This window comes from Aeromonas sp. s12 (assembly GCF_040907925.1).
Classification (GTDB): domain Bacteria; phylum Pseudomonadota; class Gammaproteobacteria; order Enterobacterales; family Aeromonadaceae; genus Aeromonas; species Aeromonas veronii.
The window spans coordinates 1-40,795 of sequence record NZ_JBFOCT010000018.1 but is presented as its reverse complement, the minus strand read 5'-3'; the positions used below and the strand labels follow the sequence as shown (position 1 = coordinate 40,795).

Annotated in this window: 29 protein-coding genes; 2 read left to right on the top strand and 27 right to left on the bottom strand. The window is 55.9% G+C overall.

Going from position 1 to position 40,795, the window contains the following annotated elements; all coding sequences use genetic code 11:
• Positions 1-31: 31 nt before the first annotated feature.
• From AB5Y67_RS09295 to AB5Y67_RS09255, 9 genes are all read right to left on the bottom strand, one after another.
• A complete protein-coding gene (locus tag AB5Y67_RS09295; protein ID WP_019706001.1) occupies positions 32-979 on the bottom strand; it encodes an IS30-like element ISAs2 family transposase in 948 nt (315 codons plus the stop codon).
• Positions 980-1,346: 367 nt separating this feature from the next.
• On the bottom strand, positions 1,347-1,844 hold the full coding sequence (locus AB5Y67_RS09290; RefSeq protein WP_064338033.1) for a GNAT family N-acetyltransferase: 498 nt from the start codon (positions 1,842-1,844) through the stop codon (positions 1,347-1,349).
• A 103-nt stretch (positions 1,845-1,947) separates the two neighbouring features.
• A complete protein-coding gene (locus AB5Y67_RS09285) occupies positions 1,948-2,334 on the bottom strand; it encodes a septal ring lytic transglycosylase RlpA family protein (RefSeq protein WP_064338034.1) in 387 nt (128 codons plus the stop codon).
• A 220-nt stretch (positions 2,335-2,554) separates the two neighbouring features.
• Entirely contained in the window at positions 2,555-6,982 is a 4,428-nt protein-coding gene (gene mukB, locus AB5Y67_RS09280) for a chromosome partition protein MukB (protein WP_201943655.1), read from the bottom strand.
• 3 nt (positions 6,983-6,985) lie between these two features.
• Positions 6,986-7,705, bottom strand: a complete 720-nt coding sequence (gene mukE, locus AB5Y67_RS09275; RefSeq protein ID WP_005345759.1) for a chromosome partition protein MukE — start codon at positions 7,703-7,705, stop codon at positions 6,986-6,988.
• Complete coding sequence (gene mukF, locus AB5Y67_RS09270) at positions 7,686-9,020, bottom strand: chromosome partition protein MukF (protein WP_005345760.1); 1,335 nt, start codon at positions 9,018-9,020, stop codon at positions 7,686-7,688. Before mukF ends, mukE begins: the two co-directional genes overlap by 20 nt.
• Before the next feature lie 100 nt (positions 9,021-9,120).
• Entirely contained in the window at positions 9,121-9,897 is a 777-nt protein-coding gene (gene cmoM / locus AB5Y67_RS09265; protein WP_031227571.1) for a tRNA uridine 5-oxyacetic acid(34) methyltransferase CmoM, read from the bottom strand.
• A 645-nt stretch (positions 9,898-10,542) separates the two neighbouring features.
• The gene (locus tag AB5Y67_RS09260) at positions 10,543-10,746 is read right to left on the bottom strand and encodes a hypothetical protein (RefSeq protein ID WP_368207689.1); all 204 of its coding nucleotides are present in this window, start codon (positions 10,744-10,746) and stop codon (positions 10,543-10,545) included.
• 71 nt (positions 10,747-10,817) lie between these two features.
• A complete protein-coding gene (locus AB5Y67_RS09255; RefSeq protein ID WP_368207688.1) occupies positions 10,818-19,427 on the bottom strand; it encodes an LPD38 domain-containing protein in 8,610 nt (2,869 codons plus the stop codon).
• 407 nt (positions 19,428-19,834) lie between these two features.
• On the opposite strand from AB5Y67_RS09255, the gene AB5Y67_RS09250 reads away from it, so the two are divergent.
• Both AB5Y67_RS09250 and AB5Y67_RS09245 read left to right on the top strand, forming a co-directional pair.
• The gene (locus AB5Y67_RS09250; protein WP_005360826.1) at positions 19,835-20,893 is read left to right on the top strand and encodes a heparan-alpha-glucosaminide N-acetyltransferase domain-containing protein; all 1,059 of its coding nucleotides are present in this window, start codon (positions 19,835-19,837) and stop codon (positions 20,891-20,893) included.
• A gap of 13 nt (positions 20,894-20,906) precedes the next feature.
• Positions 20,907-22,136, top strand: coding sequence for a DUF1214 domain-containing protein (locus tag AB5Y67_RS09245; protein WP_368207687.1), 1,230 nt, complete (start codon positions 20,907-20,909; stop codon positions 22,134-22,136).
• 43 nt (positions 22,137-22,179) lie between these two features.
• Here the strand turns inward: AB5Y67_RS09245 and AB5Y67_RS09240 are convergent, their stop codons facing one another.
• The 18 genes from AB5Y67_RS09240 to AB5Y67_RS09155 form a co-directional block, all read right to left on the bottom strand.
• Positions 22,180-22,557 carry a hypothetical protein gene (locus tag AB5Y67_RS09240; protein WP_368207686.1) on the bottom strand — a complete coding sequence of 126 codons (378 nt, stop codon included), beginning with the start codon at positions 22,555-22,557 and terminating at the stop codon, positions 22,180-22,182.
• A 193-nt stretch (positions 22,558-22,750) separates the two neighbouring features.
• Entirely contained in the window at positions 22,751-24,148 is a 1,398-nt protein-coding gene (locus AB5Y67_RS09235) for a hypothetical protein (protein ID WP_368207685.1), read from the bottom strand.
• Between the two features lie 11 nt (positions 24,149-24,159).
• The gene (locus AB5Y67_RS09230) at positions 24,160-24,399 is read right to left on the bottom strand and encodes a hypothetical protein (RefSeq protein ID WP_005360832.1); all 240 of its coding nucleotides are present in this window, start codon (positions 24,397-24,399) and stop codon (positions 24,160-24,162) included.
• Positions 24,399-24,779 carry a hypothetical protein gene (locus AB5Y67_RS09225; protein WP_005360834.1) on the bottom strand — a complete coding sequence of 127 codons (381 nt, stop codon included), beginning with the start codon at positions 24,777-24,779 and terminating at the stop codon, positions 24,399-24,401. The genes AB5Y67_RS09230 and AB5Y67_RS09225 overlap by 1 nt, the downstream gene beginning before the upstream one ends.
• Before the next feature lie 10 nt (positions 24,780-24,789).
• The gene (locus AB5Y67_RS09220) at positions 24,790-25,356 is read right to left on the bottom strand and encodes a hypothetical protein (RefSeq protein WP_236759459.1); all 567 of its coding nucleotides are present in this window, start codon (positions 25,354-25,356) and stop codon (positions 24,790-24,792) included.
• Between the two features lie 76 nt (positions 25,357-25,432).
• On the bottom strand, positions 25,433-25,789 hold the full coding sequence (locus tag AB5Y67_RS09215; RefSeq protein WP_005360836.1) for a hypothetical protein: 357 nt from the start codon (positions 25,787-25,789) through the stop codon (positions 25,433-25,435).
• Positions 25,786-27,156, bottom strand: coding sequence for a hypothetical protein (locus AB5Y67_RS09210; protein WP_050552765.1), 1,371 nt, complete (start codon positions 27,154-27,156; stop codon positions 25,786-25,788). The genes AB5Y67_RS09215 and AB5Y67_RS09210 overlap by 4 nt, the downstream gene beginning before the upstream one ends.
• Positions 27,157-27,206: 50 nt before the next feature.
• Positions 27,207-28,817, bottom strand: coding sequence for a hypothetical protein (locus tag AB5Y67_RS09205; protein WP_368207684.1), 1,611 nt, complete (start codon positions 28,815-28,817; stop codon positions 27,207-27,209).
• A 137-nt stretch (positions 28,818-28,954) separates the two neighbouring features.
• Positions 28,955-31,228, bottom strand: a complete 2,274-nt coding sequence (locus AB5Y67_RS09200; RefSeq protein ID WP_368207683.1) for a prophage tail fiber N-terminal domain-containing protein — start codon at positions 31,226-31,228, stop codon at positions 28,955-28,957.
• Positions 31,225-31,890, bottom strand: a complete 666-nt coding sequence (locus AB5Y67_RS09195; RefSeq protein ID WP_005360840.1) for a DUF6682 family protein — start codon at positions 31,888-31,890, stop codon at positions 31,225-31,227. Before AB5Y67_RS09195 ends, AB5Y67_RS09200 begins: the two co-directional genes overlap by 4 nt.
• A 13-nt stretch (positions 31,891-31,903) precedes the next feature.
• On the bottom strand, positions 31,904-32,548 hold the full coding sequence (locus tag AB5Y67_RS09190) for a hypothetical protein (RefSeq protein ID WP_139747313.1): 645 nt from the start codon (positions 32,546-32,548) through the stop codon (positions 31,904-31,906).
• The gene (locus AB5Y67_RS09185) at positions 32,548-32,991 is read right to left on the bottom strand and encodes a hypothetical protein (protein WP_139747314.1); all 444 of its coding nucleotides are present in this window, start codon (positions 32,989-32,991) and stop codon (positions 32,548-32,550) included. Before AB5Y67_RS09185 ends, AB5Y67_RS09190 begins: the two co-directional genes overlap by 1 nt.
• Before the next feature lie 63 nt (positions 32,992-33,054).
• A complete protein-coding gene (locus AB5Y67_RS09180; RefSeq protein WP_139747315.1) occupies positions 33,055-33,444 on the bottom strand; it encodes a hypothetical protein in 390 nt (129 codons plus the stop codon).
• 55 nt (positions 33,445-33,499) lie between these two features.
• Positions 33,500-34,717, bottom strand: coding sequence for a DUF4043 family protein (locus AB5Y67_RS09175; RefSeq protein ID WP_139747316.1), 1,218 nt, complete (start codon positions 34,715-34,717; stop codon positions 33,500-33,502).
• Positions 34,718-34,784: 67 nt separating this feature from the next.
• A complete protein-coding gene (locus AB5Y67_RS09170; RefSeq protein WP_139747317.1) occupies positions 34,785-35,720 on the bottom strand; it encodes a hypothetical protein in 936 nt (311 codons plus the stop codon).
• Positions 35,721-35,992: 272 nt separating this feature from the next.
• Positions 35,993-38,119 carry a hypothetical protein gene (locus AB5Y67_RS09165; protein WP_005360862.1) on the bottom strand — a complete coding sequence of 709 codons (2,127 nt, stop codon included), beginning with the start codon at positions 38,117-38,119 and terminating at the stop codon, positions 35,993-35,995.
• A complete protein-coding gene (locus AB5Y67_RS09160; protein WP_368207682.1) occupies positions 38,119-39,738 on the bottom strand; it encodes a terminase in 1,620 nt (539 codons plus the stop codon). Before AB5Y67_RS09160 ends, AB5Y67_RS09165 begins: the two co-directional genes overlap by 1 nt.
• Positions 39,739-39,742: 4 nt before the next feature.
• Positions 39,743-40,690 carry an IS30-like element ISAs2 family transposase gene (locus AB5Y67_RS09155; RefSeq protein WP_019706001.1) on the bottom strand — a complete coding sequence of 316 codons (948 nt, stop codon included), beginning with the start codon at positions 40,688-40,690 and terminating at the stop codon, positions 39,743-39,745.
• Positions 40,691-40,795: the final 105 nt, after the last annotated feature.

Sequence of the window (40,795 nt, the reverse complement as noted above, 5' to 3'; positions counted from 1 at the left end):
CGCGAATTCAACTTCGAAGTGCGACACTCGCCTATGCCGCCTGACGGTACTCTTCGAATACCTTGACAGGCTGCCTGAATCCGAGACATTTCCGAGGTCGTAGGTTGAGCCACTGCTCCGCTCTCCTGACATCCTCGTCCGTGACCTCTCTCAGGTCTGTTCCCTTTGGGATAAACTGCCTCAACAGCCCATTGCTGTTCTCGTTCAGACCGCGCTCCCACGAAGAGTAAGGGTGCGCAAAGTAAGTCTCGGCACCCAGCGCTTCCTCTATCGCCTTGTGTTCGGCAAACTCGCCGCCGTTGTCAAAGGTGATGGTATGCACCTGCTCGATGTAGGGAGTTAACATCTCGATTATCGCATCCCGCACCACCCCAGCCTGTTTGCTCGCGACCCGCTTGACCAGATAGAGCCGGCTCTTGCGCTCCACCAGGGTGACCAGTGCACCTGTGCCTTGCTTGCCCAGCACCGTGTCCGCCTCCCAATCACCGAGCCGCTCCCGGCTATCGACGATAGCCGGCCGTTCATCAATAGAGCGGGCTTCCTTGATGGGAGAACGCAGGCTGCTCGCCCCCTTGCGGTAGCGCTTGTGGCCCTGGCGCAGATGGCGGTACAACTGGCCACCCCGGGCTTTGTCGGCGGCCACATGGCGGTATATCCACTCGTGACTCACCATGAGGCCTATCTGCTTGCCCACCGCGCTTATCTGCTCCGGGCTCCACCACCAGGCGAGTGTCAGCTCGACAAACTGGATGACATCGGCAGATAGCCGAGATTTGGCCGCACTGGCCCGTCGGTGGGTGGCGTGCTGATGCGCATTGTCTGGCTGGTAGCCCTGCGGCCCGGCGTTACGACGCAGCTCCCGGTAGAGGGTGGAGCGATGAACGCCAATGGCGCGTGCGGTGGCAAGGATGGACATCCCCTGTGCGCGAAGCACCGATAACTGGTATCGTTGCCCCTCGGTCAACTGCTGATAGCTCATGGTGATACTGCTTTTACTTTGGCGAGCAGAAGGGTACCACCAATCAGCAGTTGGCCACCTCTCGCCATTCATCCATGAGTGTCGCACTTATTATCTGAATTCCCGGTTAACTGTATGGGCTCAAGGCCATAAGTTGTCGTCCAACCAAAGGCATCTGTAAATACTGAGGCCTCATACTCTTCAACCCCATTACACAAAAATAGAATTACTTTTGAATTTCGCTTCCTTTCTGAGTTCACTCTATCCATCCTGTAATCAACATGAACTAACATTTGCCACAAAACACTTTAATAACCGTTGCATGGTAATATACCATGCTAATTTTTTCACGAAGAAAGGCAATCAAAAATCTAAATTGTGACATAACTTAAATCAGCTTAGCCATTAAGTATTCATCAACATATTCACCATCAACTTTCATCGAGTTTCGCTTTATTCCCTCGACCTCAAAACCACAAGCGTGATAAAGAGCACAAGCTCGGACATTATGACACATGACATTTAACTCCATACGGGTAAAAGCCCGCGCTGTTGCCCACTCTGTCAGCGCAGAAAACAACTTTTTACCAAATCCTTGTCCGGTGGTAGATTGTTGAATACCGATAACACAATACAAGACATGTTTATTGCGATTTGCTGGTTGACCAATGCCGACAATAAAGCCTGCGATCTCATCATGCTCTGCCAGTACCAGCATGACTTTGTTGTTTGCATCGACAAACGAAGCCAATATTTGAGCTTGCTCAACCTCTGTCGTAGTTCGCTCTCCCGGTTCATAGAGCATAAAGGTTGTTTCACTGTCGAGTCGGTTCATTAACGCCAATATGTTATGCGCATCAGATACACAGACTTCTCTCACATCCATATGATGGCCTCAGGTTAAATAGTTAATGTCAAGTTATGCAAATATTTATGAAGGTTTATCGATTTTATATCATCTGAAGTTATCCACTTCCAGTTGTTCGATATTAAAGAACCTCAACCTTTACCTTGATAATTCCATCGCGAATATTGCCGATGGTGCTAAAGGCCGATTTGGAGAGATCGATAGTTCGCCCGCTTTTAAAGGCGCCGCGGTCATTGACCTTGACCACTACGCTCTTGCCATTGGCGAGGTTGGTGACCCGCACCATGGAGCCAAAGGGCAATTCCATATGGGCGGCGCTATTGAGGTTGTTACGATATAACTCGCCGCTGGCGGTCTTTTTGCCGTGATAGCGGTCGGCATAATAGCTGGCATAGCCGGTTTCGCTATAGCCGCGCCAGCTGCCGCCGTGACTCTCGTCATAACGGCTGCTACAGGCCGCCAGCAGCAGGCAAAGAGATAACAGCAGCCCTTTCTGGATATGTTGCACCTTTCCCCTCTCCTCTCTTCTTCTTTCCACTCTGCGCTATTTTTGCATCTTCGATGCGGCCGGTGACACTGGCGGCATGTTCGCAAGCAACTTCTCGCCTTATTGTCAGGCCGCAGCGACGGTGCGGCTACTTTGCCATATCTTCCATGTAAAAAGGGAGGCAAATGCCTCCCTTTCAACTAGTTACCGGTCATCCCGTGTCGGATGGGCCAGAGACATCTCAGGCAATCAGCTTGTCGTCGGCAAAGCCGAAGCCACGCAAACCCACCACATGCACGTGCTCGTGCTTGCCCTGCACCTTGCGGATGAGCTTGTAGGTGGTGCCCTTCTCGGGGCTGATGTTCTCGGGCGCCGCGATAAGCAGCTGCATATCCTGCCGCTCGCACAGCTCGAACAGGGTGGCGATGGATTTGCCATCCAGACGGGCCGCTTCGTCGAGGAACAGCAAGCGGCACGGGGCTATATCCTTGCCGCGCAGACGGCGGGACTCCTCCTCCCAGCTGATCAGCACCATCAAGAGGATGGCCTGACCGGTACCGATCGCCTCGCCGGTGGAGAGCGCACCGCTCTCGGCACGCAGCCAACCATCGGCGCCGCGCTGCACCTCAATCTCCAGCTCCAGATAGTTGCGATAGTCGAGCAGCACGTCGCCCATCACCTGATAGCTGCGATCCCCCTGCTCGATCTGCGGGTTCAGGCGCTGGAACAGCTTGGCCATCGCCTCGGAGAAGCTGAGCTCCTTGTCGGCGAACAGATCGTTGTGCATGGCGGTTTGATCGGCCAGCGCCGTCAGCAGACGGGTATGGGCCTCGCGGATATTGACGTTGAGACGCACCCCGCGCACCAGACCGAAGGCGATGTTCTGCAAGCCCTGGTTGAGCACCCGGATGCGGTTCTGCTCGCGGCGGATGATGTTGGTGATCTTGGCCGCCACCTCGTGGGAGGAGAGCGACAGATGGGTTTCCCGCTGCTTGAGCTCGTCGGCGAGACGGGCCAGCTCGATCTCCATCTCCTCGATCGCCTCCACCGGATCATCGGAGCGGATGATGTCGTTGCGGATGCGATCTTTGAGGTAACGGTAGACCTGCACGTAGAAGGCGACCTTCTGCTCGGTGCTGCGGTTGCCCTCGGAGAGACGCAGCGCATCGCGCAGAGCCTCGTCGTGGGCCACCGCCACCCGCAGGGCGCCGAGAGCCTTGTCCGACATGGAGCGCAGCTCGTCGCTGTCGAGGTACGCCAGCTCGCGCTTGTTGAGGCGCTTCTCGACATCGGTCTCCCGCGCCAGACGCACCACCCGCGACCAGCTCGCCTTGTGACCCACCAGAGATTTACGGGCGCTGTAGTAATCCTTGCCTTCCAGCTTGAGACGACCGCCAAGGGATTCGATCTCCCGCTTGGTGACCTGCAACTGGGCCTCGGCGCTGGTGCGACGGGAACGGGTGCGGATCAGCAGCTCTTCAATCTCTTTCTTGTGGGCACGCGCCTTCTCTTCCATATCGTCAGAGAGGGTCAGCCCCATGGCCGCCAGATCCTGCTCGAACTCGGTCAGGGTCTGGCGCTTGGCCTCGACGCTGGAGTTGAGCGCGGTACGCAGTTGCAACGCCTCGGTGTGACGCAGGGCAATCTGCTTGTGCTGCTCGCCAGCGGTGCGGGCGGCAAGCTCCGCCGCCTTGAGCTTCTCTTTGAGTCGCTCGCTCATCTCGGAGGCCTTGCCCAGCAGGTCTTGTGCATCCTGATAGGCAAAGTGCGGCAGACGGGCCACCAGCTGATCGAGGGCGTAGCAACGGCGCTTCTGCTCGGCCAGCAGATCGCTCACCTCATCATAGGCAGCCTGCAGCGCCGCAAGATCCTGCGGATCCTGACGCAGCACCTGCACCATGGTTTCCAGCTTCTCCAGCGACTTGCCGTGCTTGGCGATAAAGGCTTCGGCCTGTTTCAGCGCTTCCACATCGGCGTGAGCCGCCTCGAGGCGGGCCGCCAGATCAGTCTCGGCAAACAGGTGGGCAAACGGCAGCATCCCCTGTACCAGCTGGATATGGCGGGTCAGCTGGGCGGCGGCCGCTTTGGCATCACTCAGCTGCTTGTCGCACTCACCGATGGCACCTTGCAGCGCGCGCAGTTCGGCCTGCTTGGCCTGCACTTCGGCTTCCGGGTCGGGGCGGAAGGCGATATCCAGATGCTGACCGATAAAGTCGCGGAAGTGACCGTAGAGACGGTGGTACTTCTGCTGCTCGAAGGCGGCCTTGGCGTAGCCCTCGATCAGCCCTTCACGTTCAAGGTCGAGCTGCTCGATCCGTTTTTCCCGCGCGGCGCGACCAAACAGCGGCAGCTCGGGGTAGCGGGAGAAGCGCACCTGACGCTTGCTGGAGCGCACCAGCACGGCGTCCCCCAGCTCGTCGGCTTCCACCAGATCCTCGTCAAAGGAGTCGGGGTTGCCCTGAATGAGGTAGATATCTTCCGGGCAATCTTCCAGCTTTTTCAGCCGCTCGATGGCGCCCTCAAGGTCGAGCACCACCAAAGCGCTGCGAGCCGGGCCGTAGAGCGCGGAGTAGTAAGGGGCATCGTCGATGGAGATGTCGTCATAGACATCGGAGAGCAGCACGCCCCCCACCTGCTCGGCGATGCGGGCAAGACGGGGATCCGCCTCACCAGCCCCCAGCTGCAGGTTGCGAATTTGCAGCTCCAGCGCCTGTTTCTGCGCAGCGATGCGATTGCTCTCCTGCTCGAACTCGCGCTCCTTGTCGAGCACGGTTTGCATACCGGCCGAAAGCTCTTCGGCTGTAGTCAGCGGCAGACCGCTCTGCTCGCGCAGCTGCTCGAGTTTTTCAAAGGATTTCAGCCAGCGCGGCGCCAGCTTGGTCAGCTCCGCAATATCGCGGCCGAGCTGGGTACCCTGATGCTCGAGGCTGGCGCGGCGTTGGTTCACCTCCGCCTGCTGCTCGGAGAGCTCCTCCTGACGGGTACGCTGGGCTTCGAGGAAGATCTCCAGCTCATCGCTGCTGGCAATCAGTTGGCCAGAGGCCTGCTGCAGCTCGTCACGCAGCTTGAAGAGGCTCTTCTGGCTTTCGCTCTCTTTCTCGAGGCGAGCCAGCGCTGCGCGCAGCCCCTGACCCTGGGCGATGCGAGCCTTGTCTTCGATGTGACGTTTGAGCAGCGCCTGCGCGGTGGGCCAGGCGGCCTCGCGCACTGTTTCCGGAGCGATGCTGAGCAGCAGCGCCAGCGCCGCTTCGTGCTCGGCCACTGCCGCCTTGGCCAGTGCCAGCTGTTGCTCGGCCCCCAGCACCCGGCTGGTGAGGCTCTGCTCGGCGCTACGGAACTGGTGCAGGGTGTCGCTCGCCTGTTCGGCGGTCAGCCCCGGCAGCTCGCACTGCTCGCGAGCAGCATCGAGGGCCTGCACCGCCTGACGGTACTGGATGGCGCGGGTCTGCTGAATATCGAGCGCCTGCTGGTAATCGGCCAGCTGGGTCTTGAGGCTGTCTACCTCGGCCTGCGCCAACTCCTTGCGCTCTTCCACTTCCAGCAGCTGGCCGTGGATCTCCTCCACCACCGCCTGCTGCTGTTCGAGTTTGTCAGAGAGATCCGCCAGATCGGCGCGATACATCTCGATCTTCTTCTGCAAACTGACAGCCGCCATCACCTTGGCAAGGTGCTCGGAGGCAGACTCCAGCTCGTCGGTCAGCAGTTTCTCACGGTTGGTGAGCTGCTCCACCTCGTCGGCCAGATAGATGGCGCGCTGTTTCTCTTCGGCCAGAATGCGGCGCTTGTCGGCCAGCTCCTGGCGAGCCTTGAGGGCCAGCTCGGAGAGGCGGCTCTTCTCGGCGGCATTGCGCACATAGTCCGCTGCCACATAGTGGGTGGTTTCGGTGATCAGGTTCTTGAACAGATCCCGCTGACCCTGGGTCTCTTTAATGGCTTCCAGCGTGCGGCGGTTTTCATAGATGGCCGCCTCCATGTCCGCAAACGCCTTGCGCACCCCGGAGTTCTCCGGCAGCAGGTATTCGCGCAGGGAACGGCTGATGGACGAGGAGATGCCGCCGTAGAGGGAGGCTTCGATCAGGCGATAGAACTTGCCGCGATCTTTTTGATCACGCAGCTTCTTCGGGGTGATGCCGAACTCGAACATGAAGTTGTGATAGTCGGTCACCGTATTGAATTTGGCGACTTTCAGCGCCCCCAGCTCGGCGGCCGCACCTTTCAGATCGGTAAAGGCGCGTACCCGCCCCTTGCCGCCATCAAGCTTCTCCAGCAGCAGATCGGTCGGAGCCAGATTTTCCGGCACATCCACCAGCGCAAACGGGGTGATGTTGACCTTGTTGTCGCGGTTGGCCACCTGCTCGAGGTGCACGCCGACCCAGACCCGCTGTTCGCGGCTGTTCATCACTTCCAGCAGGGAATAGCAGTGGCCGCGCTGCAGCTTGCCGTAGAGCCCCTTGTCACGGGAGGCGCTGCTCGATCCCGCTTCCGTGGTATTGCGGAAATGGAGCAGTGACTGGTCGGGGATGAGCGCTGCGATAAAGGCCGCCATGGTGGTGGACTTGCCCGCGCCGTTGCCGCCGGAAAGGGTAGTGACCAGCTGGTCGAGATCGAAGGTCCGGGCAAAGAAGCCGTTCCAGTTGACCATGGTCAGGGATTTGAACTTGCCTCGCACCGGTTATACCTCCAGATCCAGTTGTTCTTCATCGAGATCCGCCTCGATGTCATCAAAGAGCGAGTCGCTGCTCGGCATTTCGTCGTCGTGGAAGATAGCTTCACCCTCCTGGATCATCCGCAGCTGAACGGCGCGCGGATCTTCATCGGAGCGCACGTCGGCGGCGAAACGGAACACCGATTCGTTGACCCGGAATTTATCCCCGTTGCCAAGGGCGGTGATCATGCCAAGGCGGCGCAGACGGCGCATGGAGGTACGGATCTTTTCGAGCAGCTTCTTCTTGTCGAGATCGGTACCGCCGGAGCGGCTGTTGACCATCCGCAGCAGCTGCTTCTCGTCGGCGAGGCTCAGCACCTCCTCCTGCAGCTCAGCCATGGCGAATACCCCTTCCGAAGCCAGACGATCCGGGCTCAGGTAGAGGTAGCAGAGCACCTTGCCCACCAGCATATCGAGCTCGGAGAGCACAGTGGTGCCGATGTCGGAGCTCGGGCGCGGACGCAGGTAGAAGAAGCCTTCCGGCGCCTTGATCAGCTCCACCTGATAGCGGCCGTAGAAGATCTCCAACTCGCTATGATATTCGACCAGCGCCGAATGCTGCTCGAACTCGTCGGCACTGATGTGGCGGCCGGAGCGCAAGGCGGTGTCGATGCGCGGAAACAAGGGGTTGGCAATCGCCTCTGCGAGGCGCAGCGGCAAGGGAAACTCAGTATTGATCAATGACATAGGCCTGAACCTTGGATCCAGCTTGGTTAATGGGTTTCCATGCGGGTTGGCGATGCAGTTCGCGCTCGCCGCTGGCATGGCCCAGGCGCACGGCCTGGTCGATCAGAAGACGCGCCACATCGAAGTGGGCATGAGCCGGGTAATCCAGCAGGTATTCGCGCAGCACGTCGGCCAGATCCAGCTGCTGGCCCTGCTCGGGGTAGCGGGCCAGATAGCGCTCGATGCGCTCGGCCAGCTCCTGGTTGATATCCACCATCTCGACATACTCCATCTCGAGGGGCACCTCACCGGTCACCTCCTCGTCGTGGATAGCGATGGTTTCGTCGCGCAGCTCCAGCAGACGGGGCTCTTCGGCCACCCGCAGCTGCCAGTTGTGCTGCTCGAAGTTGCGGATGGACTCGCGCAGCCGCTGGCTGAAGGCACGGTTCTTGTCCATGTCGATGGCGTTGCGGATAAATTTGTGGACGTGCCTGTCGTAGCGGGACCAGAGCTCGATGCACTGCTGACCCCAGCTGGTGATGACATCAAGACGACCTTGCAAGGCGTGGGTGAGCTCCTCAACGTGGAACAGATCGTCACGCCCCTGCGCCGCTTCCTGAATGTTGAGCAGCCCGGCCTGCAGGCGGTGGCCGGCAGCGTCCAGGGTATCTTGCAGCTCGCGCAGGGTCTGGCCGGTCTCGTGCAGCAGCTTTTCGCAGCTGTGAATGGCATCGACCCAGTTCTGGGTCAGCAGGGCCGCAATCTCGCTTTTGACCTGATTCTGCTGCTCATCCATGGCGCGCTGGGTGAGATCAATCCGCCCCAGGGTCTCTTCCAGCGAGAAGGTGAGCCGTGGCAGCACCTCGGCGTCCCACTGCTCGCGGGTGTTGGTCTCGAGCGCCGCCTTGCGGGCGGTGTCGAGCTCGGCAGCCAGGTGTTCGAGCAGAATGGAGAGCTTGATGGAGTCAACCTGACGCTGATCCATAAAGAAGTCGACAATGCTCACCCCCAAGCGAGACAGGCGGTAGAGGCTCTCCCCCGCCACCATGTCGGTATTGAAGCGCGACAGCAGCTGCTGGCGAATGAGATCGTTGATGGCGTTGTTGGCGCGACCGGTAAGGGTCTCGTCCATCTGGCCGAAAGCGCTGCTGACATAGCCAAAGGCATCGTGCAGCGCCGCTTCCGACAGGTCCGACTCATCTTCGGATAGCGTCTTGATTGCAATCAGAAAGGCCAGCCGGTCGGTCGGCAGGCTCAACGCCAACCCCTCCTGCCTGACCCACCCTACTAGCTCCGGCAAAGAACGCTCTGGCAGGGTACGGGATGTACTCATCATGATGTTGTCATCTCGTTGTTGTATTGGGCGCAAAATCGTGCGCGCGGCTACATCCGGTAGCATCGAAAACATGGTTCACATCGACGTGAACCGCGAGCAATCAGCTGGCCGGCTTCTGGGCCATCACATGGATATAGCGGCCGAGGGCGACAAAAGGCTCCTGACGGCAATATTGCTGCTCCATGGCCAGCAGATCGTCGAACTTCTCCACCTGATCCTGCTTGTGACGCATATAGTCGTGGATCACCCGCACCCCGGTCTTGCCGATGATGCGCAGCCCCCCGCGACCAATCCAGTCATAGACCTGCTCCGGCAGCTGGGGATTGGTGGGCGTAAGCGCAGTCTGGCGCTTCTTGCGAAGACCAAGGCGCACATAGTCAAAATTGCCCACCACCAGGCTCTGGAACAGCAAACCATGACGGTTGTAAAAAAGCAGCGACAGTATGCCCCCGGCATTGACGAAAGGGAACAGACCCAGCAAGGTCTGGCGCGGCTCGGCAAGCCACTCCAGCACCGCATGGCAGAGCACCAGATCAAAGGTCCCGGTCACGTGTTGCTTCAGATCCTGAATGGGGCAATGGATGAGACGGATTTTGTCTTCCAGCCCCTTCTCGGCGATCTGGCTGCGGGCCAGTTCCAGCATTTCTGCTGACAGATCGCACAGCTCCACCTGATGGCCCATGGCCGCCAGCTTCTGAGCGAAATAGCCAAAACCGCCCCCCGCATCGAGGATGCGCAGCGGACGGTTGCCAAGGCGGGCCAGGCAAGCTTCGATGTCGCTCCAGACAATGGTGGTGCGGATGCGCCCCTTGGTGGAGTCGTAAATGTTGCGGGCGAACTTGTCGGCGCGCCCGTCAAAACTCTGATCGTGCTTCAAGGAGAAACTCAACATTAGCGCCACAGGGTTGTGGCCATCCCAAAAAAGAGAGGTATTCTGTCACATCCCGAATTTGCTGAAAACTCAAGGAAGTGTCTGCCGTGTTTGTGCTCAAAAAACACCCCTTTTTTTCCAATATCTATCAGGTAAGCTACCTTAAGCCCATTTGAGCAGAAAAGTTATCAAATTCATTTGGTTAGAAAACATATTCTTTAAGCCCTTGTAAGCTCTATCTCGCTTCATGGAATGCCCCAAAAGTGCCACATCACAAAAAAATGCCCCAAAAATGCCCCAGTTTTTTCCACCTAATTTGCATAGAAAAGCCCGTAAAGTAACGGGCTGATTGGAGTACTTAATCTTCATCGTATCTTTGAGGCTTCATAACGAAGATCCTCCATCATTCGAACAATTATCCCTTGCTCCTGCAGGGTAAGATCTAGGCCTTTCAGAAACTCTTCAAATTCCGTCAGTAATAACTCCATCCTGTGGTCCCTCGTTGGTCTCTTCTCAATCTTTCGATTGTGAAAAGCTGTATATGCATACAGCACCAACAGTGAAGCTATCACTTCTGATTACCATGGTGTATAGAAACCGACCAGTTCCTTTGTTACCCCTTCTTTATCTGCTGAAATTGTGAACTAAATATCACCATAGGCTAATGATACCCAAGACAACAAACCCAATCAGGATCAGCAGAAAGCCAAAGGACATAAAGTTTTCTAGGCTCTCTCGGTCAGACATGCTGAAACACCAACACCCAATCGCTGCAGGAACCAAGCCTAACGTGAAGCTGAAACTAAATGTTTTCAGCGCCAGCACCATAAATCCAAGCGCAAGCAGTATCCACATGGTCGAGTCCTCGTAAGTTAAGGTCCCCACCCTATTCCTGTTCCCCCCAAACAACCAGGGCCGCTATTTCACTATTCCCAGTTGTGGTGGTTTTGGTTTACTGCTGAGTACACCAGATCATTACGGCGGGAGAGTAATGCATCTATGCGCCTCCGCTTCTCTTCAGCGCCTAAAATCTTGTCACGCTGGATCAGCTCTATCTTGTTGCGTGCCACCCGTACTTGCTGCTGAGTCCGACTCAAACTACGACGCGACTTCAGGATCCCGCCCTGCTGTTCCAACAATTCGTTGGCCTTATCGGTTAGCCCTTCACTACGGTACTGATCAACGGTGCGTTTGAGCTGGTTCACCTCGCTGAGCATGCGGTAGAACTCTTGCATGTGTTGGGTCGATTTGGCCGGACCAGTGCCACGGTATACCGCCTTGACCAGTGGGATCTCATCCGCACGCCAGCTGGCAGATTCACCAGGGGTGCCTGCTCGGATCAACCCGTCTGCCGCCGCCATCACATAGCTGCCCATAGTGCCGGTGTAGCCGATCAGCAGATGCTCCAACTGCTTGGGTGAGAAGCCTGACAGCTCGCCCAGTTCGCGCATCAGCAAGCTGGTCTGCTCGTTGTAACGGGCCTCGGCACGAACAACCAAATCCTGAGGGCCATCGATGGGCCCACCGCGGAAGCTGTCATAGTTGAAGGCAGCCTCTACTATCGGCTTGACCAGTTGGGGGGTGGGGTTAAGGGCAAAGGTATCTCCGATCGCCCGGGCCACCGCCTTGCCGAACTGGGCGCCGGTGTCTTTGTCGCCTATGGCACGCACCATGCGCTCGGGAATGGTGCCGAACATCACCCCGATCTCGAACGGTTTGGGGATCCGGAAGTGCTGATCGCCAAGGAAGAAGTGCCAGTTGGTATCTTTGTCCCAGTCTTGCAGTTCCTCATACCGCTCATCGTCCCAGTTGGCAGCTAGCAGGCCGAGCGACATAGCGGTGATCATGCCAGCACGCTTGGCGATCTCGCGCGGGTTGTCACGCAACTCGCGGGTCAGCTTGCCCAGCCCCTGCAGGCGGGCATTGAAGAATGGCAGCACCATGGCCGCCCCCTGAATTGCTCGGGCAGCGCCCAGCATGGAGAAGTCCATCAAGTCCTTCGACTCAAAGGCAGCTTGGGCATGGCTCTTGCCAGCCTTGATGGCAGCATCATAGACCGCCTCACGGTTGGCATTCTCCAATCCCTCACCAAGCCTGTTGTACTTCTCCCATGCGTTAGCCACCACGCCTTTGGCATGGGCTGCATTGCGGATGATGGACTTCTCATACTTGGCGATCTGCTCTGGCGTCATCCCTTTGCGACGCAGCGACTTGCGCACCGTGTCAGCCATGGCGGTAGGGTCATTGCCGTTGACGTAGCCACCAAGGAAGCTGGCACCACTGAACATCACATCGATGGTGCTGCCATCCATGGCCAGGGTTTTTCTTACCCCCTTGATGGAGTCGATCACTGGCTTGAAGCCATCCTTGCTGATCACCCAGCTGGAGAGTGAGTCGCGCAAGAAGTTGCGCAGCATGAACTCAGGGGATGCGGTGACGCCGGCTGTCAGCAGGCGCTTGGCCTTGGCTGCCACATTAATCATGGTTCCGAACGGCTGACGATCGAAGAAGGTCATGGCGCGGTAAAGGTCAGGATCCACAACCCGGATCATGTAGTCCTCCCCCTCCAGCTTAACGGTGATCAAGTCCTTGCCATTCTTGAGGGCTCGCCAGTCCATCATGTTGGGCTTGGCCACCACCTCGATGAGACCAGTATCCGCTAGGTTCCAGACTGTTTTTTGCGCCGCCATGTTCTTCATGGAGGCGTCAATCAGCTTGGAGGTAGAGGTGAATATGTTCTCGAGCAGATCGTTGGTGTTGGCCTCACCCCCCTTGAGCTTCTTGATACCGGCATTCTGGTTGGCGATCCCCTTTGGCTTAAAGGGGGCGATCACGTCACCATCCTCAGATTCACGGAAGAAGGGGATATACCACTCGCTCTCGAACTCGGCCCTCGCCTCAGCGGTAAAGAGCCCAGCCTCCTGCGCTAGATCCAGCGTGGCGGCATTGAGCCGGTTCCAACGGGACTTCGCCTCGATGAATTTGGCCTCTTTGCCCTTGCCAACGCCTTTCAGCGCAGCGATGTCATTGGCATCGAGCAGGTTCTCACGCCCCTGTCCCAGCAGGATTTCAGCCCGGTGACCGGCCATCCAGCCAAGCCAGTTGTGCAAGTCGGCCCCCAGGTCAGAGAAGATCCCCAGCAACGCATCTTTCTCACCGGTTCCTGCTTTGCGCTGGATCACCCCATCCTTCCACTCCGGCAGGCCATAGAGCATGGTCGCCTGCATGGTGGAGGCCGCACCGGTGGCCATCCGTGCGGCGATATAGCCAGAGTCAGCGGCATCCGTAATGCCTGCTGCTTGCTCTGCATACTTGATGGGAGCCAAGGCATCGAGCACTTCGGTGTTGGCTTTCTTGATGAAGCGGTCAACCCATGACTGGACCACTCCGCGATCTACCGATCGCAGCTTGGCAAGGTTGGCTTTGGTGTTATCAATGATGTCTGGCTTGGGGCCCAGATTGAGTTTTTCCATCGCCTGGTCAGCGACGGTATTGGTTTGGCTGAATTTCAGACCATCAGGTGGGAGAGAACCATCGTCTCGAGGGCTTTCATGTTCGCCTCGTGCCGGCGCATGCGGTCCTGCCGCAGCGATTCGATCTCGGACTTTGTCAGCATCCTTGGCAAGGTTGATTCTGGAGAGTATATTTGAGTTTGGAACCCGTTCTGGTGAACCACGCTTGGGCAATTGCAGCCCTTGGGTCGAACCGAGCGGGTTTTGTTTTTCTCTCGCATAAAGTAATAAACCTTCATCTATCCAGCCCCAGAATTGGCTCCCAGGCCGACCATAAGTACTTGCTACACGATTAACGCTCGTACGTCCAGATGTCACATTCATATGAACTGCAACCATCACCGATTGCCCACTTCCGTCTTTAGCATCAATCAATATGGTTTTGGCACCCTGCTCTGTTTTTGAATCGAACACAGCAATAGGGTCGTGTAGCAACTCTGGCAGTTTTTCGATGATCGACATTGGCACATCATGCTTGACGCCATTTGTAGCCTTACGAACGATGTCCCTGGTAATACGAAGCGGAAGATCTGGTGCTCCGAGCGCTTGAATGACCGGTGGTGTACGTCCTAGCTCAATAACGATTTCACCACTCTTAGGTGATGTCATCGCCTTTGCTAATTGCTGCCGATATCCCTGCGCCTCGGAATGAACCGGCTTGAACACATCATCATCGTGCTCCGCCTCTTGGCTGAACTTCTTACCGCCATCAGGGCCATCATTATCAAGCCCCCCTAGTTTCATCTGCTTGCCCAGCCCCTCGATCAGGGTACGGGTCTCGGCGGCATTGATACCGTCAGGCACGAAACCAACTGAGCGCAGGGCCCGGGTCACCCATGCCACCACACGATCCCAGCCGCGGCCCCAGGCGTTTTGCTCCAGCTCAGCCAAGTGGGCAACCACCTCTTCGGCCTGAACCCCGATATCCTCATCGGCATAGTGAATATCTACCCAGTCCCATACGGCCTTCATACTGGGGTTTTTCTTGGACTGGATCAGGCGGCTCATCAGCTTGGTGTATCCACCATCGCCCAGCACATGGGCCAACCCATAGTGGGCCAGCACCTCATGGCGCAAGATCTCGCGCATCCGGGTAGGATTGGCAATCGTGTCGGCGGCCACATGCAGGGTGCTGGCGTCGTCATCAAACGCAGCTCGCCGGATCAACCCCTCTTTGGCATCCAGCCCCAGCGCCCGCTCAAGCTCTGCCTGGCTAGCGTGGATCTGCACATTAATGCCACTTGCCCCCTGGTACTGCCTGAACCATATCTTGGTGACCAGCTCCGCCTCTTTCTGGGTCAGGTGCTTAGCGGGCTTGTCGCCTTGCGCCATGGCTTGCTTGGAAAACAGGATCCGGCGATCCCCCTCCTCACGCTCTTCAATGGCGTCAAAGAACTGATCAAAACCAGCCCGGATGGCAGGAACCTCACCGGCTGTCGGGTAGGGATAACTCTCATCAAGTCGCATCCCCAGCGCAGCTTCTGCATCCCAGGACGCCTCACTGACAATGTTGGCCAGGTAATCGTTGCTGGCATTTTGGTCTTGTAGCTTTGCTATCAGATACGACTCGAACGCCCGGGCGCTCAGCTCTCGGTCGGTAGTCCAATACGCCTTACTTCGCTTGTCATCCAGTTTGCGCGACCGCTCCTTTAGCCCAGTCTGCTTGATTGCCCGGTTGACGGCACCGAAGGCCTCGATCATCTCTTTACGAACAGCGCCACGATGGGTGAATGGGTTACCCCGAGCAGTCAAAGACACATCCAGAGCCTCGGTCATCATGTCGCCTGGTTGGCCTCGAGTTCTGGCAAAGTAGCCATCAAGCGCATGCCACCATTCATGCCCTAACGAACCGGCTCCATTCATCTTGGTGAGGTTGATCACCACCTTGCCATGCTCATAGTGAGCCGCAGCCGGGTTTACCCCACCTGCTCCCCTGGCACCGAACGCCAACCCCAGCTCACCATTGAGTGACAATGCCTTGGGCGAGATCCCCAGCACCGCTGCCATATCCATCAACGCATCGTAGGCATGGTTCAAGTCCCGTTGACGGCGGCCCTGCTCCACCCAGTTACCGAACTCTACGCCGCGAAAACCAAATGCTTGTCCGAACAGCTCGGGGGTGATATCAGCCCCGCCGCGCATGTCCTCGCCCACACGAGGCTGATTGATATCACGGCGCTCATGCGGGATCTCTTTGGCCTTTTCCAACTTGCTGACCAGCTCGTCATAGTGGTCATCCCGGTACTGTCTGGCATCACTGACGTTATCGAATGCCTCTGTCAGGTCCAGGTGGTTACGGCCCACTTTCTTCCCGACGATCCAGCCTTGCCCATTACGACGGCTATAGATTGCGAACGAGACTGCTTTGGGTTTAGTTCCCTCTTGCGTTAATTGGTCATAACGATGCTTGAACGCCGCAATAACCTCTGCCTTGCTTGTTCCTGATGCGATAGTGCGGGGCCAGCTACCGAAAACACTCGACTTACTCTCGCGGCTAATGGCCCAAATTCCCTTGGGTGGGTCGTACTTCACCCCATCGTAGAGGCTGTAACTGCCCAGGTTGAGCGTCAGGTCTGCCAGACTTCGTTGATGACCGACTGCCACATAGAGGTCTGCCCGGTGCTGAATGGCATGGGCACTGCGCAAGCTAGCGCTCGACATCACACGTTTTGCCGTATCCGCATCAATAGTGCCATCCATCAGTCCAAGAGACAGGTCACGCAGCGACTTCACCGCCTGCGCCCAATTGCCGACCTTATAGCTAACCCGAGGCTTAGCTGGGATCGCGTCACGAGCAGCCCTGGCAATGGCAACGGCATGGCGATCCACCCCTGACTCAATCAACTTGTCATAGTCTGGTGCTGGCCATGCCTTGGAGAGCGGCAGCGCCTTTATCTGCTCCGTGGTCTCCCCTTCAACGGTGTCGCGGTACGCCGTCCAGGTATCCTTGCGCGCCCCACCAATCTTCTCGCCAAAGTCTGCAATCTTGCTCTGTGACTCGGCCTTGCCAGCCACCACAGGCTTGGTGGTATCACCGTCACTGAGCCAACGCTTAAACGCCTCAATCGGCATGGCCTTGATGGCGCCCAGCCCCTTCCAGCCCTTTTCAAAGTTGGCAAGGTAACCATCCCGAGCGGCCTGCTCATCAGCAAAGCCCATCATCACCTTGTGCTCGTCAAACTTGCCGGTCTTGGGGTCCACCTGATCCACCACATAGACCGTCTCGCCATCTAGCTGATCACCAATAAACACATCAACGTGATCACCATCAGCGCCGAGCGTGCGTTTGATGTAGCCGTAGTCGTGGGCCATGGTCGATTGCCACGCCTTGCCGTCCTGATCGGTACCGGAGCGGGTGGAGCCCTTGGGGTTCTCGAGTGCGATATCCAGCCCCTGCAGCGTGAGGTGCCCCTTCTTGTAGTTACCCGCCTCTTTCTGTGCGTCGGTGGGCGCTGGCGCCACATCGGCGCGAGCAGCTTCGATCTGCTGCACCGGCTCACTGGCAGCAGGCTTGGCAAGCTCCCGCACCTTGGCAGCTGACGACGTGGCCACTACCAGCCCACCTTTGCCTGGGATCACCTTCACGCCGGTGTCCTTGGCCCAGCGCTTGATCATGGGCAGATCGCCTTTCAGGGTGATGGTGCCGTCAGGGTTATCAATGGCTTCATGCCAGGGCTTAGGATGAGCTACCGGTGTGTCAGCCCCAGAAACAACAACCCCGGCATCAGTGGCCGGGGCTGTTAGTGTCGGGTCATCAAGAGATGGTCCATCTGGTGTAGGTAGAGCAGCAACGAGATCTGGCGGATCTCCGGCTCTAGTTCGGTCGGTGAGTTCGGTAGGTGTTGGCCCAGAACCTGCTGCAGCTGGTTGGCCTGCTCCTGGCTGATCACCTTGTCGCTCACTGCTGACTGCAGGTACTGGAGTAACTGGCTCATTGATCACCTCTGCTTGTTGTTGGCTGGAATGGGTATCGTCGAGTTGCCCGGTTCTGGCTTGCGCCACCTCTGCAATCTCGGCCACCCCAAAACCGCCTCCATTGAGCGGCACTGGGGTCTCCTTTCCTTTGCGACTGGCAAGCTGAGCCTCTTTTTCACTGGCGAACGGCTTGCCCTTGCGGGTAATACGTAACGATTGAAGCGGGCCAAAGATTGAATCGGTCTCGCTCCCAGCTCGAGTGATCGCTTGATCACGAGCCTGTGTGGCAACCTCTGCGGCATACTGCGACTCAATACCTGGCTCAAATGTGGCACCCTGTAACGCCTCACGTTGAGCCAAGCTCTCTTTTTGCTTCTGCTCGGCCGTCTGCCGATAGCCCTCTATCTCTCGCTCTTGTTCGGTTGGCGCCCTCAGAGCGTTCGGTTTGCGCCCCTCTGCTGCAACTTGTGAGGCAGTTTTGTTGCCAGCGAACGGATCCACCCCAAGTGCGCCAGACTGAGCCTGCTCGTAGAGGCTTGGCCCCTGCTCCCCCCTGTTGATCTGGGCTGCAACCAACTCTTGCACCGACGAGCCGAACTCACCAGACAGGGCGCGCTGTACCTCCGTATCCTCAGCCATCCCCTTGAAGCGCTCGGCAGTATCGTCCTGACGCAGATAGGCAGGTACATCCCTCATTTCATCAAACTGGCTTTGGCTTGGGCCAAGCGGATTTTGTTCGGTACTGGTTGGCCCAGGCTCTGCCAAATCATCCACTGCTGCGACCAGATCAGGTCCAACAGGCACGGTTGCCGGGTCAGTCTGCACTTGCTCGCCCAGATCAACGGGCGCCCCATCGACAGCAGGGTCTGACCCTGCTTGCCCGTTCTCGCTATCAACCTGCTGCTTACCACCACGCAGGCCGCCAGCAGCACCGACAACGCCACCCGTGCCCATACCGATAAGGCCACCTTCCAGCGCACTCGATACCACCCCTTTCATCGGGTCGATGTCTGCAGCAGCTACTTCATTCAATGCTTCATTCACCGCATATTGCTGAACGCCCTCTTCAAGTGTCTCGCCAACGCCCTCACCCAGCGTACCCTTGGCAGCGCCTTTTAGCATGCCGCCCACAGCCACCTTGCCTGCAAGCATCTTGAACAACATGGCATCACCCATCATGGAGCCCATGGCAGCGGCGCCCCAGGTCTTCGCATCGCTCATGGTGGCGCGGCTGGCCAGATTGGCTGTCTCTTCCCGGGCCTGAGCCAGCTTTTCCTCGTCAGAGAGGCGCTCAGTTTGCTGATCTTGGTCGATACGAGTAAAGGTCTGGCGGAAGATGTTACTGGCCGCCAGCTCGTCATAACTCATGCCAAGCACTGTCTCGCGCGTGTTCACCCCAGCACTACCAACCGACCCCGTTGCCCCCGTAGTAATGGCTGCACCGGTCGCAAGTTTGGAGACGGTCTTGGCGGCCACCGCCTCGGCCACCTGGAGCGTGGCACCACGTTTGACCATCGAAGCCGTCACCGCCCGCCCAATGCTGACCTTGGCTGCAACACCAGTCACGCCGCCGGCCAGCAGGGTCGGCACCAAAGAGCCAACGCCCTGCGCCATCTTCATAGCCCAGACATCGATATCACCCGCGCCATCCCCTATGGTGAGGCGCCCCTCTGGGGTCTCATCGACCAAACGACGGTTGATGGCCACTTTGGCATCGGGGCTCATACCTTCTGTCAGTGATCCGGCCCCCGACTTAGCCAGATCCCCGGCGCCCGCCACAACATCCAGTATGGGGCTGAGCTTGCTCGCCATGTTGGCGCGCGCCTGATCTAGGTAGTCCCCCCCCTGCTTGCCCACATTTTTTTTGCCAAACTCACTGGCCTGGCCCGCCAGCTCACCGATCCCGCCGACCAGATCCAGCGCACCGGCACCAATGCCTCGTGCTAGATCGCCTAGGCCTACATCAAGATTGCGAGCCGGAGCGGCACTGGAGAGAGGCGGGGCAGAGGCTGCTGACAGGCTGCTGTCTAGGTTGCTCCAAAACGGAGTGTTACGGGTATCAGACTGCTCCGGTTGTGGCAGTGCGTCACGTAGTCCTGGCTTATCCATGTAATCCTCGACTATCTGGCAAAAGAAAAGCCCCGACCGGCGAACCGATCAGGGCTTGGATATGTGAGGCCGATCAAAAAACAGACTGACCGATAATGGATAGATGCTAACGCTGGGCAGCGGATCAGGCAAGTAATCGATACATGTTACGTCAAGAACCGGATATTTATTGACGCTCTCATCATTTTACCAACACGCCTTACTCAACAGAATTTCCACATCAAAACAAAACGTTCAACACATTTGAATCATTCCCATATAAAACTCAATACAAATACCTATAAGGGAATAGCAAAAAGACTATAAATATAATGACAACCCTGTAATTAATCAATGATATACAATCTCATATGGCGCTCCTAAATCTAATAACGTACAGTACTCGGACACTTCACAGGGATAAATAAATGTCGAGTAAACTTCCATTTTTAGACTTGGCTCGCGGTTTGGCTGCAATATTTATGGTGTGTACTCATGTAGTGAGTGTTAACACAAAGACTCAAATTGCAGAACATTCTATATTTGGAAAGGTTATAACATTACTAGGTGAAGCCCCTGCCGCCCCAGTATTCATGGTTGTCATGGGGATTCTATATGCATATAAGAAAGAGCATCATTTTACGCACGATATAAAGCGCTCATTTTCATTATTTGCTAAAGGGTACTACCTGAATTTATTACGATTAGTAGTCCCCTTTACCCTCTTCTTATTTTATATGCCATTTGATACAAGTGAGCCGGATGATAAATTGACAAACTTTGCCGATGATATCATCTCGAATTTACTTGTAGTTGATATCCTACAAGTCGCAGGCCTATCATATTTGATAATGGCGATAGTCAATAAATTACAACTTAATGATGTTTGCATAACGCTTCTGATACTATTGGTTTTGGTGTACTCCCCTTTTATATGGGGCCTTGGAACCTATGTTCCATTTTGGGGAAGGTTACTCGAACCATTATGGGGTATTAATGGGGAAATGGTTTCATTCCCTCTATTCCCATGGGTCATCTATCCATTGATTGGCATGATCCTTGGTAGAAGATATAGTAATCCACTTACACTAACAACACAGGTAATGGGGTATCAATTTTGTTTTGGTGTATGTTTATCCTTTATTGGTATACTCATTTCTCAAACTAATATTTCATTTCACTTTGGTGATTACTGGAGAACCGGCCCTGGTGGACTAGTATTATACATTGGATTTATTATGCAATGGCTTGCACTCATGTTCTTCATATCTCCATACATCCATAAAGGTCTTTTTAATATCATTGGTTTTATAAGCACACACATCACCAATTTCTATATTGTACAGTGGGTCCTTATTTCAGCGAGCATTGTCGTACTTAATCAGTATAAACTAGATATAATCGAGTCACTTGTAGCTATTATCATAATAATCGCAATGTCATTTTTAATTTGCAAGAAATTACAGAAACACAATATAAACTTATAGTAGGAGAAAACTTATGAAAATATTTATATGTATGCTAGGTTTGGTTTTATCTGGTGGTGCCTTTGCAAAGGATAATCGAGATGGGATTGCCTATTCGATAATATCACTTAATCAAAAGATCATAAACTTCGATAACTCATTGAACTTGGATAACTCCATTCGAGAGCAAGGCGTTGATTTTCTATACGATAGCTTATCTCTTGCCAATGAAGTTTTTATCGACAAGGCCTCCATCGGATCCCCATCATTCGTTGATTGGATCACTACATCACGTAAAACAGCCGGTGATAACCCTTGGACACGCTATCGCTCCACAATGATCAAAGGCGAGAGCAGTTATGTTTTAGAAGGTAAATTCGGTGATACGCTTTACCTTGGCATTCAAGTTTATACATTACGTGATGGAAGAAACGTGGCTCTTCCAGAAAAAAATGTTTCAACAGATAACATCAAAGTTGGGGATAATGGAACTTTCCGTATCGAGATCGGTCCTACAGCTGCAGAAAATGGGATCACAACTGATGCCAATGACTACATGCTAATTGTTCGTGAGTATTATGCTAATGGCGCCGTTAGAAAAAATGCGCCAGCCGAGTTGATGATCAAACAAACTGATGGTGATTTTGACACTCCATTCATTGCCTCATCATCAGAACGAATTACACGAGCCAGTGCCTTTTTGACTAGTTTGGTTGAAAGCTCACTTGATCTCACATCCCAAATGAGTAAAAGCAAAAATACAAGTGCAGATGTAAACCCTAGACCTGACCTCGTTCAAGCACTCTTTCCCACCACTGATAATCGCTATGATGGTTTCTACATTCAACTTGAAAATGACAAAGCAATTAAGCTGACTGGTAAAATACCTGCCAATTTAAAGTATGCATCTATCACATATTACAACCCTTACTATGCTACTGTTGATTATGATAAGAATAAGACTTACATCACTAAAGATGAATTAGAATTGAATGCAGATGGCAGCTACGAAGTCTATATAACTAAGTTTGACATCAAAGATAAAAAGAATCTTATTACCACTCAAGGATATAATGAAGGCGTTATATCGGTACGATACCTTGGAAAAGAAGAAATTGAATTTGAAACCAAGGTTATTGATGTAAATGATATACCAAACAAAGATATTAAGAAGGATGAACGTAATGGTGGTGGCGGTTCAGTACCTGCTGAACTGTTAATTTTAGGTGCTGTATATATGGCAAGGAAGAGCTTGGTAAGTTGATGTCAAGTATAAAGCCACCGTGTATCGGTGGCTTTATAACAACTCAATGCTGACAGGTATATGGGATTTCTGTTGTAAATTTAATTACCTTTTCTACGGACACAACTGCATCATAATCTTCCGCAAAACCATCGTCCGCCTTACCCTCATCAACACCATAAAACTCTATATAAACCTTTGGGTACATATATCCACGTTCGGCTCTAATCTTGTTTATTTCTTTTTCCACATCATCCATAACTTGGGGTTGTTTCACATCTAACCAAAAATCCTTTCCCCCTCCACAGGGGGAAAAAGAACTGACTTCAAATCCTTCTGAATAAACACCTCGCCAAGGCTTTTGTTCTGAGAACGAACTTGAGCAGCCTGTAGCAAGTGAAGCAAGTGAAGCAATAAAAACTGAAAATAATAGCTTTCTCATTTAAAACTCCAATTGAATTGAGATTTGTGATTTAAGCTCACATCACATCCAAACACATCCCTTATATCATGAGCCCAACACTCTCCCCAAATAAAGTAATGACAACCGCCACAATTGATGATCTTAATAATTAATGAAAAGGTTATCTGCAAACATCGTTCTCATCTATTGAATGGCCCCCCCTAAAACGCGACTATTTGACATGCCCTTGGCTCATGGCCTGATAAGCACTAGTTTGCGTATCTCGAAGGCGGCTAGCCGTTACGGTTGCCAGCTCAGCTTTCTTGTGTGATACCGCCTGCTGGCGCCATATTTCAAAAGCAGTGTTCATTCTGGCCGGGTTCTCAAGCAAGCTATTAAGCTTGCCGTGCTGGTTCGCCTCTTTGACGAACTGCAGGCGATCGGGATCGCCACCAGCCCATGCCTTGAGTGGTGCTTCCTGCTTTGGCTCGTCGGTTTTGCTGGTCATGCCATATGTCTCGGTCAACGCAGCTTTGCTCTGCTCAAGCTGGGCATCCAGCGACTCGAGTTGGATATCCTTATCTTCAGTGTTGCTTGAAGAGATCCGCGCCCGGTTCTGTCCATGCTGACTTTCAAGATTGGTCACAGCCTTCTTGTAACCGGCCGGGTCTGGGCCTGCAGCCAGGCCGAGCGAGGCCCGCAACTGATCTGCATTGCCAATCATGTGCTTTGCCAAGGCAGCTCGTTGGTACGCAGGCTTTAAGAAGTCGTTGATGGGGATCACCTTGGGGGGATCGTCAGGTGACGAACTCCGATTATTGGTGACCGGTCGCACATCCTTGCTGCCATCGTCATAGGTGACTTCCACCCCCAGTACCACCCCGCGCCCGTCCGGGCTCACCATGATGTTGTTGAGCTGTTTAGCGGTGATGGTCTTGCCGGTGTCAGGGTCGATATCACCCACCCCCTTATTGACCTCATCCTGATAGAGGGTCCCAGCCGCCTTGATAAACTTGGGATCATTAACCATCGCGTGGCCTTCTGGCGTTGAGGGGTCTAGCTTGCCCTCTTGTGCCTGGCGCATCAGGTTGCCAGCATAGGTGACGAAGGTCTTCCCAGCCTCAGCATAGTCCTGCTGCAGGTAGCGCTCAGGATTGTAAGATCCTGCCCGCTTATCACGTACCACCCCCCAGAATTGCTCACCGGGATCTTTCCCCTCGGCCACAGCCTGCCAACCAGACTGGATAATGGGGTAATTCTCCTGTTGGAACAGTTGCTTCTCACGTTGGTCACGCTGCCACTGATACTCCTGCTGCTGACGAGCTTCACCGGCATTGGCGCGACGTTCTGCAGCTCCCGCCCGCGCTTCAGAAGCCTTAACTTGTCGCTCAGTCAGTGAAAACTGCTTGTCATAGCGCTCGTCCGCCAAATTATCTCGCGTCTTTGAGTAGTCCACTCCCTCCTGGTAACGCGCATCAGCGACTTGCTGCCGATCCTGCTCGTTCTGCCACATGGCATCGCGCAAGCTCATGGACTTATCCATACGCTCATCGTCTTTTTGGCCACGCTGATAACGGTCCATGGTATTGAACCCGGCAAGAAACCCCTCTGCCAATCCTGATACGCCCATCCCTTACCCCCTTAAAACAGGCTGTCAGCCAGAAAACCAATGCCACCACCAACCAACGCTCCGACCGGGCCGCCCACCATCATGCCGATCCCGGCACCAGCACCTACCGAGCTCATGGTCTGCCCTTTGCGAGCAGTCTTGAGGCTCTTGTTTGCCGTCTCAACCTCTTGCTCTCGGCTTGCCGCATCACGCAGGCCAGCCATTCCCTGCTGGCGCGTCTGGGCTCCGATATCCAAAATCCCGTATCCCATTACATTCCCCCACCAGTTTTAATTGCATCACGCAGCCCGGCATCAGCACCGGTCAAGATCCCCATCTGGCGAGCCTGCTCCTGCTCACGTAAACCATTCTCGGTTCCTGCCGTCATCAAAGCCGAACGCAGCCCCTGGCTGTTGTCGCTGGCAAGTGAGGGGGCCGCAACCCCCATGCGGGCATTGCGATTAGCCGTGGCCTGCTGAGCCGAACGCAAGGCATTCGCATTATTCCCATCCACCCGGCCAAGTTGGTCTTGGAGCAACTTGCCATTGGTTGCCAGCTCCATCAGCTCTTTCTGCTTGGGGTAAAAGCGGGTCTTCCAATCCTGGTATTGCTCTCGGGTAATCTTTGCGTAAGTGTCTGCGGCGTATCCCATCGTTTACCCCTTAGTAACCCTTGCCCTGCAGCACCGATGCTGTCGGGCTGATCTTCTTGCTACCCACCGCGACCGGAGGCTTCAGCTGCCCAAGCCCATAAGCGGTGGCACCACCGGCTAATGTGCCCACCAATCCTGCCGTTGCCTGCTTATCCTTGAACGAGGTCTGGGCATCGATCACCGCCTTGCGCAAGCTGGAATTGGCCACATCGCCCATACCGGCGAGAGATTCGGCCTTCTGGCCGGCGCCAATGCTCACCACATCCTTGAGGCCAGCCACATACTTGTCTTGCTGGCTGGACTGGGCTCGGTTGGTGGTATCGGTCTGGCTCAAGGCCTGGTCTGTCTCCAGACCTTCCATTGCGGCCTGATACTTACCGCTGGTCGGATCGACCCCTCCTCCTGCCAAGTCATCCGCCAGTCCAGAACGCGCCTCACCAAAGGCTTGCGCAGTTCCAAGAGCCGCAGTACCAGACAATTTGTCATATTCCCGATCGCTGTTGAGGTTATCGACCTTGTCCATGAAGATGTCCTCATACTGCTGCAGGTCGTTCTTGTAGAGGTCCCATTGCTCCATGGCCACGCCAGCCGCCGCCTTTTGAGCCTCTGTTTCCTTGATTTCGTTCGAGCCACCCTTCCCCATCACCCACCTCTCACAGGTTGATCTGAAATACGTACAAGCCGTCAGCATCGTCCGGCTGACGCACCCACCCCATTCCTGGTGCCAGCTTGAGCCACCCTTTGCGCGCAGAATGAAAGCGCAGCCAGCGAGCACCGATCATGCGGGCTAACCGCCTTACCTCTGGCAGGTGACACTTAGGGGCTCCGCCATCGCCCCAACCTACCCACACCAGCACGCCGGTAGTTCCCCGTTCGCTGACTGGCTTCAAGACGAAACCGTCATCACCACGCACAAACAAAAACGCCACCCGGTTACGGATGGCGTCTTGAAGTTCGGCGGATAGATTAGGGTTGCCGGTGTCGCTGGCTATGCGGTGGATCGGCTTCATGAAAGAGACCCGCCTTGTTTGAACATCACGACGCGCCCATTCTGGCTGGCATCGCTTCTGACCCAGCCATTCCCTCTGGAACGTCGGATCCTGACAGTAACCAAGGGTTCGCTGTTCGCAGGAACAGTTATGTCTCCACCATAAGCACCCACCTCATTCGTCCTAGTAACTGGACCTGATGATGGATTTGAGGTAGCTGACACTTCCACACGAACTGTGAATGTTTTCACCAACGCGCTATCCATCAGGATCTCGACCTGCATCTCTGTTGAATTATCACGAGTCAGGGTCCCTGAACCGGGTCCTTCCGCTGTCACAGAACACCCTACCAAGCCACATAGATTGGGTATCGTAAGTGTCCGATTAAACCCGACAGCTTGGTTCACTTTGATCCGTGCCACGTCGATTGGTCCAACGCCATTGCCATTGTGTGAACACGCATAATCTCGTGCGACATAAACGTCACCAACTATCCGATCGGCATACACCGTCCCTCTGACAATGCAATCCTGCTCAATCGTGCAGTTTCCTAGGGTCATGTTTTTGACATACCCACCCTCCGCCCGTAGGCGATTGGTAAACAGACTGCCATCGGCATAGATCATGGTGTACCAACCCCAGCTCCACCCAGCATAGGGACCACCTTTACCAAATCCCGCAGCCCCCCCAGCCATGAAGGAATTACCCATATCGAGCTGGCCGCCTGTGATCAAGGGAGCACTGATACTGACCCCTGCCTTGATATAGTCGGCGGTTATCTTCTCTGAGTGCAGGATCTGGATGGTTGCAGCCTTGATAACTGCCTCTTTGATGGCAACCCGGCCATCATCAGTAACCCCGAATATGATCTCTTTCGCACTCGGGTTTGCCGGGTTATAGATTGCAAATTTGGTAGCTGAAGCAATGATTTCATCTACGTCAGGACTGGTTTTGGCCTTCAAGCCTGCGGTGCTGTGCAGTGGCCCTGTCAGTCCATTCTTGTTGATGAAACGCACCCAGTAATAGGCGGTATATCCCTTCCCTACGGCGTCTGAGTAGACATTCGCCAGAGTGGTACCGATCGCCACTGCGATGGCGGGATTGTCCACCTCTGCTCGCAATATCTCAGCGTATGAGTGTCCTTTATACCCGGGGATATCCCAAGTTAGGGTGATGGTATGAAATGCTCCGTCAGCGGTAACACTTGTCGGAGCAACGGGCAATTGCACACCAGACCACTCAGGGTCTGTCGGCTTATCTGGTGGCACTTCTGGTACGACAGCCCCATTGCCGTTGCGACGCAGGTTGATCATGCCAATGGCTGCGGCTTCTCGCAGCGTCAGCGCTTTATCCAGCCGGTCCCCTTTCTGACCGGTCAGGATCTGCATGTTTTCAGTCAGTCCCTGTGGGGTACCACTGGCACGAAAGGAGCTCTTACTCATTGCGCTGCGACCTCAGCAATACTGGAGCCCAGAGTAATGCGCTCGATCACCGCAGTGCCGGCAACCTCAACTTGCCAGCGGCGCCCCCGCAAAGGAGGCAACCGGAAGACGCCATCAGGTACCTGGCCTTCGGTAAGCGAGAAGACCCGAGCTCCATCGATGATCAGCGTGAAGCGACATTGGCTGATCAGGTCGCTGGTCACCCGGGCACAACCCAGCCTGACGCCGAGTGGCAACTCAAACTCTTTAGAGCGCCAGATCATCGGCAAGGGAGTCGCCCCACCTCGCCAATGATAAAGCTCAATGCCCTTGGCCAACATCAGCGCATCGAGTTGCATATCAGGTACTGCGGTATCCCAACGACTCGATAGCCAGCGCAGGTCTCCCGATTTTGGGTCGAAGACAAACCCATGGCTATCGGTCAGGGCCACATACTTGCCTTCGCTGTACCAGGCGCGCAGCGTGTCAGGTTTCATCACCTGCCATTGCTCACGGGTAATGATCCCCTCTGTGATCAAGGTTCCACCATCGGCCCCCACACCAATCAGCCCATCAGGTGCGGCGTAAAGAACCATGCCATCCAGTGCCACCATAGACCTCGCACTGACGCAGGCCTGTTGGACCGAGGAGAGCTTCTGCCCGGTGATGGCTGAGGGGGACGCACCTTGAAACAGATAGGGGTAACCCTTAGTACCCACAACCAAGGCTGTATCGATAGCGGCGATGGCAACAATGTCATGCTCAGTGGTCAGCTTGTACTTCTCTGGCCAGGCGTAAGGCAGAAACGGCTCTGAGAACAGCACGGCATTACCGATGAAACCGGCACAGATGCCATTGGCCATTTGGCAGATACCGCGCATCTTGTCCGGGGGCATGATGTAGCCATAGGTCTCAAGCACCGGCCCCAGTTCCCCATCCTTCTTGCTATCGCTGTGCGTCACAGTCGCAATGGCAAGATCGGCAACCAGCAGGTAATCCGCCATCCCACCACCAGATACCGATCGATAAAGCCGGCGCCGGGTGATATTGCTGTTGTTGGTAGGAGCCGGAGACAACCCCACCAGCACGGTGGAGTTTGGAATAGTGATGGTGACTTTCCCGCTGGCAGGCCCTGGCGCCCCCTCCTCTCCCAAGCCGGTTACATAGGTTTCAACATAGAAGCGAGTTTCGTCATCGGTGGGATTGTCATCTTTGCCACCCGCAGGCGGGGTGACGGATTGCATATTCGGTGGCGTCGCCGGGGCAAGCACACCAAGCCGATACCAGGCTGTTGGCTTGTTTGAGCCTCCCGTGGCGATAGCGTCATAAGTCAGCTTGGGGTATTCACCATCGGTGTAATAAATCCGGTTGTACTGGTCTTGTGCAATAGGCGAACGCATCACCTCGACTAATTTGTTCCAGGCAAACCAGTGAGCACCGTAATAGTGAAACAAGGTTTTGGGTACCAGAGGCAGTGCCAGGCCAACCGGCTTGTCCGCCGTCAACGGCGCTAATACCCCGCGATCAAAGTGACAATCCTGCGCCAGAGTGGCCGCCTCATCAGGCAATAGATGATCAGCCACTCGCGGCACCATCCCGCGCATGGTCACAATATCGATAAGTGACATGGGTGATCCTCGCCCTCTTAAAACGAAAAAGCCCCACTCGTGAGAGCAGGGCTATGTTGTGATTATGCTAACGCTGTGACTCAGGATGAGCAAGCTCTCTACGCATTACGCTGTCATCGTGTAACGATCCGCCCGCATCAGGCGACCCGTCTGATCTCAAGGAGCCGAAAACCGCTCCCGTTCGCAGGATTCTCTAGATGCTGATTCAAGATCCGTGGCTGTAGACCTGAAGAACTCGCAGGAGAAGTACCAAACTGGTTTGTGACACTCCCGTCATACCAGATCATGCTGGTGTACTTTGTGGTCAGATCTGAGTTTGCGTAAATCAACGTGTATAGGCCCGCCACCAGGAGACTTCTCACATCCAGCTTTGTGTTGGACAACATATTACCTAGCCATACAGCGTCAATCGTTGGCTTATCTGTAATCTCTGACCAGGTTGGCCAACGGGAAGCGGTGATAGGAACCTGATCGATTTGCCCCCAGGTGTGGCGATGACTGGCCGTAGCAAAATCAGGCTTCCCAGTTACCTCCCCCCAGGCTGGCCAACGGGAGGCAGTCACAGGGACCTGATCGATTTGTTCCCAAGTGTGACGATGACTTACCGCCGCAAAATCAGGTTTACCGGTCACCTCACCCCACGCAGGCCAGCGGGAAGCATAAGCGGGGATCCCCGTCAGTTGTGACCAGGCATGGGTGTGACTGGCCGCGGCCGCCCCTACCTCTGCAATCGTGGGCCAACGTGTAGCGTAAACAGGGATACTCGAAAGCTGAGACCAAGGATGGTTGTGCTCGGAGGGCGGCATGGTCACCGGCTTACCAGTGACATCAGCCCAGCCGGGTACCCAGCTTGCGGGCCGAGCCCCAACATCCACCGAGCTCAGCACAACCGCACCGGTCATGCCATTAATGGAGATCACCGCATCGGTGCCATCAATTTTGAACCAAGAACGAGTCGTAGGATCCCAGTGCAGGTAATCCCCTGCCACATAGGACACGCTGGTGATGACCCCAGGATGTGAGATCCGATAAAACGGGATCCCTTGATTGGGCGCCGGCGCTATCGGTGCGCCTGCGGCAGCACTCCACGGCCCAGACCAAACAAGCTGCGATGTGATGGCCTGCGCCCACTTCTGAGCCTGCAATGCCCAATGCAGCGCCGAAAACTCTCCGGGCCGCCCGTTAATATCATTTCCTTCTGGGCTCTGAGCCCAAGCTTCAGCCAGGCTCTTTGCCATACTCGCCTGCTGCGCACTGGTAGCGGCAGCAGCTTGATCCTGTGCCGCCTGACTTGCTTTATCACTGGCTGTGTCGGCCGCTGCACGCGCTTCAGCCGTTTTCGCCACCACCACATCACGCATGCCCTGAACGGCAACTTGTCCCTGCGCAACAGACGCCGCGTTGGTGCTGACCTCTCTACTTTGCACCGCTACGGTGGCCGCATGGGCAACAACCTCTGCAGACTTCGTTTGTACCACCGCACGATCAGCTGATACCTGCTGGGCCAATGTGGCAACCCTTCCTGCATGCTCAACCGTAACAACCTTGGCGCGCTCAGAGGCTTGGGCCGCAGAGTCTGCATTGCTGGCGTGAGTCAGGGCATGGGCTTCAGAAGCTGCAGCGGCGACCTTGGCGCCAAGAGCCGCATTTGCTTGGATAGTCGCAGTGCCAGCACTGGCCGTTGCATCACTCTCCTTGGTGGTGGCTGTCGCCGCACTTTTGCTAGCATTGGAAGCCTGGGCTGCAGCCGTTGCGGCACTTACCCCTGAGGCCGAAGCACTGGCGGTAGCTACAGTGGCTGAATCGCTGCCCTTGACGGCATAGTGCAGGGCGGAATATTTGCCTGCCACTACCGCCACATTCAACGGATTTTCTGCCCACTGCTGCGCTCGTGTGGCAAAACCGGTGGCCACAATCGCACTGGTCGCCGCCTCACCCGCTTTACTGCCCGCCGTATTGGCGGATACCAAGGCCGCGCTAGCCTGCTCAGCTGCCAGCTGGCTAGCCCGTTGCGCGGCACTCACGTCATTGCCAGTCTGGATCCGATCCCGACCGGTTGCCTCAGCCGCAGACTCAGCCCTTTGCATCGCATCCACAGCGCGACCTAGCAAAGGGGGCGTCAAGTCGATGCCACTATCGACCAGGATGCTGTTCAACGAGCCATCAATATTCTGCGCCGTCACGACCCCGGTCCCCTGATAATCCAGGTCGCCACACAGATCGTTCTGGGCATACACATCGTAGGTGCCCACTGCCAGCGGGAATCGATACCGGCCAGCCGTATCACATTTGAACGTCAGCACCGAGCCCATCAACACTTCACTGGTCGTGGTGAGGGACCGCAACTCGATGATCGCCCCAGGCACCAACTTGCCAGCGGGATCAGTCATCACTCCGTAGATGTGGATCATTGGCGCCGTCCATTGGTGCTGGCCTGGCTGTCTCGCATCGCTAACATGGTGGCATCTGTTTCAGTGCTGATCGATAACGCCTGACTGAATGATTGCAGGTGGAGTTGCCCTCTTGACGCATTCGCCGTCACCTCAGAGTCACGCATGAACGCGCGATAGATGATCCAGTCCAGACAGGGGGTGATATACCGGTCATCCACCTGAACGCTCACTCCCGACTCGACCTCGGATCTCGTTACGGGTGTAGGGAGAATACTGAGCACCAGCTCGACACTCATCCCAGCCTTCACTCCGGGGTACAACCAGAAGGCACTGATATTGGTGGGTTCGTGGATATATAGCTCCGCCTCTTCCCCACCGGTACTGCTGGCCCAGCTCGGGATTAAACTTTCCAGATCAGCGCGGGACACATAGCGGATCGACTTACCATTAAGCGTGTTGCGCTCAATATCTATCAGTTTGATGGTGCCAGCAGGCGCGGTTTGCCGAGTGCCTGCTGCACAGGCAAAGGGTTGAGTCTTAATGAAGATGTCCGGCCTGGCGCTGGCGATCGCGGATATCGCACTGTTGTAGTAAGAGAGCAAATCCTCCAGACCCCAGCTAATCCGCGGTGTATCGGTCAACTCAGTTGAGGCGCGATTCAATATTTCACTGACCAGCATGACTCACCTCATTTCAGAAGAAGTTTCGTTTTCTGACTGGATTTTGAACTCTTGCACTCTCGGTTTGCTCAATGCGGAACCGGTATGCAGAGCGGATCCCGTCATAAAACTTGCGACGATTTATCTGAGCCAGTTCAGGGTTTGTCCACGCTTTGGCGTGAAGCTGCTGCAAGAGATACCCAGCCCCACAGGCCAGCTCATGGGCGTAGTCTTCAACCAGAGCAGAGGGGATCAGCGTTGCGGTCGACAGAGGCTCAATGGCCCCAACGATGCAAACATCACTCAGCGGTTCAAGGAAGCGGATGGACTCAGCGGATTGTGCGTGATAGTGCAGACCTGGCGTCAACATGCAGCCACCAGCAGTAATGCGATGAAGCACTGACCCAGCCACCTGGGGTTCACGCACATTCTGCCTCGCCTGACGATTGATACTGCTAGCCAGGGCAAAGCTCACCGTCTGCCCCTCGAACACCTCATCAAACTGGCGCTCCAGATGAATCAACGTGCTTTCTTTGCAAAAGATGATGGCCGCCTCAATGAGGTAGCGATGGACTAATGCGTCAGCGCCTTCTGTGTGAGGCAAATGGAGAACCCGCTGGCGAACCAGCGAGATCAAAGGAGTGGTGCTCACCAACCGGCCATCTTGCACCGGTACCATTACTCGCTACCTTGCTCAACGGGCAGCTTGGCTTTCAGCGCATCACGCACCCGCAGGCGGAACTCGCCAACCTTCTCTTGCGGGCCTTGTGGGTCAATTTTCAGGTCATCCCCCTCTACCAGGGTCGCCAGCTGGGCAGAAGTCAGCTTGGCCAGATCACGGTCACCAACGATCATGCTTTGCTCTTCGGCAAAACGGGCCGCCTCCCGCGCCAGTCGTTCTGCCTCCTCGGCAGCCAGCTTGGCGATGGTCTCTTGACGCAGGATCTCACCAGGCAGGGCCTCGGCATGGATCCAGACAGAGGGGAACTCCAGCAGTTGCATGGCAATGTGGCTCTCAACATCTACGGTCACATGGCGAGGAAACACCATGCGGGAGCCGGTAACGGTGTCTTTCTTGCTCGGCTTGTCGCCGATATAAACCACGGCAATTTTGTCGCTCACGGCAATATCTCCAATCCTGAAATGAAAAAGCCCGGCACAGGGCCGGGCGCGCAGTGATGGGCGTTATAGGTTGCCAATTACTTCGTAATGTAGCTTGAGCTTGGCGGTACCGGTTGCCGCACCACCGCCGACAGTGAGGGTGATCTCCTGCCCCTCCTCGGTGAGCAGGTCATCCACCGGGATGTACTTGGCCACTGCGGTTACCGTGCCCTCAGCATTCACAATTGTGGAAACGCCGATCTTGGCCGTAAGTGTGGTAGCAGCTCCCAGCGCACTGGTGATCAGGGACACCCCCACCACCTTGAGGTTGGGCTCGACCTTGTCACCGAACACGATCACATCCCCTGCAGGCACCGCGGCTAGCTTGGCGATAAAGGTCGGGGAAATGGACAGGTTGCCGAAGGCACCGATAAACCAGCGGCGAGCCGTGGCAATGAGGTTAATCTTGGCCATGATATGGTCCTTTTATGGGATAGCGATGGGAGCCTCAACGTGAAGCGCCCCTTGATTAGCGGCCAGCCAGGCTCACTGCGGTGTCCAATGCCATGCAACCATGGTCCTGCAGATTGCCGTTCTTCTGCTTGAAGCGGATCTTCTGCAAACCACTTACCCATCGAATGGAAAGCTCAGTGGCATTGCCGTGGTCGGTTTTCTCTTCAAACATACCAAAGGAGCTGCCCTGCTCACCGGAACCAAACGCATTGGCCAGTGCCTGACCGCCCAGCAGAATGGCGCGGTCGATGGATGTTCCAGCTACCTTATCCACCTCAACACCATCGACCGAATTAGCCCCACAGACCTTCACTCGACTGCCCTGGTTGAAGCGCACCGGCATCCCTTTGTAGGACTTGACCAAGATCCCCCGCCACATAGCCCCTTGCCCTTTGAAGATCGGGTGGTTCCACCCCTTGCCACGCTCCATCGTCGCCGCCAGCATGGCGTTCCAATCCTTGCCCGAAGAGCTGGTGTAAAAGTCATTCCATTGACGTGGAGTCACATAGAGCACGTAAAGGGGTTCACCGCCGGAAGGGTCTGACACCATTCGGATGGGCTGGATCGGGTTGGCCATCTCGTCAAGAAACAGGGACATATTGTCCACACAACCCAGATTGAAGCGGTCAGCCGCATCAATGCCTTCAAAAGATGTGGCATCTCCACCGAAAAAGTGACGGTCATAGGTCGGCGCGGTGATCTTGTTAACCATGATCTCAGCGAACTCAGGATCATCAGCCAACGGCAAGATGATGTCGGTAGCAGCATAGTCACCACGAGCGCCTGCCAGTTGCACAAAACCACGCTGGTCAGTCAATCGAGCGTAATAGCCGTCCCCAAGCAGGGTGCGAGCAGTCTTGATAAGGTCATGCTTGGTGCGCTTCTGGCTCATTTTGCCACCCGCATCTACACCGTGACGGGTCTGGTTGATAGTCAGTCCAAAGTCGGCAAAGGCCAGACTTTCCAGACGACCGGCGATTTTCTTGTCGCCCATGGTGGGGCGGCCAGACAGCTGATGAAAAAGCTGCATATCTACTTCTGTGCCCGCGTTTTTGGTCAGATCCGTGATCCGAACGACGGGAGCACCAGCGCTGGTCTGTTTGCCACCGTTGACCTTCGCCCCCTTGGGCGCCTCTTCAGTCAGCATGTTGACCAAAGAGTGTGAGCGGTTGGCTGAGGTAAACAGCGCAACCTGTAAAATCTTATTGGCTTGCGCCGAGGTGACTTGGGTCATGATCCTCTCCTACATAAAAACAAAAACCCCGACACAGTGGTCGGGGTTGGCCTTTAACACGGGTGGGTTAATACCCGGCTTGTTCCAGCAATGCTTCGAGCTGGGCATCCGTCATGGCTCCCATCTCGGCCGTCAGATCGGCCTGAGACATAGCGCCATAACGGGCAACACCACTTTCGGGCGCTTGATGGGTTTGGCCGAGTGCCGAGGGACTGGACGGAATGAAGTCAGCGGACTTATCGGCTTCCATGCTGGGTGCCTTGGCGGGCGGTGGAGCAGTCTCCACCATGTCACCAAAGGCCAGCTTGGTGCGACGCGCTGCCTCTGCAAATCGCTCATCCAGTGACTTACCTTGCCACGCGGGGTCTACCTGAAGCTTTTCATCGACAATGATGGCGAAGTCGAAACGGTCTTGGTCCTGTTCCCGCCAGTTCATCAGATCAGGTACCGCCTGCAGAGCGGCCTGCACCGGATTAACGGCAGGTTGAACCGGTTGCACCACAGCCGGCAGCTCCAACAGCTGGATTTTGCGAGCCATTGCAGCCATGGCCTTCCCGATCTCCGGAAAGTCCTGCGCTAATTGCGCCGCTTCATCCGGGCTAAGTTGGTCGGGATCGGCATCAGGGTTAATCCCGTGCTTCTCCAGCAACGCCTGCAACTTGTCCCGCTCTGCCTGAGCTTGCTGAGAACTATTCAACTGCTCACGCAGGGCCTTGTTCTCATGGCGCGCCAGCTCAAGCACGTCATACGGGATAGTGTGTTGACCGTTCTTGGCCAGGATCACCTTCTCAGGTTCCTTGGCCACTTCATCGACCTGCCCGGCATTGGCTTGTTCGGTACTGGCTGCCACTTCGACCGCCGACGGCGCGGCCTCTACGTCCGTTTTCTCGGTGACAGTGCCATCTTCCAGCTCGGCATCGGGCGCTTGCTCGATCTCCGCCAACATGGCTTCCAGTTCGTCCAGGCTTTCCGTCCCAGTCAGGTTGTCGATGTTCGTATCCATGGTAATCCTCGTGGGTTTTCAGTGGGTGGTATCGCTGCCCAAGCGGGGGAAAGCTCTCAGAGAAAACGCTCCCCGGCTTAGACTGGGCACAAAAAAACCCGCACAAGGCGGGTTAAAAAGTGCACTACACGGTTGGAAAATTCTCACTGGAGATAATGAGCACCCAAATCGTAGTTAACAACTGGCAGAAATATCATATGAAAAAGGCCCAATCTCGAGAGACTGGGCCATGTTGGGGAAATCCTAACGCCGGCAGGTCAAGAAAGCAACAATCAGAGCGTGATAGCATCAATCTGTTGTTCAATGGTAGCAAGCAGCTGGGCCTGGAGGGCTGCCTGCTCGGCCTGGATCCCCTCTTGTTCAGTAACCAACAGCTCCATCTCCTGTAGAGTCTTGCCTGTCTGGGCCTGCTTAAGCGCATCCTCAAACCGGATAGAGTCGGTCAGCTTGGCTATCCGTTGGGCTTCTGCCTGCCACTTGGCCGCCTTGCCTTCCAGCTCAGCCAGCTTGGCCTGCATCTCACGCATGGCCATCTCCTGCTCCATCTGTTGCTGCTGAGCCTGCTGCTCGGCGGTGGCGCGCTCCTCCTCATCCATCTCCTCGAGATCTTTGGGAATGCTAAGGGCATTGCGGATCCGCTCCACAAACTCAGCTTTGCGCGGCACATCCATCAGCTCAACCAGCAGATCAAAGCACGCAGCAGCAGCTTCAGGCGGCAACTGTGCCATAGCCTGGGTCATGCGCTCTGCCAGTTGTTGCTTGTAAGCTGCTGTCTGCTGGATGGGTGCCAGGGCAATATGGGCACGCAGCCGGGTCACATCGTTACTGAGCTTGCCATCTTCCTGCTCCACGTTGATCACCACCGCCTTACGCCGGCGTGGGTCATCCCGGTTGACGGTCACCTTGTAGTTCTTCTTGGCTGCCAGCTCTTCAAGCAGATATGACAGCGCCAGTTGCCCCACCAGTTGGCAGCCCATCCGGTAGTTGTCGTTGATCTCGGAGAGTGTCGTGGCGCCCTGCTCGACCAGGTTGCTGATGGCAACACCTGACTGGCCAGTAGTCCCCTGCCCCAAGAAGGCGGCATAAACCCCCATGGTGTCCTGGATGAGCTTCACCGAATCCTGCATCACCTGGAACTGCTGGGCTGCCACGTTGAAATCCTGCTCCACCTTGAAGGCATCACTCACACTGGTCTTGTTGATGCGATCAGGGTTGAGCTCGACCAAGCCATCCGGGCGCTCAACCTGCTCCAACACCTGCTCCCGGGTCATGTTGGTGGCATCCTTATCCATGATGACGCGCTTGGCCTGCAGCAAGAAGGTCAGCTTGATACGGCGCAGATTCACCTCATCCTGAGCAGGAATGGCGCGGGCGATCAGGCCATAAGGTTCACCAGAGCTGTCTTTGCGGTATCCCCAGAACGGCACCAGCGGATACATGTTGTGGGGCGCACTGCAGGGGCGATCGACCAGGTGATGGGGACCCACGAACCAGGACTCGCGGATCACGGCTACCGGACGACGCTCCAACCTGGCGCGGCCCGTGGCAACAGCGGCAAGATGAAGTTGGTTGGTCTTGTCATATTCCAGTGCCCGGCCTGAGTCGAGCATCAGCACTTGGCGTGTGCTGAAGGTGCGGTAATAAACCACCTGCAGCAGCACCCGATCACGCTCTCGGCTACACCACTCGACCTGTTTGCTGTCAAAAGAGCTCCACTCATCGAAGGCACTGACCAGATCGGGAGCCATTCCTTCAATGGAGGTCAGGCTGACTATCCCATCCCAATCATTCACGCCCCACGTCAACGCCTCGGCCTTACTCGGAAACAGGGTCTTTGCTTCATCCAAATCAACCCAGCGGCGGCGCATCAGCCACCGGCAATCAGTCAGATCTGGCTCACGACTGTGCCAGTCCCAATACACTTCGTCCCGATGGATATTGCTGAACTTGTAGCGCGGACCGAATGGGTCATCCTGACGGCGCACCTCAACCCAACCGAGGCCGGTCTTTATCTGCCCGGCGTAAGCTTCACCGCGGGCCCGATCCAACCCTCCCAACCGGCACATGTCTGCATACTCGGCGTTAACCGCCTCCGCCATCTGCTCCAGCTCATCATCGTGCTCATCAGCAATGACCATCAGATCGGTTCTGCTCTTGGCCTCCATGCCCAGTACCCCATCAATGGTGGGGGCGATCAGGTTATGGATGGTGAGTGGCTGGCCGCGGTCGTCCAGCACCTTCTTCACGCTGGCAGGCAGCTGGTCATTGTCATAGTAGGCACAGGCACGATTAGCCAAAGAGCGCCAATCAGGCTGACCATTGATGTCACTCATCAGGTTGAGCAGGCGTGCGGTATCGAGGCCACCTTGTGAGGGGGCCTTGGGTTGGTTATTGATCATCAGTTGGCCATCCAGTGCTTGGGTTTACGTGCGGTGCCGGACTTGACGATGCGAGCAGGCATTCTGGCCCGCATCTCTTGGGCAATCATGTAGCTGACGAGCTGATCGTCGTAACAGCCGGTCTGGGCATTCATGCTGCCCCGTTTGTCATAGACGTAGGTGGTTGCTTCACTGATGGTGCCTATCCAGTAGATCCCGGACTGGCCGGCACGCAGCAGGTCTTTGAGGCCATCCACCAAGATGGGCTTGGATTGTCGCGTGGTGAGCCAGCCAAGGCGTGGGGTCTCATCATCCCGATCCCGGTCGATGTACTCCTGGGCGTAGATGCGCCGTACCGGATAGTGATCCCGCAGGGCCAGCAGCACCGCATGGCCATGGTTATTGCGCTCGGGGCCGATATAAGCCGGTCCATACTCCTCGGTGCCATACCACTTGCCGACATGAGCCAACAGCTGAGCAAAGAGACCAGGGTCAAGGTGCCCGTACCAGTGGGCTACCTGCCTGCCGTCACTCTTGGCTATCACATCACATGATGACCGGTCACCGTGCTCGAGGCCTTCTGCTACATCAGCGCCAATGGCGTAATCCTCGTCAGGGTCGGGCAGCTCCCAGACCAGCAGCATGTTCTCGAGCGAACGCTGCCCCTGTGCGTCCAATAGTTCAGGCTTGCGAGCCTTCTCGCGCCTGCCGGTAACCGGGTCGATGTCATAGACAATGAGCGGGGCTATGCAGTCACCCTCTGCGGCCATGGTAACTGTCGGGTCGAATACCCTACGGCCAGAAGTCAGGAACGCCTCCAGCGGTGTGCTGGGGAACTCCTGCTTCATCTCCGCACCCTGTGTCGCCTCCTTGAGCACATACCATTGCCGTTGCTCGTCACTGATCTTGCAACCCATCGCCTTCTCGACGGCAGCGAAGTATTCCAGCTGGGTTTTGCTGGCTGTCACACCAGACCTTGGGACCACGGCCGCATACTTCGGATCCTGCCACCAACCAAAGAAGTGAAACTTCCAATCCTGCTGTGTCAGCGCGTGAGTGGTTCGCTCCAGCTCGAGGGACTTCATGCTCATGCTGTGGAAATCACCGCCTACCCCTTCTGCCGTTGATTCGATGAACGCCACGCAGCCCGGGTGAATGGCGTTAAGGGTACCGGTTCGTACCTCCTTGGCCTTCTCTGGGTACTTGGCGCAGATCTTCCCGTGCTCTGACACATGCAGACGCTGGACGGTACCAGAGCGAAAGGAGGTGGCTACCTGGATACTGGAGCCATGGCGAAACAGGATGTAACCACCGTTGGCACCGCCGCGGCGAGAGGCTATTGGGAAGCAGGCCTTGAGCCACGTAGGCAGGTTATCGAACGGGACCTCAATCTTGGTGCGGTAGATCTCCCCTGCCGCGGTCAGGTCTTGGGCGATGATCCCGCACTTGATGTTCTTGTTGAACAGCGCCTCGTCCAACAGGTAGATATCGATGGCAGTGGAGAAACCTATTTGGCGCGCCTTCAGTACGATATTGAGCCACCACATGGTCTTGAACAGTAGCTCCTGCGCCGGTCGCAGCCTGAATTGCACCAGCTCACCCTGCTCATTCTCCGCGAATTCAACTTCGAAGTGCGACACTCGCCTATGCCGCCTGACGGTACTCTTCGAATACCTTGACAGGCTGCCTGAATCCGAGACATTTCCGAGGTCGTAGGTTGAGCCACTGCTCCGCTCTCCTGACATCCTCGTCCGTGACCTCTCTCAGGTCTGTTCCCTTTGGGATAAACTGCCTCAACAGCCCATTGCTGTTCTCGTTCAGACCGCGCTCCCACGAAGAGTAAGGGTGCGCAAAGTAAGTCTCGGCACCCAGCGCTTCCTCTATCGCCTTGTGTTCGGCAAACTCGCCGCCGTTGTCAAAGGTGATGGTATGCACCTGCTCGATGTAGGGAGTTAACATCTCGATTATCGCATCCCGCACCACCCCAGCCTGTTTGCTCGCGACCCGCTTGACCAGATAGAGCCGGCTCTTGCGCTCCACCAGGGTGACCAGTGCACCTGTGCCTTGCTTGCCCAGCACCGTGTCCGCCTCCCAATCACCGAGCCGCTCCCGGCTATCGACGATAGCCGGCCGTTCATCAATAGAGCGGGCTTCCTTGATGGGAGAACGCAGGCTGCTCGCCCCCTTGCGGTAGCGCTTGTGGCCCTGGCGCAGATGGCGGTACAACTGGCCACCCCGGGCTTTGTCGGCGGCCACATGGCGGTATATCCACTCGTGACTCACCATGAGGCCTATCTGCTTGCCCACCGCGCTTATCTGCTCCGGGCTCCACCACCAGGCGAGTGTCAGCTCGACAAACTGGATGACATCGGCAGATAGCCGAGATTTGGCCGCACTGGCCCGTCGGTGGGTGGCGTGCTGATGCGCATTGTCTGGCTGGTAGCCCTGCGGCCCGGCGTTACGACGCAGCTCCCGGTAGAGGGTGGAGCGATGAACGCCAATGGCGCGTGCGGTGGCAAGGATGGACATCCCCTGTGCGCGAAGCACCGATAACTGGTATCGTTGCCCCTCGGTCAACTGCTGATAGCTCATGGTGATACTGCTTTTACTTTGGCGAGCAGAAGGGTACCACCAATCAGCAGTTGGCCACCTCTCGCCATTCATCCATGAGTGTCGCACTTATTATCTGAATTCCCG

Bases quoted from the DNA above. Each gene is read 5' to 3' on its own strand.
- AB5Y67_RS09295 (WP_019706001.1), bottom strand. From the start codon at position 979: ATGAGCTATCAGCAGTTGACCGAGGGGCAACGATACCAGTTATCGGTG.
- AB5Y67_RS09245 (WP_368207687.1), top strand. From the start codon at position 20,907: ATGAAAATATTTATATGTATGCTAGGTTTGGTTTTATCTGGTGGTGCC.
- AB5Y67_RS09235 (WP_368207685.1), bottom strand. From the start codon at position 24,148: ATGGGCGTATCAGGATTGGCAGAGGGGTTTCTTGCCGGGTTCAATACC.
- AB5Y67_RS09230 (WP_005360832.1), bottom strand. From the start codon at position 24,399: ATGGGATACGGGATTTTGGATATCGGAGCCCAGACGCGCCAGCAGGGA.
- AB5Y67_RS09240 (WP_368207686.1), bottom strand. From the start codon at position 22,557: ATGAGAAAGCTATTATTTTCAGTTTTTATTGCTTCACTTGCTTCACTT.
- mukE (WP_005345759.1), bottom strand. From the start codon at position 7,705: ATGTCATTGATCAATACTGAGTTTCCCTTGCCGCTGCGCCTCGCAGAG.
- AB5Y67_RS09190 (WP_139747313.1), bottom strand. From the start codon at position 32,548: ATGGTACCGGTGCAAGATGGCCGGTTGGTGAGCACCACTCCTTTGATC.
- AB5Y67_RS09210 (WP_050552765.1), bottom strand. From the start codon at position 27,156: ATGCAGATCCTGACCGGTCAGAAAGGGGACCGGCTGGATAAAGCGCTG.
- AB5Y67_RS09170 (WP_139747317.1), bottom strand. From the start codon at position 35,720: ATGGATACGAACATCGACAACCTGACTGGGACGGAAAGCCTGGACGAA.
- AB5Y67_RS09255 (WP_368207688.1), bottom strand. From the start codon at position 19,427: ATGGATAAGCCAGGACTACGTGACGCACTGCCACAACCGGAGCAGTCT.
- AB5Y67_RS09215 (WP_005360836.1), bottom strand. From the start codon at position 25,789: ATGAAGCCGATCCACCGCATAGCCAGCGACACCGGCAACCCTAATCTA.
- AB5Y67_RS09250 (WP_005360826.1), top strand. From the start codon at position 19,835: ATGTCGAGTAAACTTCCATTTTTAGACTTGGCTCGCGGTTTGGCTGCA.
- AB5Y67_RS09195 (WP_005360840.1), bottom strand. From the start codon at position 31,890: ATGCTGGTCAGTGAAATATTGAATCGCGCCTCAACTGAGTTGACCGAT.
- AB5Y67_RS09220 (WP_236759459.1), bottom strand. From the start codon at position 25,356: ATGGAGCAATGGGACCTCTACAAGAACGACCTGCAGCAGTATGAGGAC.
- mukF (WP_005345760.1), bottom strand. From the start codon at position 9,020: ATGATGAGTACATCCCGTACCCTGCCAGAGCGTTCTTTGCCGGAGCTA.
- AB5Y67_RS09155 (WP_019706001.1), bottom strand. From the start codon at position 40,690: ATGAGCTATCAGCAGTTGACCGAGGGGCAACGATACCAGTTATCGGTG.
- AB5Y67_RS09205 (WP_368207684.1), bottom strand. From the start codon at position 28,817: ATGTCACTTATCGATATTGTGACCATGCGCGGGATGGTGCCGCGAGTG.
- AB5Y67_RS09260 (WP_368207689.1), bottom strand. From the start codon at position 10,746: ATGTGGATACTGCTTGCGCTTGGATTTATGGTGCTGGCGCTGAAAACA.
- AB5Y67_RS09225 (WP_005360834.1), bottom strand. From the start codon at position 24,779: ATGGGATACGCCGCAGACACTTACGCAAAGATTACCCGAGAGCAATAC.
- AB5Y67_RS09165 (WP_005360862.1), bottom strand. From the start codon at position 38,119: ATGATCAATAACCAACCCAAGGCCCCCTCACAAGGTGGCCTCGATACC.
- AB5Y67_RS09200 (WP_368207683.1), bottom strand. From the start codon at position 31,228: ATGATCCACATCTACGGAGTGATGACTGATCCCGCTGGCAAGTTGGTG.
- AB5Y67_RS09290 (WP_064338033.1), bottom strand. From the start codon at position 1,844: ATGGATGTGAGAGAAGTCTGTGTATCTGATGCGCATAACATATTGGCG.
- AB5Y67_RS09180 (WP_139747315.1), bottom strand. From the start codon at position 33,444: ATGGCCAAGATTAACCTCATTGCCACGGCTCGCCGCTGGTTTATCGGT.
- AB5Y67_RS09175 (WP_139747316.1), bottom strand. From the start codon at position 34,717: ATGACCCAAGTCACCTCGGCGCAAGCCAATAAGATTTTACAGGTTGCG.